The sequence below is a fragment of the Streptomyces sp. NPDC002574 genome, assembly GCF_042889545.1.
Lineage (GTDB): Bacteria > Actinomycetota > Actinomycetes > Streptomycetales > Streptomycetaceae > Actinacidiphila.
The window spans coordinates 448,039-503,827 of the sequence record NZ_JBIARB010000007.1 but is presented as its reverse complement, the minus strand read 5'-3'; the positions used below and the strand labels follow the sequence as shown (position 1 = coordinate 503,827).

Sequence of the window (55,789 nt, the reverse complement as noted above, 5' to 3'; positions counted from 1 at the left end):
CCTCGCGGTGAACGGCCGGCTGGCCGTCATCGGCCTGCAGGGCGGTGTGCAGGGCGAGCTCAACCTCGGCAAGCTGCTCGCCAAGCGTGCCGCGGTCACGGCGACCTCACTGCGCGGGCGCCCGCTGGAGGAGAAGACGGCGATCGTCGCCGCCGTCCGCGAGCACGTGTGGCCGCTGTTCGAGACGGGCGCGGTGGCCCCGGTCGTGGACCGGGTGCTCCCCATGGGGCAGGCCGCGCAGGCGCACCGCGTGGTCGAGGAGAGCTCCCACGTGGGCAAGGTCCTTCTGACGGTCTAGGCGGGTGGGCCCCGGGGTGCCCGGGCCCGGCCCCCGTGTGACGCTGGGCGCATGGACTGGCGACGTGCGGTGGCGGCTGCCTCCGCCGTCGTCGCCGGGCTCGGCGTCACCGGGGCCGCCGCTCCCGGCCCCGGTCCGAGCGCCTCGCCCACGGCCGGCCTGGCCGGGAGCGTGCCCGGCGAGGGGCGGCGGCATCCCGGCCGCCCGGAGCGCCCGCCGGTGGAGCCGAGCGGGCAGCCGGTGTCGCAGGGGCCGCAACAGGTCTTCGACGACGGGGAGACCTCCGGTCCCGAGGCCGTGCCGAGCCCCACGGGGCGGGTGCTGGAGGTGCTGCCGCTGGGAGCGGGGCTCCTCCTGATCGGCCTGGGCCTGGGGTTCCTGGGGTGGCGGCTGCGGCGCGGACGCTGAGGCAGGCCGATGCGCACGGCGTACGCCGCGGGCGGCGTGTCCGGTCCCGCGGGGGCGGGTTCGGTCGGGCTTCGCGAGGTCCGGTGCGGGTAACGGGTGCTTTCAGGGGGCAGAAAACCTTCGCAAGCGCCGGTGCGCGACAATGGCGGCATGGAGATGCCGATGAACGAACGGTCGCAGGAGAGCCCGCAGGTCCTGGTCGTCGGCCCGGACGGGATGGCCCTCGGCGGCGGACACGCCGGACGCGCCGGAGAAGGCGACGAGCAGCGCGAGGTCCCCGTGACGGAGATGGTCGAACAGCCCGCGAAGGTCATGCGGATCGGCAGCATGATCAAGCAGCTTCTGGAGGAGGTCAAGGCGGCGCCGCTGGACGAGGCCAGCCGGGCCCGCCTGAAGGAGATCCACCACAGCTCCGTCAAGGAGCTGGAGGCGGGGCTGGCCCCCGAGCTGGTCGAGGAGCTGGAGCGGCTGTCGCTGCCCTTCGCCGAGGACGGCGTCCCGAGCGACGCCGAGCTGCGGATCGCGCAGGCGCAGCTGGTGGGCTGGCTGGAGGGCCTCTTCCACGGGATCCAGACGGCGCTGTTCGCGCAGCAGATGGCGGCCCGCGCGCAGCTGGAGCAGATGCGCCGCGCGCTGCCGCCCGGTGCCGTGCACGAGGGCGACGAGGACGGGCACCTGCCGGGCGGCGCCCGCTCGGGTCCGTACCTGTAGGGAGCGCGGCCGGTGCGCGGGCGGTCGTTCGCGCGGTGCCGGCCGGACCCACCTCCGTACTCGTAGGTACAGAGCGGCGGGGGCCGGAAGCGGCCCTCCCGCCGCGCGGTCGGGTGTGCCCGTGCCCGAGTGCGTCGCCCGTGGGCGCCCGGCTCAGCCGCTCTCGCCGGTGGAGACCCAGATGGTGATGGTGTCCCCGGCCCTGAGCGGGTCGTAGCGCCGCGGCAGCTGGTCGATGACCGCGCCCTTGCCGTAGACCTGCTCGTTGCGGTACTTGACCTGGTACTTCCAGCCCGCCTCCGTCATGCAGGCCTTCACCGAGTCCACGTACTTGGTGAAGAAGTCCGGCATGATCACCGAGTTGTCGTCCTGGTAGTTCTTGGTGGCCTCGGTGCAGCGCGCGGCGTCGATGGTCCGGCTCTGGTCGGCCTGGCTGACGCCCGGCGCGGGCTGGTTGTCGTCGCCGGTGGGCCGGGAGGGGGTCTGCTCGGTGGACCGGTCGGTCGCGGGGGCGCTCGCCCGTGAGCTGTTCGTCGGCGTGCGGCCGTCCGCGCCGGTGTTGGTGCCGGTGCCGTGGTCCTTGTTGAGCGAGATGACGATGGCCACGACGACGACGATCGCGATGACCGCGACCGTGGCGCCGATCGCGACGACGGCGGTCGACCCGCCGCCGCCGCCCCGTCTGCCGCCCCCGGAGGGCTGGTTCGGCTGCAGCGTGTACGGGGTGGTGGAGTGCTGGGCGGGGTGCGGCTGCCCGCCGTTCTGCGGGTATCCGTACGCGGGCCGGGACGGCGGCGGCGGGGTCTGCGCGGCCTGCCCCCAGCCGTTCTGGAGCGGGGCGTGCTGAGGCGCCCGGTACGGCGCCGGCGGCGTCTGCGACTGGTGGGACTGGTGCGACGGATGCTGCGGGTACGGCTGCTGCACCGGCGGTTGCGGGGTCCGCAGATCGCCCCGGACCGGCGGGAAGACCGCCTGCGCGACCGCCTCGCCGCGGCCGCGGGCCCGCGGGCCCTCGCCGATGATCAGCGGCGTCGTGCCGGCGCCCCGCTCGGGCGCGGCCACGCGGTCCGTCTCGTCCTTCATCGCGTCGGCGGTCGGGAAGCGCTCGGCCGGGTTCTTCCGCAGGGCGCGGGCGACGAGCGCGTCCACGCCGGGCGTCACCACCCGGTTGAGCCCTGAGGGGGCCGGCGGCATCTCCTGGACGTGCTGGTAGGCGATGGACAGCGGGGAGTCGCCGTCGAAGGGCAGCCGCCCGGTGAGCAGCTCGAAGAGCATGCAGCCCACCGAGTACAGGTCGGAGCGCTCGTCCACGCCCCGGCCCAGCGCCTGCTCGGGGGACAGGTACTGCGGGGTGCCGACCACCATGCCGGTCTGCGTCATCGACGTGACGCCGGACTGCATCGCGCGGGCGATGCCGAAGTCCATCACCTTGACGACGCCGCGGCGGGTCAGCATCACGTTGCCCGGTTTGATGTCGCGGTGGACCAGGCCCACGCCGTGGCTCTCCGAGAGCGCCGCCAGCACGTCGGAGACGATCCTCAGGGCCTTCTCCGTCGGCATCGCGCCGAACTGCGCGATGTCCTCGTCGAGCACCGTGCGCAGCGGCTTCCCCTCGACGTACTCCATGACGATGTACGGCACGACGGCGCCGTCGACGGTGTCCTCGCCGGAGTCGAAGACCGAGACGATGTTGGGGTGGTTGAGCTTCGCGACGGCCTGCGCCTCGCGCCGGAACCGCTCGCGGAAGGACTGCTCGCGCCCGAGGTCGGTGTGCAGGGTCTTGACGGCCACGGGCCGGTCGAGCACGGTGTCATGGGCCAGGTGGACCGAGGCCATGCCCCCCTGTCCCAGCAGGTCGCGCAGCACGTAGCGGCCACCGCCGACCGAACGCCCCGCATGCGTGCCCTGCGCGCCGTCCCCGCCCATACGTACCCGTCCCCTTGAACGTCCCCCCGAGCGCACCAGGCGCACAAAGGCGTGTCCCGACCCTGACCGCCCAGTCTGCCCGACCCCCTACTCAGGTCAAGTTCGTTGACCTGTTCGTCACCGGATGCGTATGAATCCCTTCACAAGTGGCTCAGCCACACGACCGCCGCGGAACGCGGTAGCGTGGTGCGCCGGAGGACCCTGTACGGCGACGATCGACGGCGAGGACTGATGGCACAGACGACGGCCGCCGGCGGCACCGACGAGCCCTCTGCCGGTGGTGCGGGTGTGCCCGACTCACCGGAGCACTGGGGCGCCTCGGGGCTGGTGGGTGACGGCCGTTACCGGCTGACCGGACGGCTGGGCCGCGGCGGCATGGCGGAGGTCTTCGCCGCCGAGGACGTACGGCTCGGGCGGACGGTGGCGGTGAAGCTGCTGCGCTCGGACCTGGCGGAGGACCCGGTCTCCAAGGCCCGCTTCACGCGCGAGGCGCAGTCCGTCGCGGGGCTCAACCACCACGCGGTGGTGGCGGTCTACGACACCGGCGAGGACGTCACGCCGAACGGCACCGTCCCGTACATCGTCATGGAGCTGGTCGAGGGCAAGACCATCCGCGACCTGCTGGTCGGCTCGGACGAGCCGCCGCCGGTGGACCAGGCCCTGATCATCGTCTCGGGCGTGCTGGAGGCGCTGGCCTACAGCCACGCGCACGGCATCGTGCACCGGGACATCAAGCCCGCGAACGTCATCATCACCAGCACCGGCGCGGTGAAGGTGATGGACTTCGGCATCGCGCGGGCGCTGCACGGCGCCTCCACCACGATGACGCAGACCGGCATGGTGATGGGCACCCCGCAGTACCTGTCGCCGGAGCAGGCACTCGGCAAGACCGTCGACGCGCGCTCCGACCTGTACGCGACGGGCTGCCTGCTGTACGAACTCCTCGCGCTGCGGCCGCCGTTCACCGGTGAGACCCCGCTGTCGGTGGTCTACCAGCACGTGCAGGACGAGGCGCGCCCGCCGTCGCAGGCCAGCGACCGCGTGCCGCCGGAGCTGGACGGCCTGGTGCTGCACGCGCTGGCCAAGCACCCCGACGACCGTTTCCAGACGGCCGAGGAGATGCGCGGCGTCGTCCAGTACGCGCTGGGCATGCTGCACGAGCGCGGTGGCCACACGGGCACCTGGGACACCGGTTTCGTGCCGGTGCACAACGGGGGTTCCACGGCGGCGATGGGCCTGCCGGGCCAGTACGCGCAGCCGCACCCGGAGCACACCACCGCCGAGTTCCAGGCCCCGCTGCTGCTCGGTCCGCCCGGGGGCGACGGCGCGGGGCACGGTGACCATGGCTACGGCGACCCGCGTCCGCCCGGGGGCGACGGCAACCGCTGGGTGAAACCCGCCCTGTTCGTGATCGCGGCCGCGCTCGCGGTCGCGCTCGGCGTCTGGTTCGCGGTCTCCCACTCCGGTGACGGCCACAAGCCCCCGGCCGACCAGGTGACGCCGACGCAGTCGCAGACCACGAAGCAGTCCTCGGAGCCGAACGGGGAGCCCACGCAGGGCAGCACGCGGGACACCACGGGCACGATCTCCGGTGAGCCGTCGAGCAGTTCGACGCCGTCCCTGTCCTCCACGCCCTCGTGGACCCCCTCGCCGAGCCAGCCGACCACGACCGCGCCGACCACCCCGGCCACCTCCGCGCCGCCCAGCACGACCCCCAGCGCGCCGACTTCGGGTGACACCAGCGAGGGCGGCAACGGGGAGACCGCGGGCAACGGCGGTACCGCGGGCAACGGCGGCGCCGGCGGTTCGGGTGGCGACGGGGGCGACACCGCCGCGGGCGCCGACGGCGCGGGCGGCGTCACTCCGTGAAGGCGTCCATGACGGCCTCGTACGCCCCGGTCCACCAGACGACCAGGGCGGACGAGGCCGGGAAGAGCGGGTCGGCGCGGCGGTCGTCGCGCAGGTAGCGCCAGCTCAGCATCCAGAAGTCGTTGAGCCGTTCCCACCACACGCGGTGCACGGCGGCGGCGAGTTCGGCCTCCGGGACGTCGGCGGCGCGGCGGTAGGCGCGCGCGTAGGCGCGGATCTTGTCCAGTTCCAGGGTGCCGCCGGGCGTCACGAAGAAGATGGCGGCGGCGCGTACGGCCTCCTCCGCGCGCGGCTGCACGCCGAGGCGGTCCCAGTCGACGATGGCGACGGGCTCGTCCTCGCGGTAGAGCAGGTTCAGCGGGTGGAAGTCGCCGTGCACCCAGCCGGTGACGGGTTCGGCCGCGTCGGGTTCCGGCGGACGCCGGTGGGCGTGCCGGTCGAGCAGCGCGCGCCGCTCCACCAGCCGGTACTCGGCGAGTTCGTCGAAGGCCTCGCGCGGCGCCTGGTCGCGCACCCGCCGCAGCAGCGTCCGGATGAGGGCGTAGGTGTCCTGCGGATCGGCGCCGGCGTGGCCGCCCACCGGGCGGCCGGGTTCCTCGCCGGGGGCGGGCTGCACCTGTGCGAGCAGGGTGTGGACGAGGCCGAGCAGGGCACCCAGCTGCCGGGACTCGGCGGTGGTCAGTTCGCTGCCGTCGCGGTGCCGGCCCTCGATCCAGGGGTAGAGGGCGAAGCGGCGCCCGTCGAGCTCGGCGACGGTGCGGCCGTCGGAGTCGGGCAGCGGCGGGGCGACGGGCAGGCCGAGCGCGCCGAGCCGCTGGGTGGCGCGGTGCTGGCGGGCGATGACCGCGGAGTCGGCGGTGGCGGGTTCGACGTACAGCTTGAGGAAGAAGCTGCCGCGGGTGGTGGCCAGCCGGAAGCCCTTGTTGAGCAGGCCCTGGGCCACGGGTTCGCAGGACAGCGGATCGCCGGCGTCGGCGTATCGGCGCAGCAGGGCGTGCAGGGTCCCGCCGGAGGGCGGCGCCGTCGCCGTACTCCCGATCACCAGGCAGATGCTAGATCATTTCGGTGGTGGACTCGCGGGTCGAGGCGTACGTACACATAGCCCGGTGACGGGGTTGTATCGTTTCGAGTTTCTGTGCCGAAAAGTGCCCGCTGTTCGTCCGAGGGCTCGAAGGCCCGCGCCGTCCCGAGGAACTGCACCGCCCACCCGGCCTCCACGTCGTCCGCCTGGTAGGCGACGACGGTGCCGTCCACGCCCCAGGCGCGACGGGTGCGGATGAGCACGGCCCCGTCGTGGACGACGTGCCGTGCGACGGCGATGTACGGCAGCGCCCGGCGGGTCAGCGCCAGCCGTCCGTACCGGACCCTTTCCAGCAACGCCAGCGCAGCGTGCCCCTCCTCGAACTCCATGGCTCCCACCTTGCCGGGGCGGTGGGCCGTCGGCGCAGAGCACTCCGCCCCCAGCTGCGGGGCCGATGGTCCCTTACCGGTCGGAATCGGGCGGGGGAACGGCGATGCCGGGAATGCCGAGCACGCGGTCCCGCAGCACGGGGAAGTCGGCGCGGGTCTTGGCGACGAGGCCGGGGTCGAGATCGACGGTGAGGACCTCCTCGCCGGCGCCCGCCTCGCCGAGGACCGCGCCCCAGGGGTCGACGACCAGGCTGTGTCCGGCCTGCTCGACGCCCGCGTGCGTCCCGGCGGTCCCGCAGGCCAGGACGAAGGCCTGCGACTCGATCGCCCGGGCCCGGGCGAGCAGGGTCCAGTGCTCGCGGCGCCGCGCGGGCCAGCCGGCGGGCAGGAGGACGAGTTCCGCGCCCGCGTCGACCAGCAGCCGGAACTGCTCGGGGAAGCGCAGGTCGTAGCAGGTGGCCAGGCCCACGCCGACACCCTGGACCTCGGCGGTCACGATCCGGTCGCCGGCGCTCATGAGCACGGCCTCGCCGCGGTCGAAGCCGAAGCGGTGGATCTTGCGGTAGCTCGCCCGCAGCTCGCCGTCCGGGGAGAAGAGCAGGGAGGTGTTGTACAGGGAGCCGTCGGCGGCCCGTTCGACGACGGAGCCCGCGTGGAGCCACACGCCGGCGTCGAGCGCGGCGGCGCTCATGACCTCGGCGGTGGGCCCGTCGAGCGGTTCGGCCTCGGCCTCGAAGAGGTCGGCGGCGAAGGCGCCGACCGGCCAGAGCTCGGGCAGCACGACCACGTCGGAGCCGGCCCGGTCGCGGACGAGCGCGGCGGCGCGTTCGCGCCGGGCGTGCACCGGTTCCGCCGGGTCGACGTCGATCTGGATCAGGGAAACGCGCACCGTACCACCGCCCATGAGTCGGGACATCCTGCCGGGCCTACGATCGTCACACGAAAGCACTCCCGTGGTGTCACTGCGCAGCGTAATTTAAGGCGCACACCACGACCGCGCACCGACCGTCGAGGGGTCCCGTGACCGGCACCGTCCACAGCCAGCTCCAGCCGTACATCGACGCCTGGACCCACTCCATAGAATCCATGGCCGAGTTGGTCCGCCCCGTTCCGGCGGGCGCATGGAACCGGCCGACCGAGTGCCCCTACTGGTCCGTCCGTGACGTTGTGTCACATGTGATCGGTTTTGAATGCGAACTGCTCGGCGATCCTCGCCCGATCCACACACTGCCGAGCGATCTGCGTCACATGACGTCAGAGTACGCCCGTTACGTGGAGGTGCCGGTCGACAAGCGGCGCCACCACACCCCGCCCGAGGTGTTCGGGGAGCTCGACTACACGATCATCCGCCGTGCCCGCCAGCTGCGGAACGAGACCCGCGGGCCGCAGGACGCCGTCCGCGGTCCGATGGGCAAGGAGATGACCCTCGAAGAGCTGCTGAAGTGGCGGGTCTTCGACGTCTGGGTGCACGAGCAGGACCTGCGCCGCGCGCTGGGCGAGCCGGGCAACCTGGACTCCCCCGCCGCTGCCTACGCCCGTGACTGGATCCTGGCCGAACTGCCGCGGGTCGTCGCCGAGCGGGCGGCCGCCCCGGCCGGTTCCGCGGTCGTCTTCGACGTCCACGGCGAGCAGGAGTTCATGCGCACCGTCCGGGTCGGCGCCGACGGCAAGGGCTCGATCGACGGCAGCGTCTCCCTTGGTCCCGCGGTCACGATGACCATGGACTGGGAGACCTTCCTCCGGCTGACCTGCGGCCGCACCCGGGCCAAGGCGGTCGAGGACCGGATGAAGATCGAGGGCGACCAGGCGCTGGCCGAGGCGATCCTCGCCAACATCGCGGTCACGCAGTGAGCCGGGAGGGGGCGTTCAGGTCCCGGCCGGGACGTGGACGCTCTCGACGCGGCTGACGGCGATCCGCTGCCGTTCCAGCCGCGCGGCCCGGCCGCGCAGCCGCAGGATCTGGACCACGCCGAGCGCCTGGAGGACGAACACGCTGCTCCAGGCGATCCGGTAGTCGCCGCCGCTCGCGTCCAGCAGGACGCCGATGGCCAGCAGCGTGGCCATCGAGGCGGTGAAGCCGCCGATGTTCACGATGCCGGACGCCGTGCCGAGACGCTCCGGGGGGTTGGCCGGGCGGGCGAAGTCGAAGCCGATCATCGACGCCGGCCCGCAGGTCCCCAGGACGACGCAGAGCAGCGTGAGCAGCCACAGCGGGGCGTGCTCGGCCGGCCACGCCAGGACCACCGCCCACATCAGGGCGGTGGCGCCGACGACGCCCAGGGTGAGCGGCATGCGGGCGCCGTGGTGACGGCCGATGATCTGGCCGAAGAGCATCCCGAAGACCATGTTGGCCACGACGACCACGGTCAGCAGGGTGCCGGCCGCCTCGCGGGACAGGCCCTGCGCCTGCACCAGGTACGGCAGGCCCCACAGCAGCAGGAACACCATGCCGGAGAACTGCGTGGTGAAGTGCGTCCACATCCCGAGCCGGGTGCCCGGCTCCCGCCAGGCAGCGGCGATCTGCCGCTTCACATAGCCGCGCCCGTGGTGCTCGGCGGGGGCGGGCTCGAAGCCCTCGGGGTGGTCCTTCATGAAGAGCAGGACGAGGACGAGCACGAGCGCGCCGCCGAGTGCCGTGCCGACGAAGGTCGCCGTCCAGCCCGCGGAGTGCAGCAGCCGCGCCAGCAGCACGGTGCTGAGCAGGTTGCCCGCGACGCCGAACAGCGCCGCGCCCTGCGCGATCATCGGCCCCCTGCGGGCCGGGAACCACCGCGAGCCCAGCCGCAGGACACTCACGAACGTCATCGCGTCGCCGCAGCCCAGCACCGCACGGGAGCTCAGCGCCATGCCGTACGAGTGCGACAGGGCGAAACCGAGCTGGCCCGCGGTGAAGAGCACGACGCCGATGGTCAGCACCCGCTTGGTGCCGAGCCGGTCGACCATCAGGCCGACGGGTATCTGCATGCCGGCGTAGACCAGCACCTGCAGGATCGAGAACGTGGACAGCGCGGACGCGCCTATGTGGAAGCGCTCGGCGGCGTCGATGCCGGCGACGCCGAGGCTGGTGCGGTGCACGACCGCGACCATGTAGACGAGGGTGCCGATGCCCCAGACCCCGACCGCCCTGACGCCACCGGGTGGTTCACCGGTGGTGGTGCCGATCGATCCCATTACTCCCCCCGGGCCAGATGGTTCACCCAGCTGACGTGGCGTTCGACCAGAGCGGCGGCCGCGCCCGCGTCCCCGGCGCGCAAGGCGTCGAGGATCTCGGTGTGTTCGGTGATGTTCTTGGCGATGCGGCCGGGGTCGGCGTGCATGGTCGCCACCCCCATCCGCAGCTGACGGTCCCTCAACTGGTCGTACAGGTGCGACATGATGCGGTTGCCCGCGGCGCGCACGATCTCGGCGTGAAAGCTCCGGTCCACCATGGCGAAGGCGGCCAGGTCGCCGGCGGCCGCGTGGCCGCGCTGCTCCTCCAGCAACTCCTCCAGCCGGGACAGCAGCCACGCCGGGACGGGCTCCAGCTTCAGCACCGCGTGCCGTTCCACCAGCAGCCGGGTCTCCACGACGTCGGCGATCTCCTGCGCGGAGACCGGCAGCACCAGCGCGCCCTTCTTCGGGTACAGCTTCAGCAGCCCCTCGGCCTCCAGGCGCAGCAGGGCCTCGCGCACCGGGGTCCGCGACACGCCCACCGCCTCGGCGAGCTCGCCCTCGCTCAGGAGGGTGCCGCCCTCGTAGCTGCGGTCCAGGACGGCCCGCTTGACGTGGGTGTAGACCCGCTCGGCGGCGGGCGGCTGCTTGGCGGCCGGCTCGGCGGCGGCGGTCGCGACGGGACTCTGGTTCATGATGCGCACATCATAGATACAACAGGTATGCCTCAGCAGCTCACGTCCGCGATACGGACGGGTGCGGACCGTGACCCGTCAGGTTCCGGCCGTTCCCGACGCGCCGGGGCCCTCCGGGCGCTCGGGACGCTCCGGGCGCTCGGGGTGCAGCCGGGCGACGTAGGCCGCGGCCTGGGTGCGGCGCTGCATGCCGAGCTTGGCCAGCAGCGAGGAGACGTAGTTCTTGACCGTCTTCTCGGCCAGATGCAGCCGCTCGCCTATCTGCCGGTTGGTGAGCCCCTCGCCGATCAGGTCGAGAATGCGCTTCTCCTGGTCGGTGAGGTCGGACAGGCGGTCCTCCGCCCGCTCGGTGCCGCCCCCGCGCAGTCGCTCCATCACGCGGGCGGTCGCGGCCGGATCCAGCAGCGACCTGCCGGCGGCGACGTCCCGCACGGCGCCCACGAGGTCGCTGGCGCGGATGTCCTTGAGCACGTAGCCGGCCGCGCCGGCCATGATCGCGTCGAAGAGCGCCTCGTCGTCCGCGTACGACGTGAGCATCAGGCACTTGGTCTCCGGCTGCCGGGACCGGACCTCCCGGCACACCTCGACCCCGCTGCCGTCCGGCAGCCGGACGTCCAGCAGCGCCACGTCGGGCCGTACCGCGGGCAGCCGCGCCAGTGCCTCGGCGGCCGTGCCGGCCTCGCCGACGACCTCGATGCCGGGCTCCGCGGAGAGCAGCTCGTGCACTCCCCGCCGGACGACTTCGTGATCGTCGAGCAGGAATACCGCGATTGTCGACTTTTCGGGCACAACTTCAGCGTTGCACACCCGACCACAGCCGACCTCTTACGCAGATTCGATCCGCGGGATACCGTGCCGTTGTCCCGGTGGCCTGCGAGAACGTCCATTTACTAGGAAATCCAACCAAAACCGCAGGTAGAACCCTCTTCGCGCGAAAGCGGGAGGTGTGGGTAACGTTCACTTCGCAGGGCTGCCTGCCGGGTCCATCAATACTCCCGGCTCGGCCGTGCCGCACACACCCCGTGCGCCGCGACGAGACGGTAGGAGCCGCACTGGCCGCCGGCGGATCCCGGGGGCCGGACAGACGGAGGAGCAAGCGTGAGCGTGAAAAGCACTGCCGCGAAGCCCCGTACGCCCCGTACGGGCACCCGCGGTGGCGCGAAGCGCCGTGAGGCCGAGCCGGAGCTGGTACAGCTCCTGACTCCCGAGGGCGATCGCGTCGAGCACAGTGAGTACTCCATCGACCTGAGCCCCGAAGAGCTGCGCGGTCTGTACCGGGACATGGTCCTGACCCGCCGCTTCGACGCGGAGGCCACGTCCCTGCAGCGACAGGGCGAGCTCGGTCTGTGGGCCTCGCTGCTCGGCCAGGAGGCCGCGCAGATCGGCTCGGGCCGGGCGACCCGGCAGGACGACTACGTCTTCCCCACCTACCGCGAGCACGGCGTCGCCTGGTGCCGCGGGGTGGACCCGGCCAATCTGCTGGGCATGTTCCGCGGGGTCAACCACGGCGGGTGGGACCCCAACGAGAACAACTTCCACCTGTACACGATCGTCATCGGCTCCCAGACGCTGCACGCCACCGGCTACGCCATGGGCGTCGCCAAGGACGGCGCGGACTCGGCCGTGATCGCCTACTTCGGCGACGGTGCCTCCAGCCAGGGCGACGTCGCGGAGGCCTTCACCTTCGCCGCCGTCTACAACGCCCCCGTGGTCTTCTTCTGCCAGAACAACCAGTGGGCGATCTCCGAGCCCACCGAGAAGCAGAGCCGCGTCCCGATCTACCAGCGCGCCGCCGGCTACGGCTTCCCGGGCGTGCGGGTGGACGGCAACGACGTCCTCGCGGTCCTCGCGGTCACCCGCGCCGCCCTGGAGCACGCCCGCTCCGGCCAGGGCCCGATGCTGGTCGAGGCCTTCACGTACCGCATGGGCGCCCACACCACCTCGGACGACCCGACCCGCTACCGCCTCGACGAGGAGCGCGAGCAGTGGGAGAGCAAGGACCCGATCCTGCGGCTGCGGGCCTACCTGGAGAAGCAGGGCATCGCGGACGAGGCGTTCCTCGCCGGGATCGAGGAGGAGAGCCTCGCCCTGGGCAAGCGGGTCCGCGAGGCCGTGCGCGCCATGCCCGACCCCGACCCCATGTCGATCTTCGAGAACGTCTACGCCGACGGACACGCGCTGGTCGACGAGGAGCGCGCCCAGTTCGCCGAGTACCTCGCCGCCTTCGAGGAGGGCCACTGACATGGCAACGATGACCATCGCCAAGGCCCTCAACGAGGCGCTGCGCAAGGCCCTGGACACCGACCCCAAGGTCGTCCTCATGGGCGAGGACATCGGCAAGCTCGGCGGTGTCTTCCGGATCACCGACGGCCTGCAGAAGGACTTCGGCGAGGAGCGGGTCATCGACACCCCGCTCGCCGAGTCCGGCATCGTCGGCACCGCGATCGGCCTGGCCCTGCGCGGCTACCGCCCGGTCGTGGAGATCCAGTTCGACGGCTTCGTCTACCCCGCGTACGACCAGATCGTCACCCAGCTCGCCAAGATGCACGCGCGCGCCCTGGGCAAGATCAAGCTGCCGGTCGTCATCCGCATCCCCTTCGGCGGCGGCATCGGCGCCGTGGAGCACCACAGCGAGTCGCCCGAGGCGTACTTCGCGCACACCGCAGGACTCAAGGTCGTCACCCCGTCGACCCCGCAGGACGCCTACTGGATGCTGCAGCAGGCGATCGACTCCGACGACCCGGTGATCTTCCAGGAGCCCAAGCGCCGTTACTGGGACAAGGGCGAGGTCGACACCGAGTCCATCCCCGCGCCGCTGCACAAGGCCCGTACCGTCCTGGAGGGCACCGACCTCACGCTGGTCGCCTACGGCCCCATGGTGAAGGTCTGCCTGGAGGCCGCGGCCGCGGCCGCCGAGGAGGGCCGTAGCCTGGAGGTGGTCGACCTCCGGTCCCTGTCGCCGATGGACTTCGACGCGATCCAGGCCTCGGTCGAGAAGACCCGCCGCCTGGTCGTCGTGCACGAGGCCCCGGTGCAGCTGGGCACCGGCGCGGAGATCGCGGCCAGGATCACCGAACGGTGCTTCTACCACCTCGAGGCACCCGTGCTGCGGGTCGGCGGGTTCCACACGCCGTACCCCCCGGCCCGGGTCGAGGAGGAGTACCTGCCGGGCCTGGACCGCGTACTCGACGCGGTCGACCGCGCACTGGCGTACTGAGGAGAGGGTTGTGACGACAGTGGCAGCACCGCAGCGCTTCCGCGAGTTCAAGATGCCGGACGTCGGCGAGGGACTCACGGAAGCGGAGATCCTCAAGTGGTACGTCAAGCCCGGCGACACGGTCACCGACGGTCAGGTGGTCTGCGAGGTCGAGACCGCCAAGGCCGCCGTCGAGCTGCCGATCCCCTTCGACGGGGTCGTGCACGAACTGCGCTTCCCCGAGGGGGAGACGGTCGACGTCGGCACGGTGATCATCTCCGTGGACACCGGCCAGGGCGAGGCCGAGGAGGCACCGGCCCCCGCGGCCGCCTCCGCGCAGGCCGCCGCCCCCGCCGCCGAGCCCGAGCAGAAGCGGCAGCCCGTGCTGGTCGGTTACGGCGTCGCCGCCTCGTCGACCAAGCGCCGCCCGCGCAAGCAGGCCGCCGTACCGGCGCAGGGTGCCGCCGCCGGCGCGCTCCAGGCCGAGCTCAACGGACACGCCCCGGCAGCCCCGGCCGTGCCCGCGGCTCCGCCGGCGCCCGCCGCTCCGACGGTGTTCGCGCCGGCCGAGGCACGTCCGCTGGCCAAGCCGCCGGTGCGCAAGTTCGCCAAGGACCTCGGCGTGGACCTCGCCGGGGTCACCCCGACCGGTCCGCAGGGCACCATCACCCGCGAGGACGTCCAGAACGCGGTCGCTCCGGCCGTCCAGGCCGCACCCGCGGCCGTTCCGGCCGCCGCGGCCCCGGCGGCCTTCGAGGCGGCCTCCACGGCGACCGCGGTGAGCACCGCCCCCCTGGAGACCCGCGTCCCGATCAAGGGCGTCCGCAAGGCCACGGCCGCCGCGATGGTGGCCAGCGCCTTTACCGCGCCGCACGTGACCGAGTTCGTCACCTTCGACATCACCCGCACCATGCGGCTGGTCCAGGAGCTCAAGACCGACCCGGCCTTCACCGGCCTCAAGGTCGGCCCGCTCCTGCTCGTCGCCAAGGCCCTGCTCGTGGCGATCCGGCGCAACCCGGAGATCAACGCCGCCTGGGACGAGGCGAACCAGGAGATCGTCCACAAGGGATACGTCAACCTCGGCATCGCCGCGGCCACCCCGCGCGGTCTGATCGTCCCCAACATCAAGGACGCCCAGGCCAAGACGCTGCCCGAACTGGCCGCCTCCCTCGGTGAACTGGTCGCCACGGCGCGTGAGGGCAAGACCTCGCCCGCCGCCATGCAGGGCGGCACGGTCACCATCACCAACGTCGGTGTCTTCGGCATCGACACGGGCACGCCCATCCTCAACCCCGGGGAGTCCGCGATCCTCGCCTTCGGCGCGGTCAAGGACATGCCCTGGGTCCACAAGGGCAAGGTCAAGCCCCGCCAAGTCACCACGCTCGCGCTCTCCTTCGACCACCGCCTGGTGGACGGCGAGCTCGGCTCCAAGGTCCTCGCCGACGTCGCGGCGGTCCTGGAGTACCCCAAGCGCCTGATGACCTGGGCCTGATCACCCCCGTCACACCATCGAGAAGGGCCCGGACGTGTGTGCGTCCGGGCCCTTTTCCCGCGTGTCGCGCCCCACGCGGGCCGGATCTGTGACGTCATACGGCCATGGCGGTATCCATCTCGCTGATCCTGCTGCTGGCAGTCCTCACGCTGGTGCTCCTGCGCGCCAAGTCGCTGAAGGTCTCCCACGCCTTGCTCTGCATGCTCCTCGGCTTCTGCCTCGCGAGCTCCAGCCTGGCCCCCACCATCCACTCCGGACTCATCGCCACCACCGACGTCGTGGGCGACCTACGACCCTGAGCCGCCGCGTTGTCGGACCCCTCCGGCAGAATCCGCCGGTATGGACATCCGACAGTTCTGGCAGCTCGTCGACGACGCCCGCGAACAGGTCCCCGACCCCGCGGACTCCGAGGCGGTCGCCGCCCGCGCCCGCGGGCTGCTCGCCGAGCAGTCCCCGGAGCGCATCGTCGCCGCCCAGCAGGTCCTGTGGGACCTCATGGCGGCGTCCTACCGCGCGCCCCTGTGGGCCGCCGCTCATCTGATCAACGGCGGCTGCTCCGACGACGGTTTCGCGTACTTCCGCGGCCGGCTGATCACCCTGGGCCGCGAGGTCTTCGACCGCGCCGTCGCCGACCCCGACTCCCTCGCCGTCCTCCCCGCCGTCCGCGCCGCGTGCACGGGCACCGGCCCGGACCTCGACGGCGAGGCGGTACTCGGCATCGCCTGGGGCGCCCACCTGTCGGCGACCGGCGAGGAGCTTCCCGCCGCCGCGTTCACCGTCCGCTACCCGGACCTGGACCCCGCCTGGCGCTTCGGCTTCGACGACACGGCCCGGGTGGCCCGCCACCTGCCCGCCCTGGCCGCGCTCTGACCACCCTTTGCGCGGGTGGCATCCTTGCAGCATGAACGATGCCGCCCCCGCCTCCCGCCGTGCCCGTGTCCGTGCCCCCGAGCTGATCGGCAAGGGCGGCTGGCTGAACACCGGCGGAAAGCAGCTGACCCTCTCCGACCTGCGCGGATCCGTCGTCATTCTCGATTTTTGGACGTTCTGCTGCATCAACTGCCTGCACGTCTTGGACGAGCTGCGCGAGCTGGAGGAGAAGCACCGCGACACCGTGGTGATCGTCGGCGTGCACTCGCCGAAGTTCGTGCACGAGGCGGAGCACCAGGCGGTCGTGGACGCCGTGGAGCGGTACGGAGTGCACCACCCCGTGCTGGACGACCCCGAGCTCGCGACGTGGAAGCAGTACGCCGTGCGGGCCTGGCCGACGCTCACCGTGATCGACCCCGAGGGATACATCGTCGCCCAGCACTCCGGTGAGGGCCACGCGCACGCGCTGGAGGCGCTGGTCACGGAGCTGGAGGAGGAGCACGCGGCGAAGGGCACGCTGCGGCGCGGGGACGGCCCGTACGTGCCGCCGGAGCCGGTGGCGACGCATCTGCGGTTCCCGGGGAAGGCACTGCGGCTGCCGTCGGGCAACCTGCTGGTGTCGGACACCACGCGGCACCAGCTGGTGGAGGTCGCCCCGGACACGGAGACCGTGGTGCGGCGGATCGGGGAGCCGGGCGACTTCAACGAGCCGCAGGGCCTGGCGCTGCTGCCGGGCGGCACCGTGGTGGTCGCGGACACCGTGAACCACCGGCTGCGCACGTTCGACCCGGACAGCGGCGCGCTGACGACGGTCGCCGGGACGGGCAGGCAGTGGTGGCAGGGGTCGGCGACGTCGGGCCCGGCCCTTGAGGTGGACCTGTCCTCGCCGTGGGACGTGGCCTGGTGGGACGGCAAGGTGTGGATCGCGATGGCCGGCGTCCACCAGCTGTGGACGTACGACCCGCAGGACGGCACCGTGCGGGTCGCGGCCGGCACGACCAACGAGGGCCTGGTGGACGGCCCGGCGGACGAGGCGTGGTTCGCGCAGCCGTCCGGACTCGCGGCGGCGGAGGACCGGCTGTGGGTCGCCGACTCCGAGACCAGCGCGCTGCGCTGGGTGGAACGCGACGGAGACGGATACGCGGTGCGCACCGCGGTCGGCACGGGCCTGTTCGACTTCGGCCACCGCGACGGCGCGGCCGAGCAGGCGCTGCTCCAGCACCCGCTGGGTGTGACCGCGCTGCCCGACGGCTCGGTCGCGGTCAGCGACACCTACAACCACGCCCTGCGAAGGTTCGACCCGGCCTCGGGTGAGGTGACCACGCTCGCGACCGATCTGCGCGAGCCCTCCGGGGCCGTGCTGGACGGCGACGAAGTGGTGGTCGTGGAGTCGGCGCGGCACCGCCTGACGCGGCTGCGGCTGCCGGAGGAGGCCGTGCGGGTCGAGGCCGCGGCGCACCGCACGCAGCGTCCCGCCACGGAGGTGGCGCCGGGGGCGCTGCGGCTGGACGTGGTCTTCACCGCGCCGGCCGGCCAGAAGCTGGACCAGCGCTACGGTCCCTCGACCCGGCTGCTGGTGAGCTCGACCCCGCCCGAACTGCTGCTGGAGGGCGAGGGGAAGGGAACCGACCTCTTCCGGGACCTCGTGCTCGACTCCGAGGTGGCGGAAGGGGTGCTGCACGTGTCGGCGATGGCCGCCTCGTGCGACGACGACCCGGACAACGAGTTCCCCGCCTGCCATGTGCACCAGCAGGACTGGGGTGTCCCCGTGCGCCTGACCGGTGACGGGGACACCCGGCTGGTCCTGGTGCTGGCGGGCATGGACGCCTGAGGCGCCGTCATGCCGGTCAGATGCGCGGGTAGTGGCGGTCCCGCTCCTCGACGACCGGCATCGGCTCCACGACCCGGCGCCGCTTGAAGATGCTGACGTACGCGGCCACTCCGATGACGCCGACCGCCATCATGATGAGGCCGACCAGGTCCAGATTGACCCCGGCCATGTGCCAGTCGGTCGCGAAGGTGAGGATGGCCCCCACCGCGATGAGAGCGATGCAACCGCCGATGCCCATGATGTCCGCCTCCGAACTGCTCTTGCCCTAGGGGCTGGTAGACCTTCGCCTACCCGGAGGCGGACATCTCATGACCGGTGTCCGCGGTCAGCCCTCCAGGAACGCCTTGAGCGCGCTCGCCAGCAGGTGCGGGTCGTCGGCGCCGCACAGTTCGCGGGCGGAGTGCATCGACAGGATCGGCACGCCGACGTCCACGGTCGTGATGCCGTGCCGGGCGGCGGTGATGGGGCCGATGGTGGTGCCGCAGGGCATGGCGTTGTTGGAGACGAAGGACTGCCAGGGCACGCCGGCCCGCTCGCAGGCGGCGGCGAAGATGCCGCGGCCGGTGCCGTCGGTGGCGTAGCGCTGGCTGACGTTGACCTTGAGGATGGCGCCGCCGTTGGGCATCGGGCGGTGCGTCGGGTCGTGCTTCTCCGTGTAGTTGGGGTGCACGGCGTGGCCGGTGTCGGCGGAGACGCACACCGTGCCGGCGAAGGCCCGTGCCCGGTCCTCGTAACTGCCGCCGCGCGCGAAGACGGACCGCTCCAGGACGTTGCCGAGCAGCGGCCCGCCGGCGCCGGTGTCGGACTCGCTGCCGGTCTCCTCGTGGTCGAAGGCGGCCAGCACGGGGATGTACGGCAGCGTCGCCCCGGCGACGGAGGCCAGGGCGGCGGTGCCGGCGTGCACGGAGAGCAGGTTGTCCAGTCGGCCGGCGGCCAGGAACTCGCGGTCGCGGCCGAGGTAGGCGGGCGGCTGGACGTCGTGCGTCATCAGGTCCCACCCGACGACGTCGGCGGCGGCGACGCCGGTCTCCTCCGCGAGGAAGGCCATCAGCGCGCCCTCGTCGACCTCGCCGAGGCCCCAGATCGGCTGCATGTGCCGCTGCTTGTCGAGCTTGAGCCCGTTCTCGTTGACGCCGCGGTCGAGGTGGACGGCCAGCTGCGGCACCCGCAGCAGCGGCCGGTCGATGTGGACCAGGGGCGTGCTGCCGTCGCGGAGCACCAGGCGGCCGGAGAGTCCCAGGTCGCGGTCGAGCCAGGTGTTGAGCAGGGCGCCGCCGTAGATCTCCACGGCGATCTGGCGCCATCCGAAGGAGCCGGAGTCGGGGCGGGGCTTGACGCGCAGGTTGGTGGAGTCGGTGTGCGCGCCGACGATCCGGAAGGGGGTCGCGGGGCCCGCGCCCTCCGGCACGTACCAGGCGATGATCGCGCCGCCCCTCAGCACGTACTTGCCGCCCGCCTCGGCGTTCCAGGCCTCGGTCTCGGCGACCTGTCGGAAACCCGCCTTCTCCAGACGCTCGGCGGCACTGGCGACCGCGTGGTACTGCGACGGGCTGGCCGCGAGGAAGGCGGCGAGGTCATCGGTGTGGCTGCGGTCGAAGTGGGGCTGAGGGTTCATGGTTCAAGGATAGGGACGCGCGACGGCCCGCTCCTCGTCGCAGGAGCGGGCCGCCGTAGCCGCAATCGGTCCCGGCCGGAACCGGTCGAACCGTGATCAGAAGGCCTCTTCGGGCAGCTCCATCACATCGAGGGTCACGCCCTCGGCGGCGGAGCGCGCCACGGAGACCTGCGGCAGGACGTCGGCGGCGAAGTGCCGGGCCGCCGCGATCTTGCCGGTGTAGAAGGCGGTGTCCTTGGCGGAGGCGCCGGCGGCCAGCTTGGCCTGCGCGACGGCCGCGCCCTTGAGCAGCAGGTAGCCGACGACCACGTCGCCCGAGGCGAGCAGCAGGCGGGTGGTGTTGAGGCCGACCTTGTAGATGGACTTGACGTCCTTCTCGGTCTCGGCGAGGTCGGTCAGCATCTTGCCGACGATCGCCTCCAGGTCCACGGCGGCCTTGGCGAGGTGCTCGCGGGCGGTGGCCAGCTCCTCGCCGCCGGTGCCCTCGGCGAGGAACTTCTTGATCTCCTCGGAGAGGGTGGTCAGCGCCGCGCCCTGGTTGCGGACGATCTTCCGGAAGAAGTAGTCCTGGCCCTGGATCGCGGTGGTGCCCTCGTAGAGGGTGTCGATCTTGGCGTCGCGGATGTACTGCTCGATCGGGTACTCCTGCAGGAAGCCGGAGCCGCCGAAGATCTGCAGGGACTGCGCGAGCTGCTCGTAGCCCTTCTCGGAGCCGTAGCCCTTGACGATGGGCAGCAGCAGGTCGTTGAACGCCTCCAGCTCCTTGGTGTCCTCGCCGGTCACCTCGGCCGCGGCGATCGCGTCCTGGATGGAGGCGGTGAACAGCACCAGGGCGCGCATGCCCTCGGCGTAGGCCTTCTGCGTCAGCAGCGAGCGGCGCACGTCGGGGTGGTGGGTGATCGTGACCTTGGGGGCGCTCTTGTCCATGAACTGCGCCAGGTCCGGGCCCTGCACGCGCTCCTTGGCGTACTCCAGCGCGTTCAGGTAGCCGGTGGAGAGCGTGGAGATCGCCTTCGTGCCGACCATCATGCGGGCGAACTCGATGATGCGGAACATCTGGCGGATGCCGTCGTGCCTGTCGCCGATCAGCCAGCCCTTGGCGGGGTGCTTGTCGCCGAAGGTCATCTCGCAGGTGTTGGAGGCCTTCAGGCCCATCTTGTGCTCGACGTTGGTGGCGTAGACGCCGTTGCGCTCGCCCAGCTCGCCGGTCTCGAAGTCGAAGAGGTACTTCGGGACGAGGAAGAGGGACAGGCCCTTGGTGCCGGGGCCGTGGCCCTCGGGGCGGGCGAGGACGTAGTGGAGGATGTTCTCCTCCATGTCGTGCTCACCGGAAGTGATGAAGCGCTTGACGCCCTCGATGTGCCAGGAGCCGTCCTCCTGCTCGACGGCCTTGGCGCGGCCGGCGCCGACGTCCGAGCCGGCGTCCGGCTCGGTGAGGACCATGGTGGAGCCCCAGGTCTTCTCGACGGCCATCGCGGCGATCTTCTTCTGGACCTCGTTGCCCTCCTCGAAGAGGATGCGGGCGAAGGCCGGGCCGGAGGAGTACATCCACACGGCCGGGTTCGCGCCGAGGACCAGCTCCGCGTACGACCAGATCAGGGACGGCGGGGCGGTGGTGCCGCCGATCTCCTCGGGCAGGCCCAGGCGCCAGTACTCGGCCGCCATGAAGGCCTTGTAGCTCTTCTTGAAGGTGTCCGGGACCGGCGCCGTGTTGGTCTTGGGGTCGAAGACCGGCGGGTTGCGGTCGGCGTCGGCGAAGGAGTCGGCGAGCTCGTTCTCCGCGAGGCGCGTGATCTCACCCAGGATGTCCTTGGCGGTCTCGACGTCCATCTCGGCGAACGGGCCGGTGCCGTAGATCTTGTCGCGCCCGAGGACCTCGAAGAGGTTGAACTCGATGTCGCGAAGGTTTGACTTGTAGTGGCCCATGGCGACGGCTCCGTCGGGATCGGTCGGACAGCGGGTGGGAGTCGCAGTCCTCGCAGCTTTATCACTTACCAGTCGGTAATGATGCTACCCGTCGGTAATAAAAACAACCCCTATCCGGCCGGATGTGACGCAGGCCCTTCGACTTCTGGAGGAACACCCCCGTCCCCGCGCCTGAGTTCGTCCACCGCCCCAAAGGCCGCGGCCGCGATCGGCACCGCCAGCAGCATCCCGAGGATGCCGGCCAGGCTCGCCCCCGCGGTGATCGCCAGCAGCACCACCGCCGGGTGCATGTGGACGGTGCGGCTCTGGATCGTCGGCTGCAGCACGTGCCCCTCCAGCACCTGCACGGCCAGCACCACGCCCAGCGCCCACAGCGCCACCAGCCATCCGCGGTCCGCCAGCGCCACCAGGACCGCCACCGCGCCGGAGATGAACGCCCCCAGGTACGGGATGTACGCCCCCACGAAGACGAGCGCGCCGAGCCCGACCGCCCCCGGCACCCGCAGGATCAGCAGCCCGACGGTGATGCACACGGCGTCGATCAGCGCGATCAGCGTCGTGCCCCGCATGAAGCCCTGCACCGCGGCGAAGGCGCGGTGGGCGATCCGCTCCAGGAGCGGTCCGATGCCGTGCGGGGCCAGTTCGCGCAGCAGGACGGGGAAGCGGCCGCCGTCGCGCAGGAAGAAGAAGGTCAGGAGCAGCGCCAGAATGGCGGTCGCGATGATCTGGCCCACGATGCTGATCCCGGACACCACCCCGGAGGCGGCCCGGGCGCCGTACTTGGTGACGAAGGACTTCAGGCTGTCGACGGTGTCGTCCAAGGTGGGGCCCGACACGCCCAGCTCCGGCATCACCTTGTGCGCGACGTTCTTCAGCGCGGCCACGATCTGGTCCCCGGAGTGCATGAGGCTCTGCACCACGATGAACATCGCGCCCGCGGCGAACACCAGAAGGGCCAGGCACGTCAGCGCCGCGGCCAGCGACCGCTGCACCCGTACCTTCTGCAGCCAGCGGTACAGCGGCCCCAGCAGGGCGCTGCCCAGCAGCGCCAGCAGGACGGGCGTCACGACCGCCGCGAAGGTGACGACGAGCCAGACCACCAGCGCGCCCACGCCGGCCAGGAGCAGCACGACGGCGCACCACGCGCCCGTCCGACGCGCGGCGGCCGGCAGGAGGGGCGCGTCCACCCGCCCACCGGATCACGGCCCCGCGATGTCCGCATGCCGGGCACGGCGAACGGGTGGCACCGAGCGGTCGGATACGCTATTGACGGTCCGTAGAGGAAATCCTCACCCACAGTAGCGACTTGGGAGCAGCCGGCAATGGCTCGACACCTCATCACCAGCGCCCTTCCGTACATCAACGGGATCAAGCACCTGGGCAACATGGTGGGGTCCATGCTCCCGGCCGACGTCTACTCCCGGTACCTGCGCCAGCGCGGCCACGAGGTCCTCTACATCTGCGCCACCGACGAGCACGGCACCCCGGCCGAGCTCGCGGCGCAGGAGGCCGGCCTGCCGGTCGACGTGTTCTGCGCCCAGCAGCACGACGCGCAGAAGGCGGTCTACGACGGCTTCGCGCTCTCGTTCGACTACTTCGGCCGCAGCTCCTCGCAGCAGAACCGGGAGATCACCCAGGCCATCGCGCGGGAGCTGAAGGAGAACGGCTTCATCGAGGAGCGCGCCATCCGCCAGGTCTACTCCCTGGACGACGAGCGCTTCCTGCCCGACCGCTACATCGTCGGCACCTGCCCGCACTGCGGCTACGACAAGGCGCGCGGCGACCAGTGCGAGAACTGCACCCGCGTCCTGGACCCGACCGACCTGATCGAGCCGCGCTCCGCGATCAGCGGCAGCAGCCGGCTGGAGGTCCGCGAGACCAAGCACCTGTTCCTGCTGCAGTCCAAGCTCTCCCACGAGGTCGAGGCCTGGGTCGACGAGCACGGCAAGGACTGGCCCACCCTCGCCTCCTCCATCGCCCGCAAGTGGCTCACCGAGGGCCTGCAGGACCGCGCGATCACCCGCGACCTCGACTGGGGCGTGCCCGTTCCGGCCGACACCTGGCCGGAACTCGCGGCCGAGGGCAAGGTCTTCTACGTCTGGTTCGACGCGCCGATCGAGTACATCGGCGCCACCAAGGAGTGGTCGGACGCCGCCGGGGGCGAGAACCGCGACTGGCGCTCGTGGTGGTACGACGTCGACACCGACGTCCGCTACACCGAGTTCATGGCCAAGGACAACGTCCCCTTCCACACCGTGATGTTCCCGGCGACGCTGCTGGGCACCCGCGACAAGTGGAAGAAGGTCGACTACGTCAAGGCCTTCAACTGGCTGACCTACTACGGCGGCAAGTTCTCCACCTCGCAGCGCCGCGGCATCTTCACCGACGCCGCGCTGGAGATCCTGCCCGCCGACTACTGGCGCTACTTCCTGATCGCCAACGCGCCCGAGTCCGACGACACGTCCTTCACCTGGGAGCACTTCGCGGCCTCGGTCAACAAGGACCTCGCCGACACCCTCGGCAACTTCGTCAACCGCGTGCTGTCCTTCTCCCGCAAGCGCTTCGGCGACGAGGTGCCCGCGGGCTCCGCGGCGGGCGAGGCCGAGCAGCGCCTCGGCGCGCAGATCGCCGAGCTCCTCGCCGAGTACGAGCGGCACATGGAGGACCTGCAGTTCCGCAAGGCCGCGCAGGCGCTGCGCGCGCTGTGGAGCGCCGGCAACTCCTACCTGGAGGAGAAGGCGCCCTGGCTGGAGATCAAGACCGATCCGGACGGCGCCGCGCTCACCCTGCGCACCGCGATGAACCTCATCCACCTGTACGCGGTGGTCTCCGAGCCCTTCATCCCGGCCTCCGCCGCCGCCATGCGCGGTGCCTTCGCGCTGGCGGACGACACCGCGGTCTGGGTCACCGCCGACGAGGCCCGCGCCCTGTCCGCGGTCCCGCCGGGCACCGCCTTCACCGTCCCACCCGTGCTCTTCGCCAAGATCACCGATGAGGACCTGGAGTCCTACCGCGAGCGCTTCGGCGGACAGCCGGAAGCCGCCTGATGAGCACGCCGGCGCCCGCCCAGGGCAAGTCCCCGTTCCTGCTCCTGCTGTCGGTCGGCCTGACCCTGGCCCTGGTGGTCGCGGCCGTCATCGTCGCCGTCTCGCTGACCGGCGGGCACGACTCCCGTACCGGGGCCGCCCCGGACGCGGGCGGTGCCTGCCGCGGCAGCAACGTCGCCCTCGACAAGGCCGCCCAGCGCTTCCGGCTGGAGCTGCCGGCCGACGCGAAGGACGTGCACTACCTGGCCCAGTCCGGCGGTCTGTCCGGCGAGTACAACCTGGAGATGCGCTTCCGCACCACGGCGGCCGGCCTCCAGCACTTCCTGACCGGCTCCGGCTTCCCCAAGCTCAGCGGCGACGAGCACGTGCTGCGCGCGGGCCAGCCCGACGCCGACCCCTGCCGCCACGACTCCGAGGGCCTGGCCCACGCCCAGTACGCGGGCGACCAGGCCGCCGGTGACGGCGCCACCCACGGCGCCTACGTCCGCGGCATCGCCGTCGACGACTCCGACCGCGCCCGCCCGGTCGTCGCCCTCATCGCCATGGACACCTGACCCGCTGGGCCTCGTCCCGCGTCGCCCGCGTGCATGCACACACGCATGCACGCGGGCGACGCTGTCCGTATGGTCGCCCTCCAGATCCGTGATGTGCCCGAGTACCTGCGTGACCGTCTTGCGGCCATAGCGGAGGAACGCGGGCAGTCGCTCCAGGCGTACCTGCTCGACCTCGTCCGGGACGAGGTGCGGCGCAGGGACAACCTGGCCGTCCTCGAGCGGTTCTCGAGGTCCACGTACGGCATGCGGCTTTCCGAGGGCGACGTCACGGACGCGTTGCGTACGGCGCGGGCGGAGCGGGACGCGGAGTTCGGCGTGCCGGGGCCGGGGTGCGACGAGGGATCGTCGTCGATGCGTCCGTCTTCGCCCTCTCCCTCCTGGACGACGGCGCGACCGGTGGGCGTTGCCGGAGCGCCCTGGCGGCGGACGACCGCTGGATCGCGCCGCAGCACTGCTGACGGCGGAGTCCGTTCGCCGGGAGGGCACAGCACCCAGCCCTCGGCGTCACGGCGCGGCGCGAGCCGTCGGGCGTTCTCCGCGGGCTTCACGGGCGGCAGCCGCAGCGCGAGGTGCAGCTTGTGCAGCCGCGCCGCGTCGACCTCGCTCGGGGCGCTCTGAGCAGGCCCTGGGCGCTCTGGTGGAGCGGGAAGGCGATGGTCCCGCGGCAACATGTCCCGTACACCTTGCGCTGCTAGCATCCGCACTCTTGTACGGGGGGCGATCTTGTGCCCTCCATGGGGAGGGGACCTACACGTGGGCCGTCATGCCCTCAGACGCGGCCGCCTGGCCATCGCCGTATCCGCCACCGCGTTGGGCCTGCTGGCTGGGCTGGTGCCCTTGGTCACCGGCTCGTCCGCCGGACAGGCGCAGGCCGCCGAGGCGACATCGGAGGTCGTCCTGGACAGTCCGCGGACGGACACCCCGCGCCGCGACCGGATTCTGGGCGCCGGGACGACGGGATTCCTGCACCGCCTGGGAGATGTCCCGGGACTTCAATGGACCAGCTACAAGGACGGGAGCACGGTTACCGTAGAGGGACCGAGCGGTGCCTATAGGCTGGCCGTGCCCTGCTGGGACATCAATGAGCCCTGCCCCGGGGGCTGGTACGGCGGCGGCGGCGACACGGTCGCACTTCCCGACCGGTCCTACACGGAACCCGTTTCGCTGTGGGACCCGGCGACCAAGGGCCTGCGGACCGTGACCCTGCCGGAGGGCGACTACGTCGCCACCTACGGCAACACCGTGATCGCGCAGAGCGGCGGTGGGTCGGGCCGGGGACGGCTGGAGTTGACGGACTTCTCCGGTGACGGACAGCGCACTCGTAACGTGCCCGGTTCACCGGCCGTGTCCGTGGGCGCCGTCGCGGCCGGTGACGCGGCCGGGGCACTGGTCCGCTACACCGCCTCGGACGAGTCGGGCGCGCAAATCGACGAGGTCGGCTACCTGGACTTCGCGAAGGCCGAGTTCACCGAGGTCTTCCAGACCGATGCTCAGCCGCAGCTTGTGCTCACAGCGGACCGCGTCGGTTGGTACACGTCGTCCTCCGGGTTGCACACCAAGCCGCGAGGCGACCTGACCGCGCAGGAGACTGTCCTGGTGGTCAGAGGAACCGCTGTTGAAGGCAGGGCGGTACTCGTCGGGGACTGGCTGCTGCTGGGCGGTGACATGGGGTCGCCGAGTACCCAGGTGTCGGCGATCTCGTTGCGCGACGGCGTCGCCAGGACGCTGCCCGGTGCGAACGGGAATCTCATTGCGGCTCCGGACGGAAGCGGGCTGCTCGCCGGAGGCACAAGTGCCTCCGACTGGTGGATCCAGCGGGTCAGCCAGGGCGAGGACGGCAGTCTGGAGACGACCAGGATCTACAAGGTTCCCCCGTACGAGAACCCCAAGCTCGGGCTCGCCCTGAGCCGGGGCCGGCTGCGGGTCGCGGAGTCCGGCGGCGGGGGGAACCCCGTCCAGTCGGGCAGCTGGGCGCTCTCGACGGCGGGCGGCACACTGACCGCCTCCGCCCGCATGGCGGCCCAGGACATCTCCACGGCCGCCTGCCCCTACTCCGCCAGCTCGGTCACGTGCACCGGCATCTGGGGCGACAGCGGTGTGATGGGCGATGTGTTCCTCGGTTACGGCAACGTCCTGCGGACCCTGAACGACAACCCCGACAGCGGCAGCAGCAGCGCGCTGGACTTCCACGCCGGGGCCGGACGGATCGTGGACGTGTCCGATCACTGGGCGGTGTTCGACTCCACCGGCACCTCGCCCGCCCAGTACGTGGGCGACTTCGAGCAGAGGCACAAGCTCCAGCGGACCGTCCGGGCGGCGGCGCTCAACGGCAGCACCCTGTGGAGCCCCGGTACTGTTGCCGGCCAGCTCACCTCATACGACATCGAGACGTCCAAGACGCTGAGCACGGTGTCGGTGGGCGCTCCCTGTGTGCCGAAGGAACTCCAGGCCACGGGCAATTGGGTGTACTGGAGCTGCGGCGACGCGGGACCGGCCGGGGTCTGGGACATCAAGGCGAAGAAGTCGGTGCGCGTCGCGCCGGGCGACGTCCTGCTGGGCGACGGCTACACCGTCCGGCACGACCACGCCGCCGGGACGCTGGTGCTCACGAACGCCGCGACCGGTGCGACCCGGGTCCTGACCGGCGAGGTGGCGGACAGCGGTCTGGCTGTGGACCGCCGCTACCGGTTCGCTGTGGACGAGTACACCGGGCTGGTGGCCTGGGTCGACCCGCGGCAGCAGGTGCACGTGGCCACCACCGGGATCGCGCCCTCGACGCTCGGGCTGTTCACGACGCAGGTCGACAGCGAGATCTATCCCAGGGAAGCCTCCCGGGCGAACTGGCACGGGGACTGGCTGCTGAGCCGTCCCGTCACGTCCTGGACGCTGACGTTCGCCACGCCGCAGGGCAAGGTGCTGCGCACGCTCTCGGGGAAGGACGTTCCCGCGCAGCTGTCCGTCTCCTGGAACGGCAGGACGGATTCGGGTACCTACTTCCCCAACGGCCGCTTCGCATGGACCCTGAAGGCCACGGCCGCCGGGACCTCGTCCGCCGTGACGGCCGCCTCCGGCTCGGGCGGCCTGTACGGCGGAGCGGCCGTCCTCCGGGACTACGGCAGCGGGGGCATGGCCCTGCGGACCGACGGTGTCGGCGATCTGCTGACGCTGGATTCCGCGGGCCGGTTGGCGTACCGCTGGGGCCAGCCGTTCACGGGGGCCTTCGCCGGCTCGCTCACGGGCTCCGGGTGGGCCACCAACGTCAAGGTCGTGCCCGTCGGCGACCTGAGTGGTGACCGCTGCAACGACCTGCTCGTGCGGCTGGGCAACGGTTCGGTGCGGCTGTACAAGCCGGCCTGCAGCAAAGCGGCCACGCCGACGACCGCGTACAACACCGTGGGCACAGGGTGGAACCAGTACGACGTGCTGACCTCGCCCGGGGACATCACGGGCGACGGGCTCTCGGACGTGCTCGCCCGCAGGGCGTCCGACGGCGCGGTCTACCTCTACAAGGGCGTGCCGGGCGGGAAGCTGTCCGCCCCCGTGAAGCTCTACGCCAACTGGAAGGCCTACAAGAAGATCGTGGGCGCGGGCGACCTGACCGGTGACGGCTTCGGTGATGTGCTGGTGCACGACACGGGCAACGAGCTGTGGCGTTTTGACGGTGACGGCAAGGGCCACTTCAAGGCGCGTGTGAAGGTCGCCGACAACTGGGGCACGATGTTCAACGCGCTCGTGGGCGTCGGGGACATCACCGGTGACGGCAAGGCCGACCTCGTCGTCCGGGACTCGGCCGGGGCCCTGTGGCGCTACAGCGGCAACGGCAAGGGCACCGTCGGCGCCCGGGTGAAGATCGGCACGGGGTACCAGGGCTACAAGGGCCTGTACTGACCGGATGCCCGACCCGAACGCCGAGGGGCCCGGAACCAGTTGGTTCCGGGCCCCTCGGCGTCACGGGTGTGCCGAGGCCGTCAGGCCTTCTTCTCGGGCGGCAGCCGCAGCGCGAGGTGCAGCTCGCGCAGCCGCGCCTCGTCGACCTCGCTCGGGGCGCCCATGAGCAGGTCCTGGGCGTTCTGGTTGAGCGGGAAGGCAATGGTCTCGCGGATGTTGGGCTCGTCCGCGAGCAGCATGACCATGCGGTCGACGCCCGGGGCGATGCCGCCGTGCGGCGGGGCGCCGAAGTGGAAGGCGCGGAGCATGCCGCCGAACTCGTGCTCGACGGTCTCGCGGGTGTAGCCGGCGATCTCGAACGCCTTGTACATGACGTCCGGTTCGTGGTTCCGGATCGCGCCGGAGGAGAGCTCGACGCCGTTGCAGACGATGTCGTACTGCCACGCCAGGATGTCCAGCGGGTCCTTGGTCCGCAGTGCCTCCAGGCCGCCCTGCGGCATGGAGAACGGGTTGTGCGAGAACTCGATCTGGCCGGTGTCCTCGTTCTTCTCGAACATCGGGAAGTCGACGATCCAGCAGAAGCGGAAGACGTCCTCCTCGAACTGCCCGGCGCGCTTGGCGGCCTCGACGCGGACCGCGCTCATGATCTTGGAGACCTCGTCGAACTCGCCGGCGCCGAAGAAGATCGCGTGGCCCGGCTTGGCGTCGACGGCGGCGAGCAGCGCCTTGACGTCGTCCTCGGTGAGGAACTTGGCGATCGGTCCGGTGAGGGCGAGGTCCTCGCCGACCCGCACCCAGGCCAGGCCCTTGGCGCCCTGCTCGACGGCGTAGTCGCCGAGGTTGTCGAAGAACTTGCGCGGCTGGTCGGCGGTGTCCGGCACGGGGAGGGCGCGGACGTGCTTTCCGGCGAAGGCCTTGAAGCCGGACTCGGCGAACAGGTCGGAGACGTCGACCAGTTCGAGCTTGGCGCGCAGGTCGGGCTTGTCGTTGCCGTACTTCACCATCGACTCGCGGAACGGGATCCGCGGGAAGGGCGAGGTGACGTGGCGGCCGCCGCCGAACTCCTCGAAGAGGTCGGTCATGACCTTCTCGATGACGCCGAAGACGTCCTCCTGCTCGACGAAGCTCATCTCGACGTCGAGCTGGTAGAACTCGCCGGGCGAGCGGTCGGCGCGGCTGTCCTCGTCGCGGAAGCAGGGCGCGATCTGGAAGTAGCGGTCGAAGCCCGCGATCATCAGCAGCTGCTTGAACTGCTGCGGGGCCTGCGGGAGTGCGTAGAACTTGCCGGCGTGCACACGGGAGGGCACCAGGAAGTCGCGCGCGCCCTCGGGGGAGGTCGCGGACAGGATCGGGGTGGCCAGCTCGTTGAAGCCGAGCGCGGTCATCTCGCGGCGCAGGAAGCTGATGACCTGGGTGCGCAGCATGATGTTGCGGTGCATGCGGGCGCGGCGCAGGTCGAGGAAGCGGTTGGTGAGCCGCATCTCCTCGTTCGCGTTGTCCTCCGGGAAGACCGGGAACGGCAGCTGGTCGGCGGCGCCGAGCACCTCCAGCTCCGTGACCTCGACCTCGACCTCGCCGGTGGGCAGGTCGGGGTTGACGTTCTCCGCGGTGCGGGCGAGCACGCGGCCGTCGACGCGGAGCACGGACTCCTTCGACTGGTGGCTCAGCGCCTCGTACGCGGGCGAGCCCGGGCGGGCGACGAGCTGCACCACGCCGTAGTGGTCGCGGAGATCGACGAAGAGGATGCCGCCCAGATCCCGGCGATTGTGCAGCCATCCGCTGAGGCGCACTTCCGCGTCTACGTCGGTGGCGCGCAGCTCACCGCAGGTGTGGGACCGGTACCGATGCATCGTTCATCCAAGTCGTCTGATTGCGGGGATGAGGCGCCCCCAGTCTACGGGCCCGTGCACCCGCGGCCCCATTCGTATCAAGGCCGCGAACAAACCTAAACTATGACAATGCTGCCAATGCGCATCGAGGACGTGCTGTCCGCGCTCGGCACCGGCGTATGGCGCTGGGACGGCGCCACGGACCTGGTGGAGCTCGACGCGGTCGGCGCGGGCCTGATCGGGCTGGCGCCACGGCCGCAGAAGGTGCACTCGGCGATGGTCCGCGCCTGTTACGACGCCTCCGACTACGTGGACATGTCGGCGGCGGTGGCCCTGGCGGTCACCGAGGGCACACCGTGCGAGTCGTGCCTGAGGGTGGTCGGCCGGGACGGGAGGATCGTCCGGACGGTCGCCATGCGGACCTACGGGGTGCACAGCGCCGGCGGATGGCCGGAGGAGATGGTCGGCACCCTGCACGAGGTGCCCGCGCCCCCCGGCCGCGCCACCGGCACGGGCACGGGCACCGCGGCGGTGGGCCCCGTCGACCGGCGGCGGGCCCGCGAGGCCTTCCTGCTGGACGCGGGCCGGGCGCTGGCCGAGGCCGACAGCACGCAGGAGGTGCTGCGGGTCGCCGCCCACCTGTCGATGCCCGGGTTCTCCCCCGACGGTCTGGCGGTCTTCGGCGTGCACGGCGACCACCTGTCGGTCATCGGCCACCACGGGCAGCGGCCCGGCGCCGAGACGCCCTTCCTGGAGATGCCGCTGACCACCGGTTACCCGGCGGCGGTGGCCGCCCGCACCGGCCAGGCGGTCTACCTGCCGAGCCCGGAGGCCTACGAGGAGCGCTTCGCGGCGACCTGGCCGATGGTGCGGGGCTTCGGCCGGTGCTCCTGGGCCTATCTGCCGCTGGTCGTCGCCGGACGGTCGATCGGCGCGTGGATGGCCGCCTTCCGCGAGCCCGTCGCCTTCACCCCCGACGAGCGCTCGGTGCTGACCACCGTCGCGCGGATGCTGGCCCAGGCGCTGTGGCGGGCGCAGGTGCACGAGTCGGAGCGCGAGCTCTCCGACGGGCTGCGGCACACGATGCTGCCCGCCCGCCGTCCGCACATCGACGGCATGACCGTGACGACGCGCTACGTGCCCACTGGCGGCGGACTGCAGGTCGGCGGCGACTGGTACGACGTGATCGACCTGCCCTCCGGGCGCACCGCGCTGGTCATCGGCGACGTCCAGGGCCACGACGTACGGGCGGCCGGGCTGATGGGCCAGCTAAGGGTCGCCCTGCGGGCGTACGCGGCCGAGGGCCACCGCCCGGACGCGGTGGTGTCCCGCACCTCGCGCTTCCTGGCCGGGCTGACCGGTTGCGCGCGGACCGAGGACGACCGCTTCGCGACCTGCGTCTACATGGAGGTGGACCCGGAGCACGGCACCCTGGACGTGGTGCGGGCCGGGCACCTGGACCCGGCGGTCCGGCTGCGGGACGGCACCGTGCTGCCGCGCAGGACGGCCGGTGGCCTGCCGCTGGGCATCGCCCCGGACTCCGACTACCCGACCACGCGGATCACCCTGGAGCCCGGCGAGACCCTGCTGCTCTGCACCGACGGGCTGATCGAGACCGGCGGCCATGACCTGGACACCGGCTGGAAGCGGCTGCGCACCGTGCTGGAGTCCGGCCCGCCCGACGATCTGGAGGCGCTGGCCGACGCCGTGGTCGGGGCGGTCCACGGACCTGCCTCGCACCATACGGCCGGCCCGCTCGCCGACCGCCGCCAGGACGACATCGCCCTGTTGCTGCTGCGCCGCAGCGCCGACCCGCCGGTCTGCGAGGTGCCGCTGCGCCGCGGCGTGGTCACCGTCTCCCAGACCGACCCCCGCGAGGTCGGGGCGGCCCGCGAGGAAGTGCGGGCCCTGCTGCACGACTGGACCTGCGCCGAGCAGGTCGACGCCGCCGTGCTGCTGGTCTCGGAACTGACCGCCAACGTCCTGCTGCACACGGACGAGGACGCGGCACTCTCCGCCCAGCTGCGCGGGATGCCGGGCGGGCGGCGGCGGCTGCGCGTGGACGTGCGGGACCGCGGCGACGAGATGCCGCACCTGCGCACTCCGGGGGAGATGGCCTCGTCCGGGCGCGGGCTGCTGCTCGTCCAGGAGTTGTCGGACGCCTGGGGCGTCGATCCGCGGGGCGACGGCAAGTCGATCTGGTTCGAGCTGTACGAGGCGCCCGCAGCGCCCACAGCGGGCTAGCGGCCCGATACGCTTGCCCCCGTGTACGGCTACGACCAGAACGCGATGGCGGGTGCCGCGCCCCCGATGGGCGGGGCGCCCATGGGTGGTGCGCCGATGGGCGGTGCCCCGATGGGCGGGGGGTACCCCGAGCCGTCGCCGCCGTCGCTCGCCGACGCGGTGCGGGCGTTCACGACCGGCTCGATGTCGGCGGAGGACTTCCAGGCGGTCTTCGCCACTTCCAAGGTGTACTGCCCGCGCGGCGACAACCCGGGCTTCCTGGCGCTGCACGACACGCAGCAGCCGGTGATCCCGATGTTCTCCTCGCTCAAGCAGCTGCGCCGGTACGCGGGCAAGGAGTCCAAGTACTTCGTCATCACCGGTGCCGAGGTGCTGGACCTGCTGCCGACCGGCTACGGCTTCGTGCTGGACATGGAGGGCGAGCACCGGATGGTGTTCGACGCCAAGGCCGTGGAGCAGATGGTGGAGTTCACCATGCGCCGCATGTACGGCTGACCGGCGGCTGCGACCGGCCGCCACCGTCCCCACGACCGCTGCCGCAGGGCAGTAACCGGACAAACACCCAGGGAATGCTTGCGGGAAGTTCAGGGTTCAACTATGTTGAACGTTGAACTAACCGAGGAGGATCCGGACCATGCCCGCAGTGACCGTCGAGAACCCGTTGACCCTGCCGCGTGTCACCGCTCCGGCGGGCGCGAACGCGCGTCGCGCGCTGCAGGTGACGACCGCCCCGACCGGCTTCGAGGGCGAGGGATTCCCGGTCCGCCGGGCCTTCGCCGGCATCGACTACAAGAACCTCGACCCGTTCATCATGATGGACCAGATGGGCGAGGTGGAGTACGCGCCGGGCGAGCCGAAGGGCACCCCCTGGCACCCGCACCGCGGCTTCGAGACCGTCACCTACATCATGGACGGCGCCTTCATCCACCAGGACTCGCACGGCGGCGGCGGCACCATCAGCGACGGTGACACGCAGTGGATGACGGCGGGCAGCGGCCTGCTGCACATCGAGACCCCGCCGGAGACGCTGGTCATGAGCGGCGGCCTCTTCCACGGGCTGCAGCTGTGGGTGAACCTGCCGGCCAAGGACAAGATGATCGCGCCGAAGTACCAGGACATCCGCGGCGGCAACGTCAAGATGCTGGCCTCCGAGGACGGCGGCGCGCTCATCCGGATCATCGCGGGCGACATCGACGGCCACCAGGGCCCGGGTGCCACGCACACCCCGATCACCATGCTGCACGTCTCGGTGAACCCCGGCGCCCAGGTGGCGCTGCCCTGGCGCGCGGACTTCAACGCCCTGGCGTACGGCCTGGCCGGTCGTGGCACCGCGGGTCCCGAAGGCCGGCCGTTCCGGATGGGGCAGGCGGTGGTCTTCGGGCGCGGCGACTCGCTCACCATCACCGCGGACGAGAGCCAGGAGACGCGCAGCCCCAACTTCGAGGTCGTGCTCCTCGGCGGGCTCCCGATCCGCGAGCCGATGATGCAGTACGGCCCGTTCGTGATGAACACCCACGCCGAACTCGCCCAGGCCTTCGAGGACTTCCAGGCCGGCCGGCTCGGCAGGATCCCCGCCGGTCAGGAGTGATCCGGCGCCGCTCCGCGGCACTGTGCATAACGCGGCCCCGGCCGGGAATCCGATTCCCGTCCGGGGCCGTCGCATACGGTGGGGACAGTTCCGCGCGGCGGGTCGTTGCGGTCTTCGTTGGCAGGTGCATTCACCGTGAGTGACAGCACGTGCACTTGCACGTGCAGATGCACGTGACTTCGATCTCTGGCTATCATCTCCCCTGTCCTGCACGGTACTTACCTGGAGAGAAGCATGCGCCACACGTACAACGGCATGGCCGCGTCCGATCTCTCCGGCGTGGCGTGGCAGAAGAGCCGGCACAGCAATGCCAACGGACAGTGCGTGGAACTGGCGGCGCTGCCGGACGGCGACGTGGCCGTCCGCAATTCGCGTTTTCCGGACGGACCGGCGCTGATATACACGAAGGAAGAGATCGAATCCCTCATTCTCGGGATGAAGAACGGGGAGTTCGATCACCTTGTGGCGAACTGACCGCAGCCGTCACTTACGGTGACGGCGCGCCGTCCTCGTTTTTACCGGGTTCCCCAAGTTCCTCGGGTTCCCCGGGCAGCGTGAACAGCGCCCAGACGACCTTCCCGGCCCCGCTCAGCGGGTGCCAGCCCCAGGTCTCGCTGAAGGACTCCACCAGGTGCAGCCCCCGGCCGGACTCCGCCACGAAGTCGGGCGCCTTGGTGACGGGCCCGTGGCTGCTGGGGTCGCGGACCGCGCAGACTACGCGCGTTGACCATCGCACCAGGCTGAGCCGGACGCACCCCTCGGTGGCGTCCTCGGGCAGCGCGTAGCGCAGCGCGTTGGTGACCAGTTCCGAGGCGACGAGTTCCACGCCGTCCTGAAGTGCGTCCAGGTCCCACGCGCGGAGAATGGACCGGGTGAACCGGCGCGCGTCACCCACGGCCTCGAAGCGCGGCGGGAGCGGGCAGGACGTGGCGCTCGACGACGAAAGGCGCTCGGGGACCAGCCCGTCCCATAAGGGCTGCAGTCCGGTCGAGCTATCGGTCCACATGCGCACCACCCGGTATCGGCACGTACGTCATCGTCCCGTACGGCCGCTGGACGATGCAAGGGGCGGATGCACGTGCATTTGCATGCTGCGATACGGATGGGACGGAAGTGGCGATCGAGAGTGACCGATCGCGTACTCAACGCAGCGCGAAGATGGCAGACTGCTGGATGCCACGGGGAGAAGGTAGGCGCACATGACCACAGTTCAGTCGGGAAGCGGATCGATGGTGCGCCGCATCCTTCTGGGCTCGCAGCTGCGCAGGCTGCGCGAATCCAAGGGCATCACCCGTGAGGCCGCGGGCTACTCCATCCGTGCGTCCGAGTCGAAGATCAGCCGGATGGAGCTCGGGCGCGTGAGCTTCAAGGAGCGCGACGTGGCCGATCTGCTCACCCTCTACGGGATCTCCGACGACGCCGAGCGCTCGACGCTGCTCGGCCTGGTCCGCGAGGCCAACATCGCCGGCTGGTGGCACGGCTTCGGCGACGTCCTGCCCTCCTGGTTCCAGACCTACGTGGGCCTGGAGGAGTCGGCCTCGGTCATCCGCAGCTTCGAGAGCCAGTTCGTGCACGGGCTGCTCCAGGCCGACGAGTACAGCCGCGCCGTCATCGAGCTGGGGCACCCGGACGCCTCCGCCGAGGAGGTCGAGCGCCGGCTGGACCTGCGCCACAAGAGGCAGAAGCTGCTCAGCGGTGAGGACGCCCCGGAGATCGTCGCGGTGATGGACGAGGCCGTGGTGCGGCGCAGCTTCGGCGGTGCCGGTGTGATGCACGCCCAGTTGCGGCACCTCGTGGAGGTGTCGCACCAGCCGAACGTCACGGTGCAGCTGTTGCCGCTGGAGTTCACCGGCTATTCGGCGGGCGCGAGCGGCACCTTCACACAGCTGAGTTTCCCGGAATCGGATGTCTCCGACGTGGTCTACGTCGAGCAGCTGACCGGTGCCATGTACATCGACAAGCGGGACGAAGTGGACCAGTACCACGTCGTCATGGAGAAACTGCGCACGGACAGCCTCTCGCCGGCGGCCACCCGGGAGCGGCTGAACGGGATTCTCCGCGCCATGTGACCACCCCGGGCGGCCGCATTCCGTTCCCATCCCGGGCCGTCATTTCACGGGTTTTCTCGCCATTCACCCGATCGAGTGAAGTGATCCTTGACGTGCCGATCAGGTCATCGGCCCGGTGATCTCATGCTCCGGTGAACCGGTACCTGCGCACCTATGAGAGCAACGGGTGCCTCGTGGTGGAACTCAATGGGGAGATCGACGTCGAAGCGGCGGTGGCGATCACCCCGCTCCTCGACGACCTCACCCAGGCCCCCGGCCCGTCCCTGGTGATCGACCTGAGCCCGGTCCGGTTCATCGACTGCTCGGGGCTCGCGGCGCTGTGCCGGGCCCGGCGGCGCGTCCTCTCCCACGGGGGCACCGTCCAGCTCGTCTGCGCGCGCCCCATGACGTTGCGCATCCTGCGCGCGACCGGGCTCATGACCGCCTTCCGGCCGGTCGCCGACCTCGGCACGGCCCTGGCCCGGCCCGCCGCGGACCCCTAGTCGGTGCAGATCGCCGTCACGAACTCCGCGACGCGGTCCTTCCCGAGGTGACGGGCGATGTCCGCCTCGCTGATCATGCCGATCAGCCGGTGCGCGGGGTGGTCGATCACCGGCAGCCTGCGGACCCTGGCCTCCTCCATGACCTCCAGGATCCGGTCCACCTCCTCGTCGCCCTCGATGATCTCCGGGCGTCCCTGGGCGAGTTCGCCGCAGGACACCTCGGACGGGTCGCGTCCCTCCGCGACGCACTTCAGCACGATGTCCCGGTCGGTGACGATGCCGACCAGCACGTCGTCGTCCCCGCAGATGGGCAGGGCCCCGACGCACTGCTCGCTCATGATCCGGGCAGCGTCGGCCAGGTTCTCGCGCTCACCGATGCACATGGCGCCGGGATGCATGATGTCCAGGGCCGTGGTCATGACGGCGCCTCCTCCGTGGCGTGGATCGCCTCTTTCTGGCTCCATCGTCACCCTGGTGGAGTAGTTCCGCGAGAGGGCGCACCCTGGAAGGGACACCGACACCGGGGACCGCTGGAGGTGCACGTCATGCAGACCCTCGTCGGATGGCACATCGAGATGGACTTCCGTGAGGAAGGGTCCAGGACCAAGGCCGCGGCGCTGCTCCGCCTCCCGGACGGCACGGAGGTCAGATCGCACGGCCACGCCAACCGGCATCCCTCCGACCCGTCCCAGGACCGGGTCGGCGAGGAACTCGCCGCCGCGCGGGCGCTGAACGACCTGGCCCGTCAGCTGCTGGGCAAGGCCGCGCACGAGATCGAGGAGGTCACGCACATCTCGGCGCACCCCCGGATCTGACCGCCCGGCCGGCGCCGCCGGCCACCGCCGTCAGAGCCAGCCCCGCCGCTTGAAAACCAGGTAGAGGCTGACGCAGACCACGCCCATCAGCACGATCGCGAAGGGGTAGCCGAGCAGCCAGTGCAGCTCGGGCATGTGGTCGAAGTTCATGCCGTAGATCGTGCCGACGAGGGTGGGCGCGAAGAGGATGGCGGCCCACGCGGAGATCTTCTTGACCTCCTCGTTCTGCTCGAAGCCCGCCTCCGCCAGGGCTCGCATCTCCGCGTTCTGCTGCTGGGCGACGAGCGTGGCGTTGAGCGTCAGCAGGTCGCCGAGCGCCTGGCGGAAGCCGTCGACGCGCTCGACGGTGTGGGTGACATGGTCGGCGACGTCGCGCAGGTAGCGCTGGAGCTCCTCGCCGGTGCCGTACTTCTCGAAGCCCGCCTGCAGACCCTCCAGCATGGGGGTGAGCGGCCGGGTGGCGCGCTGGAACTCCAGCACCTCCTGGGAGAGCTCGTAGATCCGGCGGGAGACCTGCGGGTCCCCGCCGAAGACCTGGATCTCGCTCTCCTCCATGTCCTTCTCGACGCCCGCCACGACCGGCGCGTAACCGTCGACGACCGTGTCGAGTATCGCGTAGAGCACCGCTTCCGGGCCGAGCTCGAGCAGCTCGGGGTTGCTCTCCATGCGGCGGCGCACCGCGGACAGGTCGGGGGCCGCGCCGTGCCGCACGGTCAGCACGAAGCCGGGGCCGACGAAGATGTGCAGCTCCGCGAAGTCGACCTCCTCGGGCAGGTCCAGATAGCGCGCCGCGCGCAGCACGACGAAGAGGGTGTCCCCGTACCGCTCCAGCTTGGGGCGCTGGTGGGCCTGGATGGCGTCCTCCAGCGCGAGCGGGTGCAGGTCGAACTCCTTGGCCAGGGAGACCAGCTCGGCCTCGGTCGGCCGGAACAGCCCGATCCAGGCCATCGCGCCGGGTTCGGCGCGCAGTTGCGCGTACGCCTCGGCCAGGGAGGACGGGGTCGCGATGCGGCGGCCGCCGCGGTAGAGGGCCGCGTCCATGACGCTGCTGACCGTCACACCACCGGCACCGGACGACTCCGGCTCCAGGGGGGCGTGCTCCTCACCGGAGGGCGCCGGGGCGGGACGGGCGTGCTTCGCCGTCTTCGCCGCCCTCGCGGTCTTGGCCGTCCTGGCCTTCTCCTTCGCCGAGTTCCTCAGTGCGCGCAGGGTACGCAGGCGACGCCCGGACACCGGCAACACCCCCTCTCACGGGACACCTGTGCAGCCTAGGCGCTGCCCCGGCGGTTGCGTGGCCTTGCCGTGCGCTGCCATGCCGCGCGGCCGGCCGCACGTCGGAGAGGGCCGAACGGGTGACGCCGGACCCGGCGACGTATCGGCGCCCGTGCACCTCTCGTTGGACAGATCCCATCCGTGATCACTGATTGGAACCACGCTCGTGAACCGTATCGCCAAGGCCGCCGCTCTCACCGCCGCTGCCAGTGCCGCCGTTGTCGGCAGCGCCGGTGGCGCCCTCGCCCTCGACGGCCACGGGCACGGCGGCTCTCACGCCGAGGGCAAGGCCATCGGCTCCCCCGGTGTCGTCAGCGGCAATGTCATCCAGGTCCCGGTGAACATCCCGGTCAACGTCTGCGGCAACTCCGTCAACCTCATCATCTCCCTGGTCAACCCGACCCTGGGCAACGTCTGCATCAACCGCTGACGCGGCGGGGCACGTCGTGTGCCCCCGTTTCGTCCCGCGGTTCGACGGCGGCCTTCGGGCCGCCGTTTCGCTTGGTGCGCCCCTCCCGGGCCGGTCCGCACGCGGCGGGCGGGGGCGGGGGGCCGCGAGTAACCTGAATCGCGGGGGCCGCGGCAGGCGATCCCGACAGGGCGCGACGGGTTCCGTGCGCTTCCCGGACCCGACCCCGGGCCCCTTCGCCACCGGTCCGTTCTTCCCCGTCCTCATCGTCCCGTGACTCCCCGATCCCGTGATCCCGTGGGCGGCCCTCGCCGAGTGGGAAGAACGGTAGACGGAGCGTAACGTTGCGGGCGGATACGGAGTGGCTGGCCATGGGGACACCCGAGGAACACGCGGTCGCCGGCGTGGCGGATGCCGTCACGCTGGTGCTCGATGCCCGGGGTCTGGTGCTGAGCTGGCCGCCGACCGCACGGCGGCTGCTCGGGCTCGCGCCCGACGAGATCGTCGGCCGCCCGGCGCAGGACCTGCTGGCCCCGCAGGACGCGGCGAGGCTCCCCGAGATCCGGTCCCGCTGCCGGTCCGAGGGCGGCTGGACGGGGGCGCTCCGGCTGCTCCACGCCGACGGTTCCGTGCGGACGCTGGGCGTCCGGGTGGCGTCCCTGCCCGCGGAGGCCACCGGCTCCGGGGCCCGCTGGCTCGTCCTGGCCGCCGAGTCCTCGCACACGGCGCGCTCGGTCGCCTCGGGGCTGACCGACACGATGCTGGAGCGGATCGTCGGCCAGACGCCCATCGGGCTGGCCGTGGTCGACACCGAACTGCGCTGCGTGTGGTCGAACGCGGCGCTGGAGCGCTTCGGCGGCGGCCCCGCACAGGAGCGGATCGGGCGCCGGCTCGCGGAGATCCAGCCCGGTCTGAACGCCACGGTCCTGGAGGCGCAGATGCGCCAGGTCCTGGAGACCGGCATCCCGGTGATCGACTACGAGCACGTCGGCCGGTTTCGCACCGCCCCGCGCCGGGAGCAGGCGCACTCGATGTCCTTCGTCCGCCTGGAGGACGAGCGCGGCGTCCCGGTCGGGGTCTGCTACTCCGTGATCGACATCAGCGAGCGCTGGCGGGCCCGCCAGCGGCTGTCGCTGCTGGACCGCGCCAGTGAGCAGATCGGCCGCACGCTGGACGTCATGCACACCGCGCAGGACCTGGCCGACGTGGTGGTGCCGGACCTGGCGGACTTCGTGACCGTCGAACTGCTGGAGTCGGTCATCAAGGGTGCCGAGCCGCAGCCGGGCCCGATCGACGACCCGCTCACCACGACGCTGCGCCGCGCGGGCATGCGGGCCGCCCGGCAGGGCGAGCCGGAACCGGCCTTCGGCCTCGGGGCGGTCACCGCCTACATGCCCGACACGCCCCCGATCCGGGCGCTGACCGACGGGCGGTCCTGGTTCACCCCCCGGCTGGACCCGCTGGGCCTGGAGTGGTGCGCGGGGGTGCCCGGCGGCAGGGCGCAGCGTTTCGGCGAACTCGGCCTGCACACCGCCATGGTGGTGCCGATCCGCGCCCGGGGGGTCACCCTCGGCGTGACCCTGTTCTTCCGGGTGCGCAGGGCCGAGCCCTTCGACGCGGAGGACCTGCGGCTGGCCGAGGAGGTGATGGCGCGCGCCGCCGTGTGCGTCGACAACGCGCGTCGCTACACGCGGGAGCGGGATGCCGCGCTGGTGCTGCAGCGCAGCCTGCTGCCGCACGTCTTCCCGCCGCAGGACGCCGTGGACGTGGCCACCTACTACCGTCCGGCCGACGAGCTGTCGGGGGTGGGCGGGGACTGGTTCGACGTCGTCCCGCTGTCCGGGGCGCGGGTCGCCCTGGTGGTGGGCGAGGTGGTGGGGCACGGCATCGACGCGGCCGCGACCATGGGCCAACTGCGCACGGCGGTGCGCACGCTGGCCGATCTCGACCTGCCGCCCGAGGAGCTGATGGCGCACCTGGACGACCTGGTGGTGCAGGTGGCCCGGGAGCAGCGCGACGCCCTGCCGTCGGGGGCGGACGGCGGTGTGCTCGGGTCGAGTTGCCTGTACGTGACGTACGACCCGGTCAGCCGGCAGTGCGCCATGGCCAGCGCCGGGCATCTGCCGCCCGCCGTGCTGTCGCCGGGACGGGACGCGGTGCGTTTTCCCGACGTGCCGATCGGCCCGTCGCTCGGGCTGGGCGGACTGCCCTTCGAGGCGACCGAGTTGACGCTCGAGGAGGGCAGCGTGCTGGCCCTCTACACCGACGGACTGCTCGCCTCCCCGGGCAACCCGCACGCCATGACCCTGCAGGACACCGGACGGGACCGGCTGCGCGCGGCGCTGGAGGGCGGCGACCTCCCGCTGGACGGCCTGTGCCGCAGCGTGGTCGACGAACTCGCCCCGGCGCGGCCGACGGACGACGTGGCACTGCTGCTGGCCAGGACGCGCAGCCTCGACACCAGCCGCGTCGCCTCCTGGGAGTTGTCCAGCGATCCCGCGGTGGTCGGCCGGGCCCGGGAGATGTCCACCCGGCAGCTCGACTCGTGGGGGCTGCCCGGCCTCGCGTTCACCACGGAGCTCGTGGTGAGCGAGCTGGTCACCAACGCCATCCGGCACGCCTCCGGTCCGATCCGGCTGCGCCTGATCCTGGAACGGGCGCTGATCTGCGAGGTCTCGGACGCCAGCAGCACGTCGCCGCATCTGCGCCATCCCCGCACCCTGGACGAGGGCGGCCGGGGGCTCTTCCTGATCTCGCAGTTCGCCCAGCGCTGGGGCACCCGCTACACGGGCGACGGGAAGATCATCTGGGCGGAGCAGTTCCTCGACGGCCAGGGCCCGGGCGCCGATGCCGGCCTGGACCTGGGCGAGATCCCGATGCGCGAACGGGTCTGACGACTCCGTTTCCGATGGTCCAGACCTATTGACCAGCTGGTCCAGACCTTTCTACGCTCTGCGAGTGAACTGTGGTGGGCATGACATCGCGTCAACGGCCCGCCAGGCGGCAAGGTTTCCCCGTCGGCCCCCCACTCGAGGAGCACCCCTTGAGCACTGGAGACACCCCACGCACCTCACGGACCAGACGCCTCAGGGCATCGGCGGTCGCGGGCTTCACCGCGCTGCTGCTGCCCGTGGCGGCTCTCGTCGGTCTGGCCACCCCGGCGCACGCCGCGGGCACCACCGCCACGTACACCAAGACCCAGGACTGGGGAACGGGGTTCGAGGGCAAGTGGACGATCACCAACAGCGGCACCACCAGCATCAGTAGCTGGACCGTCGAGTGGGACTACCCCGCCGGCACCTCGGTGACCTCGGCGTGGGACGCCGACGTCACCAGCGCCGGTACCCACTGGACCGCCAAGAACAAGAGCTGGAACGGCACCCTGGCCCCCGGCGCCAGCGTCAGCTTCGGATTCAACGGCGCCGGCGCCGGAAGCCCCAGCGGCTGCAAGCTCAACGGCGGCTCCTGCACCGGCGGCGGTGGCGGCGACCCGACGCCCACGCCCACGCCGACCCCCACACCCACCCCGACCCCGACGCCCACGCCGACCCCCACCGGTCCCGCGGGCGACAAGATCCGTCTCGGCTACTTCGCCGAGTGGGGCATCTACGGCCGGAACTACCACGTCAAGAACCTGGTGACCTCCGGCACGGCGAGCAAGCTGACCCACATCAACTACGCCTTCGGCAATGTCACCAACGGCCAGTGCGCCATCGGCGACTCGTACGCCGACTACGACAAGGCCTACACCGCCGACCAGAGCGTCGACGGCGTCGCCGACACCTGGGACACCGGAGCGCTGCGCGGCAGCTTCAACCAGCTGCGCAAGCTGAAGAAGCAGTACCCGAACATCAAGATCCTGTGGTCGTTCGGCGGCTGGACCTGGTCCGGCGGATTCGGCCAGGCGGCCGCCAACCCGACCGCCTTCGCCAACTCCTGCTACAACCTGGTCGAGGACCCGCGCTGGGCCGATGTCTTCGACGGCATCGACATCGACTGGGAGTACCCCAACGCCTGCGGCCTGTCCTGCGACACCAGCGGGGCCTCGTCCTTCAAGACCCTGATGTCCGCGCTGCGGACCCGGTTCGGCTCCAACAACCTGGTCACCGCGGCCATCACCGCCGACGGCACCAACGGCGGCAAGATCGACGCGGCCGACTACGCGGGCGCCGCGAGTTACGTCAACTACTACAACGTGATGACGTACGACTACTTCGGCTCCTTCGACGTGGACGGCCCGACCGCCCCGCACTCCCCGCTCACCTCCTACAGCGGCATCCCGATCGCCGGGTTCTACTCCGACGCGGCGATCCAGAAGCTGAAGAGCAAGGGCATCCCGTCGAACAAGCTCAACCTGGGCATCGGCTTCTACGGGCGCGGCTGGACCGGCGTCACGCAGGACGCCCCGGGCGGCTCGGCCACCGGCGCGGCGCCGGGCACGTACGAGGCGGGCAACGAGGACTACAAGGTCCTCAAGAACACCTGCCCGGCCACCGGGACCATCGCGGGCACCGCGTACGCCCACTGCGGCAGCAACTGGTGGAGCTACGACACCCCGGCGACCATCGCGGGCAAGATGGCCTACGTGAAGAACCAGGGCCTCGGCGGCGCGTTCTTCTGGGAGTTCAGCGGCGACACCAGCAATGGTGAGCTGGTCACCGCGATCAACAACGGCCTGAGCTAGTCCGGCCGGAGGAAGGCCGGGGAGGCGGTCCGACCGCCTCCCCGGCCTTCCGCGTGCTCAGGCCGTGCAGCGCGAGCCGTCGAGGGAGAAGGACGCGGGCGCGGCGTTGCCCGAGTACCGGGCGCCGATGAAGCCGAAGGTGGCCGAACCGCCCGTGCCCAGCGAGCGGTTGTAGCCCTTGGAACGGACCGTGACCGAACCGCCGGACTGCGTGAAGTCCGCGTCCCACATCTGCGTCACGCGCTGGCCGTCCGGGAACGTCCAGTTCAGCCGCCAGTCCGACCGCGGGGTGCGGGTCGTGACGGTCACCGCCGCCTGGAAGCCGCTGTCCCACTGGTCGACCAGGGTGTACGTGACGGAACAGGTCGCCGCGGGGGCGGAGGGCGAGCCGTGCGAGGACCGCGCGGGCGGGGCGGCGTCGGACGGGCGGCGGGCCGGCACGGCGGGGATGGTGTGCTCCGCGGCGGACGGCTCGGCGTCACCGGCGAAGGACACCTCGTCGGAGGGGTCCTGGGTCCCGGGCGTCGCGGCGGCACTGGGCACCGCGGGTTCGGGCAGCGGGGACAGATCGGGGTCGGTGCCGCCCTGCGCGGTGGGCGCGGCGGACGCGGCCCGCGGCGCGGAGTCGTCGGCGGTCACCAGGACCGTCAGCCCGACCACGGCGGCCAGCAGGCCCGCGGCGGCCACCACGGCCACCCGGCCGCCGGGCAGGCGCCCGCGGGCCTGCCCGGCCGGGCGGCGGACGCGGCGCGGCGGCCTGCGGTCGGCACGCCGGAACACCGACTGCGCCCCGTCGGTCCGGGCCGCCCCGCGGCGGGCCTCCAGGTACACCGGGCCCGCCCAGCCCAGCACGCCCTCGGCGAGCGCTTGCGCCAGGGCGTCGCCGTCGCCGTGCGGGGTCAGGCAGACCAGCGCCTTCGCGCACTCCGGGCACCGGTCGAGGTGCCGGCGCAGATCCTCCGGCACCGCCTCCCGCGGCATGAACGCCGCCGCTTCCAGCAGTCCGGTCCAGCCGGCGCACTCCTGCGTCGGGGGCTCCGCCCTGTGTGCGCGCAGGCAGTGCTCGCGGAAGATCTCGCGCGCGTGGTGGGTCTCCTCGCGGGCGGCCGCCGGATGGCCCTCCACCTCCGCGTACCAGAGCGTCTCCGCGGCCCGCTCCGGCATCGCCCGCAGCCCGCGCAGCGCCAACGGCTCCGGGCGCCGCGCCCCGGTGCGGGCCCGGCGGGCGGCGCGCTCGGCGTTCAGCCAGATCCGCAACTCGGGCTGCAGGCTGTCGCCGTCGCCCGCCGCCGCCCAGTGTGCGGCGGTGTCCCGGACGGCCGTCAGCAGGAACGGCAGGCAGGGCAGCCCCGCCCCACCGGTGCCGCGCGCGTGCGCCGTGTACGGCTCCTTGGCCGCCGCCAGTCCGCGGTCGAAGGCGTCGGCGGCCAGCCGGCCGCCGGCCTCGGGGGTGAGGGTGCAGAGCTGCGCGAAGCAGAGCACTTCCCCCCAGTACTCGGACAGCAGGACGGCCTCGGGGACCGGGGCTGCGGGAGTCATGGAGCGGGGGACCACCCTTCGGCGTCGGGGAGGCTGCGCCTTTGTGGTGCCGGGAGCCTTTCACGCTTCCTGCACAAGTAGCAAGACGCGATGTCCTTTGTCCGAAGGGGGCGTTGGTGCGGTTTCGACGGGATGTGCGACGTCCCTCCGCCCACGGGGCGGGCTGTCGCCCGGGCCCCCGAGGCCACCGCACCGCCCGGCGCGGATCGGCGCTGCCGAGGGGATTCGCAGCGCGACGCGGCGCCCGCCGGGACGGTCACGCCGTGCGGTCGGCGGGCGCGCCGGTGGGGGCTGCCGGCGCAGCACGACGAGTGGGAGGCCAAAGCAGTGCGCGAAGGGCGAGTTGGCGGACGGTGCCGAAGGGGAGGGTGCGGCGCTTGCCGGGGTTGCCGGGTCGCGGTGTCGCGGTCGCGTCACGCCGTGCGGTCGGCGGGCGCGCCGGTGGGGGTGGTGGCGGGGCGGGGGAGGGTGGCGCGGATGACCGGGAGGGTCAGGACCGCGGCCACCGCCGCGAGTTGCCAGACGGCGCCGAAGCCGAGGACGCCGGAGGTGCCCAGGAGCACCGCCAGGGGTCCTGCGGCGGCGAGTCCGACGGGGCCGAGGGCGAACGCGCCGAAGGCGCCGTACGCGCTGACGCGGGCGACGGCGCCGGGCGGTACCTGGGACTGGGTGACGGTCGCGTAGAGGGTGCCGCAGACGGACGAGCCGACGCCCGCGGCCAGCGCGCCGGCGCAGACCCACGGGAGCGGCCACCCGCCCGCGAGGGCCGCCGACGGCAGGGCCCAGCACACGGTGGCGGCCGTGGCGACGAACAGCGGCCTGCGGGGCCTGCGGCCCAGCATCGCGGTGCCGCCGGCGACCGCGCCCGCCCCGTACAGCGCCATGACCAGGCCCCACGAGCTCGCCCCGCCGAGCCGGCGCTGGGCGACGAGGGGGCCGAGGACCAGGAACGGCGCCCATACGAAGAGGTTGAACAGGCAGACGTGGAGGGAGGTGACCCACAGCCAGGTCCGGGAGCGGAACTCCGTCCAGCCCTCCCGCAGGTCGGTGAGGAAGGAAGCCGCGGGGCCGGCGGGCGCGGCCGTACGGGGCAGCAGGAGCAGCGCCACGACGCTGACGGCGTAGCTGGCGGCGTCCACCGCGAACACCGCCGACGCGCCCGCGGTCGCGGTCAGCACGCCGGCGAGCGCGGGCCCGGCGACCGACGCCGCAGAACGGGCCACGCCCAGCAGCGCGTTGCCGTCCGACAGCGCGTCGCCCCGCACGATGCGCGGCACGAGCGCGTCGAGCGCCGGGGTGAACAACGCCTCGGCGGCGCCCCAGACGACGACCAGCGCTATCAGCGTCGCCAAGTGCGGTTCGCCGCCCAGCAGGGCCAGGGCCAGGCCGCCCTGGGTGAGGCAGCGGGTGACGTCGGCGGTGAGCATCACCCGACGGCTGCCCCAGCGGTCGCTGAGGACGCCGCCGGCGAGGAGCACCAGCACCAGCGGCAGGATCCGGGCGGTGAGGACGAGGCCGAGTTCGGTGCCGCCGCCGCCGTTCTCCAGGACGGCGAACGCCAGCGCGACCGACGCCATCGACGACCCGAGCAGGGAGGTGGCGTAGCCGGTGAAGAAGCGGCGGAAGTCGCGTTCCCGCAGCACAGCGGGGCGGAAGTCGAGGGCCATGGGCGCAGCGTGCAGGGGCCGTCCGCCGACACGCCAGGCCTTCGGCTGAAATTATTGAGTCTGGTCGAATCAACTTATGATGAGTGCAGTTGCGGACAGCAGGTCATTTACTGCGGTCCCGCGTCCGGACTGTCGACAGGGGGTGGGGCATGAGCCGTCCCGTGGAGTACGCCGTCGCCGTCGACCGCTATCTCGCCCACACGGGACTGGGCGCCGGTTCCCGCCGGGTGTACCGGATCGCCCTGGCCACCTGGGCGTGGGGCCTGGTCGACCGCGCGGCTCCCTTGGGGCGCGGGCGACGCAACGCCGCGCCGCCCGCCGTCCCGCTGGCGCTGCTCGACCATCCGCAGGCGGCGCGCCGGTTGCGCGAGGCCTTCGCCGCGCGCTCCGCGGCGGTCGGCGCGCGTACCGCCAACCGGGAACTGTCCGTGCTCGTCGCCGCCGTGACCTGGTGGCGGGCGCAGGGCTGGCTGACCGGCGATCCCGTGGAGGGCCTGCGGGCGGTGCCGCTGCCGGGGTCGCGCGAGGCGGGGGGCGGCATCGACGCGGACCGCGCGCGGGAGGTGCTCGGCCTGCCGGCCCCTTTGCGCGAGCAGGCCCTGTGGCATCTGCTCCATGACACCGGGGCGTCCATCGAGCGGGTCCTCGCCCTGGACGTCGACCACCTGGACCTGCCCGGCCGCCGCACCCGCGAGCGCCTCGGCGGCACGCCGCTGCGCTGGGGTGAGGCGACGGGCCGGCTGCTCACGCTGCTGACGCTGGGGCGCGTCGCCGGGCCGGTGTTCCGCACCGGCCGCGGCCGGCTGTCCTACCGTCGCGCGGCCGAGGTCTTCACCGCCGCCACGCGCCCGCTCGACCCGGGCGGGCGCGGGTGGACGCTGCGGGAGCTGCGCGGCCCGGGGCGACGGTGACCCGCGGCGTCAGCCGCCGTGTGTGAAGCGGGCGACGACCGAGATCGTCGCGGGGCCCTTGATCATGCCGAGCCGATTCCAGGTGAGGCCGAAGTCGGCCCGGTCGACGACGGCTTCGACGGTGAGGACGACCGCGTCGGGGGAGTCGGTGTCGGCCCGGCCCGTCAGGGCGAGCGGGCGGGTGGTGCCGCGGACGGTCAGCTCACCGTCGACCGCGAGGGCGCCCTCCGCGTCGGCGGTGACCCGGCCGGCGGTGAAGACGATCGCCGGGTGGGCGGCGGCGTCGAAGAGCTCGGCGGACTTCAGGTGGGTGTCGCGCTGGGTGTTGCCCGTGTCGAGGGAGGCGGCCTCGATGGTGAGCGTGCCGTGCGCGGCGCCGTCGGGGGCGAGTTCGCCGCTGCCGGCGACGGTGGCGAAGGCGCCCTTGACGGTGGCCGCGCCCCACATCGTCTTGTGCGTGAGCCGGACCGAGGAGCCCGCGGGGTCGAGGACCCACGTGCCCGTGCGCAGGCCGGCGGGGGTGGTGGACGAGTCGGTCATGGGGGAACCGCATCCTTTGATCACTAGCCAGATATTAAGTAGCTGGTGAGACAATAACCGGCGTTGGTACCCTGGGCAATGTGATGACCGAGATCCACACGGGGACGGACGGCGAGGTGGCCTGCCCCCGCACCGCGGACCTTGAACTGCTCGCACGGTGGGACGGGTTGCAGTCGGGCTTCCGCCGCGTCACCGATCAGCTGCTGTCGGACGTGGAGGCGCGGTCGGGGCTGGCCCCGTCGTCGTTCCAGGCGCTGTGGTTCCTCATGACCACGCCGGAGCGCTCCGCGCCGATGAACCAGCTCGCGGGAACGCTCGGCTTCACGACGGCGGGCACCACCAAGGTCGCCGACCGCCTCACCGAGGCCGGCCTCATCGAGCGCCGTCCGTGCCGGAGCGACCGTCGCGTCACGCTGGCGGCGCTCACCGAACGCGGTCTGGAGGTGGCGGCGACGGCCGCCCGCGCCCTCGCCGACGCGCTGCGGGAACGCGTCGTCGCCCCGCTCGGAGGTACGGAGCGTTTCGCCGCGCTCGCGGACGCGGTCACCGCGGTCGACCCGGCGCCGCCCGGCCGTCCCCCGTGCGGCGCCTGAGCGTCGGCCGTCAGAGGCCTACCGCGACCGATCGCGGGTCGAAGCCGAAGGGCAGCTCCAGGCGGTGGCGGCGCATCAGGGCGTCGTCGGACAGCAGTTCCTGCGTGCGGCCGTCGGCCGCGATGACGCCGCCGCTGAGGATCACCGCGCGGGAGCACAGTTCCAGGGCGTAGGGCAGGTCGTGCGTGACCATCAGCACCGTGACGTCCAGCGACCGCAGGATGTCGGCGAGTTCGCGGCGCGAGGCCGGGTCCAGGTTGGACGAGGGCTCGTCGAGGACGAGGATCTCCGGCTCCATGGCGAGCACGGTGGCCACCGCGACGCGGCGCCGCTGGCCGAAGGACAGGTGGTGCGGCGGCCGGTCGGCGAACTCCGCCATGCCGACGCGCTCCAGGGCCTTGCGGACGCAGGCCTCCAGCTCGGGACCGCGCATCCCCGCCGCGGCGGGGCCGAAGGCGACGTCCTCGCGGACGGTGGGCATGAACAGCTGGTCGTCCGGGTCCTGGAAGACGATGCCGACCCGGCGGCGGATCTCCGCGAGGTGCTTGCGGTCGCCGACCGGAAGGCCCGCGACGGTGACCGTGCCCGCGCCCGCCTCCAGGATGCCGTTGAGGTGCAGTACGAGGGTGGTCTTGCCGGCGCCGTTGGGCCCGAGCAGGGCGACCCGCTCGCCGCGGCCGATGGTCAGGTCCACGCCGAACAGCGCCTGGTGGCCGTCGGGATAGGCGTAGGCGAGGCCCTTGACCTCGAGCGAAGGTGTCACAGGAACCATCCCATCAGACAGACCAGCAGCGCGGCGGCCGGGAGCGCGGCCGCGTACGACCACTGGGAGCGCGACGCCGTGACGTCGTCGATCACCGGCATGCTGCCGGCGTAGCCGCGGCTGACCATGGCCAGGTGGACGCGCTCGCCGCGTTCGTAGGAGCGGATGAACAGGGCGCCCGCGGACTTGGCGAGCACGCCCCAGTGGCGCGGGCCCCGGGCCTCGAAGCCGCGCGACGCCCGGGCGACGCGCATGCGGCGCATCTCGCCGGTGATGACGTCGCCGTAGCGGATCATGAAGGAGGCGATCTGCACCAGCAGCGCGGGCAGCCGCAACCGCTGCAGCCCGAGCAGGAGTTCGCGCAGTTCGGTGCTGGAGGCGAGCAGTACCGAGGCGGCGACGCCGAGCGTGCCCTTGGCGAGGATGTTCCAGGCGCCCCACAGGCCGTTCACGCTCACGGACAGCCCGAGCACCTGCGTGTGCGGGCCCTCGGCGACGAACGGCATCAGGACGGCGAAGCCGACGAACGGCACCTCGATCAGCAGCCGCCGCAGCAGGAAGCCCGCGGGGACCCGGGCCACCGCGGCCACCGTGGCCAGCAGCACCGCGTACAGGCCGAAGGCCCACACCGCGGTGCGCGGTGTGGACACCACGACGAGGACGAAGCAGAAGACCGCGGCGATCTTGCACTGCGGGGGCAGTGCGTGCACCGGCGAGTGCCCGTGCCGGTAGAGCCGGTGTGCGTGCCCCGCGCCCATCCGTCAGGCCTCGTCCGTGCGCGGCCGGCGGCGCACGACCCAGAAGACTCCGCTGCCGAGCGCGAGAGTGGCGCCGACACCCAGGATCCCGGCGAGGCCGCCGGACAGCCGGGGGTCGCCGACGTCCTTGGTCCGGTAGTCCGCCAGCGGGGAGTCCTTGGCCGCGTGCTGCCCGGTCTTCTTGTCGATGCCGTGGTCGGCGGCGACCTTCTCCAGTCCGTCGGGGCTGGACGACGCGTAATAGCTGACGAATCCGGCGAGCACCAGGGCGGCGATCAGGCCGGCGATCCACAGCGGCCGTACGCCGCCGCGCTTGGGGGTGGTGGTCACGGCCGCCATCAGACGGTCGCCTCCTTCAGCTCCAGCGGACGGCGCAGGTCACGGGCGCCGTGGACGAGATCGGGACGGACGGCGATCACGGCGCCCACCGTGGCGGCGGTGATGAACGCCTCGCCGATGCCGATGAGCACGTGGACGCCGACCATGGCGGTGAAGACCTTGCCCAGGGGGACGTCGGTCGTGCCGCCGAGCGCGTAGATCGCGGTGAAGGCGACCGAGGCCGCGGGGACGGAGAGCAGGGCCGCCACGAAGGCGGCGCCCGTCACCGAGCCGCGCGTGCGGGGCAGCACCTTGACCAGGCCGCGGAAGACCGCGTAGGCGACGACGACCGTCACGATCGCCATGTCGGTGATGTTCACGCCGAGCGCGGTGAGACCGCCGTCGGCGAAGAGCACCCCTTGGATGAGCAGCACCACCGACACGCACAGCACGCCGGTGTACGGGCCCACCAGGATCGCGGCCAGCGCGCCTCCGAGGAGATGGCCGCTGGTGCCCGCCGCGACGGGGAAGTTGAGCATCTGCACGGCGAAGATGAAGGCGGAGACGAGTCCGGCCAGCGGAGCGGTGCGTTCGTCGAGTTCGCGCCGGGCACCGCGCAGGCTCACGGCGACGGCCGCCGCCGCCACGGCCCCGGTCGCCACCGACACCGGGGCGTCGATGAATCCGTCGGGTACATGCATGAGGTGCTCCGCTTCGGAGTCGGCCTGCTCGAACGCCTCATCATACGGCCTTATTGCAATACTGTTGCAAGAGCCTCGGTGGCGCGAAAACGTTCCTCTCGCGTGTACCGGCCGTTGGCGGCCAGGACCCCGTCACGGCGCCGGTCGTTCAGGCCAGCGGCCGCCCCGCTGTCAGGTTCCAGCGCCCGGACCGCCCGCTGAATTCCGTCGCGGTGAGCGGCGGGACGTCGATCCGCCAGAACGCCGGCTCCGGCACGCCCAACGCCCGTACCGCGCACGCCCGGACGATCTCCGGCTCGACGACGGCGACCACCCGACCGGGCGCGGCCGCCAGCCCGTCCAGCCAGGCGCCGACCCGGGCGCACAGGTCGCGCAGCGACTCCGCGTCGTGCGGCGCGGCGTCCGGGTCGGAGAGCCAGGCGGCGACCGCCTCGGGCTCCTCCGCGCTCACCTCGGCCAGCGTGCGGCCGCGCCAGCGGCCCAGCGCCCAGCCGTCGGGGGCCTCCTGGGCGGTGGCCAGTCCCAGCGCCGCGGCCGTCGCCCGGCAGCGCGCCGAGGGCGACACCAGCACCCGGCCGGCGGAGGGCAGGTCCCCGGCCACCGCGCGGGCGGCCACCAGGGCGCTCTCGTCCGGCGGCACGTCGTCGTCGAAACGCGCCTCGCGCAGCGCGGCCGTCACGACCGGCGAGATCAGGGTCACCCGGGTGGTCATGTGCTCTCCTCCGTCGTCCGCGGGGCCGCCGCCGGCCCCCCGCAACCCTTCCACGGCTGGTCGCGCCGCCAACGGGGGCGCACCCGGGCGCCCTTGGCCGTTCGTCCGGACCGCGGTACGGTCGCGAGGACCAATACGACGGCACGGCGGAAGTCCGGTGGGAATCCGGCACGGTCGCGCCACTGTGAGCCGGGCACCGCGCCGGGCGAGTCAGACCCGCAGCCGTCGACACCGCTCCACCGACCGGGACGCGCGTTCCCACCAGGAGGCCACACCATGGCGCAGTCCGCCGTCCAGCCCGCAGTCGCACCCACCACCGCCCCGGCCCCGCTGCCGATCGGCGCGATCGTGCCGTGGGCGGTCTTCTTCGGCGTCCTGATGCTCGTCGTCCTCTACTTCGTGGGCGCCGAGCAGGGCGCGACCTCGCTCATCTCCGGCGAGAACGTGCACGAATGGGTGCACGACGGGCGTCACCTGCTGGGCTTCCCCTGCCACTGACGCGCGCCGGACGGCTTGCCGGGTCGGTGCCCGGTGGCCGACCGGGTGCCCGGGCTCTGACGCTCAACGCTCCGTGCGGGCAGGGGCGTTCGCGGTGATCAGGGTGTGCAGCCGGTCGGCTGCGGTGCGGCCGAAGTCCGGGTCGTTGAGGTGTGTGTCGTACGCGGCCAGCTCCACCCGGCTGCCGCGCAGGCCCTCGCGCAGCGCCGTGAACAGCACCTCGTCGACGGACGGGTCGTGGTACGGGCCGCCCGGGGCGCCGAGGGTGGACAGGCCGCGCAGCGGGAGCAGCAGGGCCGACGGACCGGTCGCGGCGCGCAGTTTCTCGGCGACCTGGCGGCCGAGCGCGGCGCACTCGGCGGCGCTGGTGCGGATGACGGTGACCGACGGGTTGTGCACATGGACGTGGCGGGACCGGAAGCGTTCGGGCAGCGAGGCGAGCGGTCCGAACTTGACCATGTCCAGCGCCCCCGGGCTCACCACCTGGGGCAGTCCTGCGCGTCCCGCCGCCCGCAGCCGGTCCGGGCCCGCGCCGAAGGTGCCGCCGACCAGGTCGTCGGCGAGCTCGCTGAGCGTGAGGTCCAGCACGCCGGCGAACATCCCCTGCGCGGCGAGGGTCTCCAGGGAGCGGCCGCCCGACCCGACGGAGTGGAAGACCAGCACCTCGTAGCCGAGTTCGGTCAGCCGCTGCCGGGCGGCGTCCACGCCCGGGGTGGTCACGCCCGCCATGCTGGCCGCGACCAGCGGCCGGTCGTCCGCGGGCGGCGGCGCGTCGGTGGCGAAGCCCGTGGCCATGGCGGCGATGGCGTCGGCCGCGTTCGCAAGGATCGGCGCCGAGACGCGGTTGACGCCCGCGATGTCGACGACGCTGTACATCATGGCGATGTCGGCCGCCCCCACGTACGGCGAGACGTCGCCGGCCGCCATCGAGGACACCATCAGCTTCGGCACGCCCAGCGGCAGGGCACGCATCGCGCGGGTCGCGATCGACGTGCCGCCGCTGCCGCCGATGGCCAGCACGCCGTGCAGCCGCCCCTGCGCGTGCAGTCGGCGCACCACCTCGGCGGCGCCGTCGGCCATCGTGGTCACGGCCGTGCCCCGGTCGCCCTGGGCGCGCAGCCGTGCGAGGTCGGCGCCCGCCGCGCGGGCGACCTCGGCGCGCGGTATGTCGGCGGGCACCAGGGGCTCACCGGCGACCCCGGTGTCGACGAGGACGACCTCCACGGCGCGCCGCAGCAGGCGCTCGCGCAGCCATCCGTACTCCACACCCTTGGTGTCCAGCGTTCCCAGCAGCGCAACCACCGGCATGGATCACAGTGTTGGGGGGATCGGCGGATGTGACAAGGCCTCATGCCGTCGGCACACGCCGCAGCAGCAGGAGCGCGGTGTCGTCGACCCGGTGCGCCGAGGCGCCGTCGAAGTGGACGAGGGTTTCGGCGAGCCCGTCCAGCGGACCCTCGCCGGCGGCGGCCAGCGCGCAGGCGAGACCGGCGATGGCGGTGTCCAGGTCGGTGCCGGGGCTCTCGACCAGCCCGTCGGTGTAGAGGGCGAGCACCGCCTCCGGCGGCAACGGCACCTCGGTGGTGGGGTACTCGGCGTGCGGGTCGATGCCCAGCAGCAGCCCCGGCGGGGTGGTGAGCACCTCGGCCCGTCCCCCGGGCCGGCGCAGCAGCGGCGGCGGATGGCCCGCGCTGGCCAGCCGCGCGATGCCCGCGGCGAGGTCGAGGTGGACGTACAGGCAGCTGGTGAAGAGCCCGGTGTCGAGCTCGTCGAGCAGCCGGTTGGTACGGGAGAGCACCTCGTCGGGCGAGGCGCCCGCGGTCGCGTGCGCGTGCACCGCGGTACGGACCTGGCCCATCAGGGCGGCGGCGTTGACGTTGTGGCCCTGGACGTCGCCGATGACGGCGGCCGCGCAGGTTCCGTCGAGCCGGATCAGGTCGTAGAAGTCGCCGCCGATGTCCATGCCGCTGGTGGCGGGCAGATAGCGGGCGGCGACCTCCAGGCCGGGCAGCGAGGGCAGTGTGTGGGGGAGCAGCCCGGCCTGCAGGCCACGGGCGAGCTGGTGCTTGGCGTCGTAGATGCGCGCGCGGTCCAGGGCCTGCGCGATGAGCGCGGTCAGCGAGGCCATGGCGCTGCGCTCGTCGCCGGGGAACGGGCGCGGATGGTCGTAGCCGAGGAGGCAGCAGCCGACCGGCCGGCCCGAGGCGATCAGCGGCAGGAAGGCCCACGCCGACTTCAGCAGCGAGCCGGTCAGCCCCGGGTAGGCCCGCAGCAGCTCTTCCGGGGAGCTGTAGAAGCGGGGCACACCGGTGAGCAGGGCCCGGCCCGCGGGGGTCTGCCGCGAGCCGAGCGGGGTGCCGTCGAGGGTGGCCATGGCGCCTTCCTCGAAGCCGCGCCGGCCGATCACCCGCAGCCGGCCGCCCTCGGCGACGAAGAGCACGAAGGCGTCCGCGCCGAACGCCGGCGGGAACAGGTCGGCCACCAGCTCGACGACGTCGCGCACCCCGACCG

General features: G+C 72.2%; 51 protein-coding genes, 1 pseudogene and 1 riboswitch (2 of these 53 running past the window's edge). Of the genes and pseudogenes, 28 read left to right on the top strand and 24 right to left on the bottom strand.

What is annotated here, in order from left to right:
* The 3 genes from ACFYXS_RS19865 to ACFYXS_RS19855 all read left to right on the top strand — a co-directional run.
* Positions 1 to 298, top strand: partial view of an NAD(P)H-quinone oxidoreductase gene (locus ACFYXS_RS19865; protein WP_389249770.1) — the 3' portion only. 674 nt of this gene lie to the left of the window's left edge; 298 of the gene's 972 nt are visible here — the last part of the coding sequence; its start codon lies beyond the left edge, outside the window; its stop codon occupies positions 296 to 298.
* Between the two features lie 51 nt (positions 299 to 349).
* Positions 350 to 706 (top strand): hypothetical protein, encoded by a 357-nt coding sequence (locus tag ACFYXS_RS19860; RefSeq protein WP_389249768.1) that lies wholly within the window; start codon positions 350 to 352, stop codon positions 704 to 706.
* Between the two features lie 150 nt (positions 707 to 856).
* Positions 857 to 1,417: a bacterial proteasome activator family protein gene (locus ACFYXS_RS19855; protein WP_319660067.1), complete on the top strand. Its 561-nt coding sequence runs from the start codon at positions 857 to 859 to the stop codon at positions 1,415 to 1,417.
* 153 nt (positions 1,418 to 1,570) lie between these two features.
* Here the strand turns inward: ACFYXS_RS19855 and ACFYXS_RS19850 are convergent, their stop codons facing one another.
* Positions 1,571 to 3,343: a protein kinase gene (locus tag ACFYXS_RS19850; protein ID WP_389249765.1), complete on the bottom strand. Its 1,773-nt coding sequence runs from the start codon at positions 3,341 to 3,343 to the stop codon at positions 1,571 to 1,573.
* Positions 3,344 to 3,574: 231 nt separating this feature from the next.
* On the opposite strand from ACFYXS_RS19850, the gene ACFYXS_RS19845 reads away from it, so the two are divergent.
* Positions 3,575 to 5,212, top strand: a complete 1,638-nt coding sequence (locus ACFYXS_RS19845; protein ID WP_389249763.1) for a protein kinase — start codon at positions 3,575 to 3,577, stop codon at positions 5,210 to 5,212.
* Here ACFYXS_RS19845 and ACFYXS_RS19840 read toward each other — a convergent pair.
* The 3 genes from ACFYXS_RS19840 to ACFYXS_RS19830 form a co-directional block, all read right to left on the bottom strand.
* Entirely contained in the window at positions 5,202 to 6,257 is a 1,056-nt protein-coding gene (locus tag ACFYXS_RS19840) for a phosphotransferase (protein ID WP_389249892.1), read from the bottom strand. The two genes, ACFYXS_RS19845 and ACFYXS_RS19840, sit on opposite strands and share 11 nt — an antisense overlap.
* On the bottom strand, positions 6,251 to 6,622 hold the full coding sequence (locus tag ACFYXS_RS19835; RefSeq protein ID WP_319660071.1) for a pyridoxamine 5'-phosphate oxidase family protein: 372 nt from the start codon (positions 6,620 to 6,622) through the stop codon (positions 6,251 to 6,253). Before ACFYXS_RS19835 ends, ACFYXS_RS19840 begins: the two co-directional genes overlap by 7 nt.
* A 73-nt stretch (positions 6,623 to 6,695) precedes the next feature.
* Positions 6,696 to 7,511, bottom strand: coding sequence for a carbon-nitrogen family hydrolase (locus tag ACFYXS_RS19830; protein ID WP_389249760.1), 816 nt, complete (start codon positions 7,509 to 7,511; stop codon positions 6,696 to 6,698).
* A gap of 131 nt (positions 7,512 to 7,642) precedes the next feature.
* Between ACFYXS_RS19830 and ACFYXS_RS19825 the strand changes: the two genes are divergently transcribed.
* The gene (locus ACFYXS_RS19825; protein WP_389249758.1) at positions 7,643 to 8,473 is read left to right on the top strand and encodes a maleylpyruvate isomerase family mycothiol-dependent enzyme; all 831 of its coding nucleotides are present in this window, start codon (positions 7,643 to 7,645) and stop codon (positions 8,471 to 8,473) included.
* Between the two features lie 15 nt (positions 8,474 to 8,488).
* On the opposite strand, the gene ACFYXS_RS19820 is transcribed toward ACFYXS_RS19825, so the two are convergent.
* The 3 genes from ACFYXS_RS19820 to ACFYXS_RS19810 form a co-directional block, all read right to left on the bottom strand.
* The gene (locus ACFYXS_RS19820) at positions 8,489 to 9,793 is read right to left on the bottom strand and encodes a nitrate/nitrite transporter (RefSeq protein WP_389249756.1); all 1,305 of its coding nucleotides are present in this window, start codon (positions 9,791 to 9,793) and stop codon (positions 8,489 to 8,491) included.
* The gene (locus ACFYXS_RS19815; RefSeq protein WP_389249754.1) at positions 9,793 to 10,467 is read right to left on the bottom strand and encodes a GntR family transcriptional regulator; all 675 of its coding nucleotides are present in this window, start codon (positions 10,465 to 10,467) and stop codon (positions 9,793 to 9,795) included. The genes ACFYXS_RS19820 and ACFYXS_RS19815 overlap by 1 nt, the downstream gene beginning before the upstream one ends.
* A gap of 78 nt (positions 10,468 to 10,545) precedes the next feature.
* The gene (locus tag ACFYXS_RS19810; protein ID WP_389249752.1) at positions 10,546 to 11,256 is read right to left on the bottom strand and encodes a response regulator; all 711 of its coding nucleotides are present in this window, start codon (positions 11,254 to 11,256) and stop codon (positions 10,546 to 10,548) included.
* Between the two features lie 309 nt (positions 11,257 to 11,565).
* Between ACFYXS_RS19810 and pdhA the strand changes: the two genes are divergently transcribed.
* The 6 genes from pdhA (at position 11,566) to ACFYXS_RS19780 (ending at position 17,856) form a co-directional block, all read left to right on the top strand.
* Positions 11,566 to 12,708 carry a pyruvate dehydrogenase (acetyl-transferring) E1 component subunit alpha gene (gene pdhA / locus ACFYXS_RS19805; protein WP_389249750.1) on the top strand — a complete coding sequence of 381 codons (1,143 nt, stop codon included), beginning with the start codon at positions 11,566 to 11,568 and terminating at the stop codon, positions 12,706 to 12,708.
* 1 nt (position 12,709) lies between these two features.
* Positions 12,710 to 13,684, top strand: a complete 975-nt coding sequence (locus ACFYXS_RS19800) for an alpha-ketoacid dehydrogenase subunit beta (RefSeq protein WP_389249748.1) — start codon at positions 12,710 to 12,712, stop codon at positions 13,682 to 13,684.
* A gap of 52 nt (positions 13,685 to 13,736) precedes the next feature.
* Positions 13,737 to 15,155 carry a dihydrolipoamide acetyltransferase family protein gene (locus ACFYXS_RS19795; protein ID WP_389249890.1) on the top strand — a complete coding sequence of 473 codons (1,419 nt, stop codon included), beginning with the start codon at positions 13,737 to 13,739 and terminating at the stop codon, positions 15,153 to 15,155.
* A gap of 104 nt (positions 15,156 to 15,259) precedes the next feature.
* Complete coding sequence (locus tag ACFYXS_RS19790; RefSeq protein ID WP_384280481.1) at positions 15,260 to 15,454, top strand: hypothetical protein; 195 nt, start codon at positions 15,260 to 15,262, stop codon at positions 15,452 to 15,454.
* Between the two features lie 40 nt (positions 15,455 to 15,494).
* Positions 15,495 to 16,025: a DUF4240 domain-containing protein gene (locus ACFYXS_RS19785; protein ID WP_389249745.1), complete on the top strand. Its 531-nt coding sequence runs from the start codon at positions 15,495 to 15,497 to the stop codon at positions 16,023 to 16,025.
* Between the two features lie 31 nt (positions 16,026 to 16,056).
* Complete coding sequence (locus tag ACFYXS_RS19780; protein WP_389249743.1) at positions 16,057 to 17,856, top strand: NHL domain-containing thioredoxin family protein; 1,800 nt, start codon at positions 16,057 to 16,059, stop codon at positions 17,854 to 17,856.
* A 16-nt stretch (positions 17,857 to 17,872) separates the two neighbouring features.
* Here the strand turns inward: ACFYXS_RS19780 and ACFYXS_RS19775 are convergent, their stop codons facing one another.
* From ACFYXS_RS19775 to ACFYXS_RS19760, 4 genes are all read right to left on the bottom strand, one after another.
* Positions 17,873 to 18,094 (bottom strand): hypothetical protein, encoded by a 222-nt coding sequence (locus tag ACFYXS_RS19775; protein WP_389249741.1) that lies wholly within the window; start codon positions 18,092 to 18,094, stop codon positions 17,873 to 17,875.
* A gap of 87 nt (positions 18,095 to 18,181) precedes the next feature.
* Positions 18,182 to 19,471, bottom strand: coding sequence for a M18 family aminopeptidase (locus ACFYXS_RS19770; protein WP_389249739.1), 1,290 nt, complete (start codon positions 19,469 to 19,471; stop codon positions 18,182 to 18,184).
* A gap of 96 nt (positions 19,472 to 19,567) precedes the next feature.
* Positions 19,568 to 21,397, bottom strand: coding sequence for an acyl-CoA dehydrogenase (locus ACFYXS_RS19765; protein ID WP_389249737.1), 1,830 nt, complete (start codon positions 21,395 to 21,397; stop codon positions 19,568 to 19,570).
* A 110-nt stretch (positions 21,398 to 21,507) separates the two neighbouring features.
* Positions 21,508 to 22,584, bottom strand: coding sequence for an AI-2E family transporter (locus ACFYXS_RS19760; RefSeq protein ID WP_389249735.1), 1,077 nt, complete (start codon positions 22,582 to 22,584; stop codon positions 21,508 to 21,510).
* 135 nt (positions 22,585 to 22,719) lie between these two features.
* On the opposite strand from ACFYXS_RS19760, the gene metG reads away from it, so the two are divergent.
* From metG to ACFYXS_RS19740, 4 genes are all read left to right on the top strand, one after another.
* Positions 22,720 to 24,444, top strand: coding sequence for a methionine--tRNA ligase (metG, locus tag ACFYXS_RS19755; protein WP_389249733.1), 1,725 nt, complete (start codon positions 22,720 to 22,722; stop codon positions 24,442 to 24,444).
* Positions 24,444 to 24,998: a hypothetical protein gene (locus ACFYXS_RS19750; protein ID WP_389249731.1), complete on the top strand. Its 555-nt coding sequence runs from the start codon at positions 24,444 to 24,446 to the stop codon at positions 24,996 to 24,998. The genes metG and ACFYXS_RS19750 overlap by 1 nt, the downstream gene beginning before the upstream one ends.
* A 69-nt stretch (positions 24,999 to 25,067) precedes the next feature.
* Positions 25,068 to 25,616, top strand: coding sequence for a hypothetical protein (locus tag ACFYXS_RS19745; protein WP_389249729.1), 549 nt, complete (start codon positions 25,068 to 25,070; stop codon positions 25,614 to 25,616).
* A gap of 135 nt (positions 25,617 to 25,751) precedes the next feature.
* A complete protein-coding gene (locus ACFYXS_RS19740; RefSeq protein WP_389249727.1) occupies positions 25,752 to 28,886 on the top strand; it encodes an FG-GAP-like repeat-containing protein in 3,135 nt (1,044 codons plus the stop codon).
* Positions 28,887 to 28,966: 80 nt separating this feature from the next.
* On the opposite strand, the gene aspS is transcribed toward ACFYXS_RS19740, so the two are convergent.
* A complete protein-coding gene (gene aspS / locus ACFYXS_RS19735; protein ID WP_389249725.1) occupies positions 28,967 to 30,736 on the bottom strand; it encodes an aspartate--tRNA ligase in 1,770 nt (589 codons plus the stop codon).
* A gap of 117 nt (positions 30,737 to 30,853) precedes the next feature.
* On the opposite strand from aspS, the gene ACFYXS_RS19730 reads away from it, so the two are divergent.
* The 4 genes from ACFYXS_RS19730 to ACFYXS_RS19715 all read left to right on the top strand — a co-directional run bounded on the left by ACFYXS_RS19730 (position 30,854) and on the right by ACFYXS_RS19715 (position 35,021).
* Entirely contained in the window at positions 30,854 to 32,959 is a 2,106-nt protein-coding gene (locus ACFYXS_RS19730) for a SpoIIE family protein phosphatase (protein WP_389249723.1), read from the top strand.
* Positions 32,960 to 32,980: 21 nt separating this feature from the next.
* Positions 32,981 to 33,454: an SseB family protein gene (locus ACFYXS_RS19725; protein WP_389249720.1), complete on the top strand. Its 474-nt coding sequence runs from the start codon at positions 32,981 to 32,983 to the stop codon at positions 33,452 to 33,454.
* 139 nt (positions 33,455 to 33,593) lie between these two features.
* Positions 33,594 to 34,547: a pirin family protein gene (locus ACFYXS_RS19720; RefSeq protein WP_389249717.1), complete on the top strand. Its 954-nt coding sequence runs from the start codon at positions 33,594 to 33,596 to the stop codon at positions 34,545 to 34,547.
* Between the two features lie 234 nt (positions 34,548 to 34,781).
* Positions 34,782 to 35,021, top strand: coding sequence for a DUF397 domain-containing protein (locus ACFYXS_RS19715; RefSeq protein WP_319660093.1), 240 nt, complete (start codon positions 34,782 to 34,784; stop codon positions 35,019 to 35,021).
* Positions 35,022 to 35,034: 13 nt separating this feature from the next.
* Here ACFYXS_RS19715 and ACFYXS_RS19710 read toward each other — a convergent pair whose 3' ends face one another.
* Positions 35,035 to 35,553, bottom strand: coding sequence for an ATP-binding protein (locus ACFYXS_RS19710; protein ID WP_389249715.1), 519 nt, complete (start codon positions 35,551 to 35,553; stop codon positions 35,035 to 35,037).
* Positions 35,554 to 35,746: 193 nt separating this feature from the next.
* Between ACFYXS_RS19710 and ACFYXS_RS19705 the strand changes: the two genes are divergently transcribed.
* Both ACFYXS_RS19705 and ACFYXS_RS19700 read left to right on the top strand, forming a co-directional pair.
* Positions 35,747 to 36,616 carry a helix-turn-helix domain-containing protein gene (locus ACFYXS_RS19705; protein WP_389249713.1) on the top strand — a complete coding sequence of 290 codons (870 nt, stop codon included), beginning with the start codon at positions 35,747 to 35,749 and terminating at the stop codon, positions 36,614 to 36,616.
* A 131-nt stretch (positions 36,617 to 36,747) separates the two neighbouring features.
* Positions 36,748 to 37,098 (top strand): STAS domain-containing protein, encoded by a 351-nt coding sequence (locus ACFYXS_RS19700; protein WP_389249711.1) that lies wholly within the window; start codon positions 36,748 to 36,750, stop codon positions 37,096 to 37,098.
* On the opposite strand, the gene ACFYXS_RS19695 is transcribed toward ACFYXS_RS19700, so the two are convergent.
* Positions 37,095 to 37,517 carry a CBS domain-containing protein gene (locus ACFYXS_RS19695; RefSeq protein WP_389249709.1) on the bottom strand — a complete coding sequence of 141 codons (423 nt, stop codon included), beginning with the start codon at positions 37,515 to 37,517 and terminating at the stop codon, positions 37,095 to 37,097. The two genes, ACFYXS_RS19700 and ACFYXS_RS19695, sit on opposite strands and share 4 nt — an antisense overlap.
* 126 nt (positions 37,518 to 37,643) lie before the next feature.
* Here ACFYXS_RS19695 and ACFYXS_RS19690 point away from each other — a divergent pair, with 126 nt between their 5' ends.
* Positions 37,644 to 37,913, top strand: coding sequence for a DUF1876 domain-containing protein (locus tag ACFYXS_RS19690; protein WP_389249707.1), 270 nt, complete (start codon positions 37,644 to 37,646; stop codon positions 37,911 to 37,913).
* Positions 37,914 to 37,943: 30 nt separating this feature from the next.
* Here ACFYXS_RS19690 and ACFYXS_RS19685 read toward each other — a convergent pair whose 3' ends face one another.
* The gene (locus tag ACFYXS_RS19685; RefSeq protein WP_389249705.1) at positions 37,944 to 39,146 is read right to left on the bottom strand and encodes a magnesium and cobalt transport protein CorA; all 1,203 of its coding nucleotides are present in this window, start codon (positions 39,144 to 39,146) and stop codon (positions 37,944 to 37,946) included.
* A gap of 205 nt (positions 39,147 to 39,351) precedes the next feature.
* Here ACFYXS_RS19685 and ACFYXS_RS19680 point away from each other — a divergent pair, with 205 nt between their 5' ends.
* From ACFYXS_RS19680 to ACFYXS_RS19670, 3 genes are all read left to right on the top strand, one after another.
* Positions 39,352 to 39,615, top strand: a complete 264-nt coding sequence (locus ACFYXS_RS19680) for a chaplin (protein WP_319660100.1) — start codon at positions 39,352 to 39,354, stop codon at positions 39,613 to 39,615.
* Positions 39,616 to 39,965: 350 nt separating this feature from the next.
* On the top strand, positions 39,966 to 42,488 hold the full coding sequence (locus ACFYXS_RS19675) for a SpoIIE family protein phosphatase (protein ID WP_389249703.1): 2,523 nt from the start codon (positions 39,966 to 39,968) through the stop codon (positions 42,486 to 42,488).
* A gap of 149 nt (positions 42,489 to 42,637) precedes the next feature.
* Positions 42,638 to 44,278, top strand: a complete 1,641-nt coding sequence (locus tag ACFYXS_RS19670; RefSeq protein ID WP_389249701.1) for a glycosyl hydrolase family 18 protein — start codon at positions 42,638 to 42,640, stop codon at positions 44,276 to 44,278.
* Between the two features lie 57 nt (positions 44,279 to 44,335).
* Here the strand turns inward: ACFYXS_RS19670 and ACFYXS_RS19665 are convergent, their stop codons facing one another.
* Positions 44,336 to 45,817, bottom strand: a complete 1,482-nt coding sequence (locus ACFYXS_RS19665; RefSeq protein WP_389249699.1) for a cellulose binding domain-containing protein — start codon at positions 45,815 to 45,817, stop codon at positions 44,336 to 44,338.
* A gap of 413 nt (positions 45,818 to 46,230) precedes the next feature.
* Positions 46,231 to 47,484 (bottom strand): MFS transporter, encoded by a 1,254-nt coding sequence (locus tag ACFYXS_RS19660; protein ID WP_389249696.1) that lies wholly within the window; start codon positions 47,482 to 47,484, stop codon positions 46,231 to 46,233.
* A 149-nt stretch (positions 47,485 to 47,633) separates the two neighbouring features.
* Here ACFYXS_RS19660 and ACFYXS_RS19655 point away from each other — a divergent pair, with 149 nt between their 5' ends.
* Positions 47,634 to 48,395: a hypothetical protein gene (locus ACFYXS_RS19655; protein ID WP_389249694.1), complete on the top strand. Its 762-nt coding sequence runs from the start codon at positions 47,634 to 47,636 to the stop codon at positions 48,393 to 48,395.
* 9 nt (positions 48,396 to 48,404) lie between these two features.
* On the opposite strand, the gene ACFYXS_RS19650 is transcribed toward ACFYXS_RS19655, so the two are convergent.
* A complete protein-coding gene (locus ACFYXS_RS19650; protein ID WP_389249692.1) occupies positions 48,405 to 48,935 on the bottom strand; it encodes a YceI family protein in 531 nt (176 codons plus the stop codon).
* Positions 48,936 to 49,018: 83 nt separating this feature from the next.
* Here ACFYXS_RS19650 and ACFYXS_RS19645 point away from each other — a divergent pair, with 83 nt between their 5' ends.
* Positions 49,019 to 49,528 carry a MarR family winged helix-turn-helix transcriptional regulator gene (locus tag ACFYXS_RS19645; protein ID WP_389249689.1) on the top strand — a complete coding sequence of 170 codons (510 nt, stop codon included), beginning with the start codon at positions 49,019 to 49,021 and terminating at the stop codon, positions 49,526 to 49,528.
* Positions 49,529 to 49,538: 10 nt separating this feature from the next.
* Here the strand turns inward: ACFYXS_RS19645 and ACFYXS_RS19640 are convergent, their stop codons facing one another.
* From ACFYXS_RS19640 to ACFYXS_RS19625, 4 genes and pseudogenes are all read right to left on the bottom strand, one after another.
* Entirely contained in the window at positions 49,539 to 50,300 is a 762-nt protein-coding gene (locus ACFYXS_RS19640; protein WP_389249687.1) for an energy-coupling factor ABC transporter ATP-binding protein, read from the bottom strand.
* Positions 50,288 to 51,049, bottom strand: a complete 762-nt coding sequence (gene cbiQ, locus ACFYXS_RS19635; RefSeq protein WP_389249685.1) for a cobalt ECF transporter T component CbiQ — start codon at positions 51,047 to 51,049, stop codon at positions 50,288 to 50,290. Before cbiQ ends, ACFYXS_RS19640 begins: the two co-directional genes overlap by 13 nt.
* A gap of 3 nt (positions 51,050 to 51,052) precedes the next feature.
* A pseudogene (locus tag ACFYXS_RS19630) lies at positions 51,053 to 52,068 on the bottom strand (energy-coupling factor ABC transporter permease).
* A 148-nt stretch (positions 52,069 to 52,216) separates the two neighbouring features.
* The gene (locus tag ACFYXS_RS19625) at positions 52,217 to 52,780 is read right to left on the bottom strand and encodes a histidine phosphatase family protein (protein WP_389249683.1); all 564 of its coding nucleotides are present in this window, start codon (positions 52,778 to 52,780) and stop codon (positions 52,217 to 52,219) included.
* 148 nt (positions 52,781 to 52,928) lie between these two features.
* Positions 52,929 to 52,996: riboswitch (cobalamin riboswitch) on the top strand.
* A 60-nt stretch (positions 52,997 to 53,056) separates the two neighbouring features.
* On the opposite strand from ACFYXS_RS19625, the gene ACFYXS_RS19620 reads away from it, so the two are divergent.
* Positions 53,057 to 53,278 (top strand): CbtB-domain containing protein, encoded by a 222-nt coding sequence (locus tag ACFYXS_RS19620; RefSeq protein ID WP_389249681.1) that lies wholly within the window; start codon positions 53,057 to 53,059, stop codon positions 53,276 to 53,278.
* A 63-nt stretch (positions 53,279 to 53,341) separates the two neighbouring features.
* Here the strand turns inward: ACFYXS_RS19620 and ACFYXS_RS19615 are convergent, their stop codons facing one another.
* Both ACFYXS_RS19615 and ACFYXS_RS19610 read right to left on the bottom strand, forming a co-directional pair.
* Positions 53,342 to 54,586 carry a Tm-1-like ATP-binding domain-containing protein gene (locus tag ACFYXS_RS19615; RefSeq protein ID WP_389249680.1) on the bottom strand — a complete coding sequence of 415 codons (1,245 nt, stop codon included), beginning with the start codon at positions 54,584 to 54,586 and terminating at the stop codon, positions 53,342 to 53,344.
* Between the two features lie 40 nt (positions 54,587 to 54,626).
* Positions 54,627 to 55,789, bottom strand: partial view of a SpoIIE family protein phosphatase gene (locus ACFYXS_RS19610; protein ID WP_389249678.1) — the 3' portion only. Its footprint extends 988 nt past the window's final position; 1,163 of the gene's 2,151 nt are visible here — the last part of the coding sequence; its start codon lies off the right edge, out of view — the gene reads right to left on this strand; the stop codon is at positions 54,627 to 54,629.

Bases quoted from the DNA above. Each gene is read 5' to 3' on its own strand.
- ACFYXS_RS19860 (WP_389249768.1), top strand. From the start codon at position 350: ATGGACTGGCGACGTGCGGTGGCGGCTGCCTCCGCCGTCGTCGCCGGG.
- ACFYXS_RS19855 (WP_319660067.1), top strand. From the start codon at position 857: ATGGAGATGCCGATGAACGAACGGTCGCAGGAGAGCCCGCAGGTCCTG.
- ACFYXS_RS19850 (WP_389249765.1), bottom strand. From the start codon at position 3,343: ATGGGCGGGGACGGCGCGCAGGGCACGCATGCGGGGCGTTCGGTCGGC.
- ACFYXS_RS19845 (WP_389249763.1), top strand. From the start codon at position 3,575: ATGGCACAGACGACGGCCGCCGGCGGCACCGACGAGCCCTCTGCCGGT.
- ACFYXS_RS19835 (WP_319660071.1), bottom strand. From the start codon at position 6,622: ATGGAGTTCGAGGAGGGGCACGCTGCGCTGGCGTTGCTGGAAAGGGTC.
- ACFYXS_RS19820 (WP_389249756.1), bottom strand. From the start codon at position 9,793: ATGGGATCGATCGGCACCACCACCGGTGAACCACCCGGTGGCGTCAGG.
- ACFYXS_RS19815 (WP_389249754.1), bottom strand. From the start codon at position 10,467: ATGAACCAGAGTCCCGTCGCGACCGCCGCCGCCGAGCCGGCCGCCAAG.
- ACFYXS_RS19800 (WP_389249748.1), top strand. From the start codon at position 12,710: ATGGCAACGATGACCATCGCCAAGGCCCTCAACGAGGCGCTGCGCAAG.
- ACFYXS_RS19795 (WP_389249890.1), top strand. From the start codon at position 13,737: ATGCCGGACGTCGGCGAGGGACTCACGGAAGCGGAGATCCTCAAGTGG.
- ACFYXS_RS19790 (WP_384280481.1), top strand. From the start codon at position 15,260: ATGGCGGTATCCATCTCGCTGATCCTGCTGCTGGCAGTCCTCACGCTG.
- ACFYXS_RS19785 (WP_389249745.1), top strand. From the start codon at position 15,495: ATGGACATCCGACAGTTCTGGCAGCTCGTCGACGACGCCCGCGAACAG.
- ACFYXS_RS19780 (WP_389249743.1), top strand. From the start codon at position 16,057: ATGAACGATGCCGCCCCCGCCTCCCGCCGTGCCCGTGTCCGTGCCCCC.
- ACFYXS_RS19775 (WP_389249741.1), bottom strand. From the start codon at position 18,094: ATGGGCATCGGCGGTTGCATCGCTCTCATCGCGGTGGGGGCCATCCTC.
- ACFYXS_RS19770 (WP_389249739.1), bottom strand. From the start codon at position 19,471: ATGAACCCTCAGCCCCACTTCGACCGCAGCCACACCGATGACCTCGCC.
- ACFYXS_RS19765 (WP_389249737.1), bottom strand. From the start codon at position 21,397: ATGGGCCACTACAAGTCAAACCTTCGCGACATCGAGTTCAACCTCTTC.
- metG (WP_389249733.1), top strand. From the start codon at position 22,720: ATGGCTCGACACCTCATCACCAGCGCCCTTCCGTACATCAACGGGATC.
- ACFYXS_RS19750 (WP_389249731.1), top strand. From the start codon at position 24,444: ATGAGCACGCCGGCGCCCGCCCAGGGCAAGTCCCCGTTCCTGCTCCTG.
- ACFYXS_RS19745 (WP_389249729.1), top strand. From the start codon at position 25,068: ATGGTCGCCCTCCAGATCCGTGATGTGCCCGAGTACCTGCGTGACCGT.
- aspS (WP_389249725.1), bottom strand. From the start codon at position 30,736: ATGCATCGGTACCGGTCCCACACCTGCGGTGAGCTGCGCGCCACCGAC.
- ACFYXS_RS19730 (WP_389249723.1), top strand. From the start codon at position 30,854: ATGCGCATCGAGGACGTGCTGTCCGCGCTCGGCACCGGCGTATGGCGC.
- ACFYXS_RS19720 (WP_389249717.1), top strand. From the start codon at position 33,594: ATGCCCGCAGTGACCGTCGAGAACCCGTTGACCCTGCCGCGTGTCACC.
- ACFYXS_RS19715 (WP_319660093.1), top strand. From the start codon at position 34,782: ATGCGCCACACGTACAACGGCATGGCCGCGTCCGATCTCTCCGGCGTG.
- ACFYXS_RS19710 (WP_389249715.1), bottom strand. From the start codon at position 35,553: ATGTGGACCGATAGCTCGACCGGACTGCAGCCCTTATGGGACGGGCTG.
- ACFYXS_RS19705 (WP_389249713.1), top strand. From the start codon at position 35,747: ATGACCACAGTTCAGTCGGGAAGCGGATCGATGGTGCGCCGCATCCTT.
- ACFYXS_RS19695 (WP_389249709.1), bottom strand. From the start codon at position 37,517: ATGACCACGGCCCTGGACATCATGCATCCCGGCGCCATGTGCATCGGT.
- ACFYXS_RS19690 (WP_389249707.1), top strand. From the start codon at position 37,644: ATGCAGACCCTCGTCGGATGGCACATCGAGATGGACTTCCGTGAGGAA.
- ACFYXS_RS19675 (WP_389249703.1), top strand. From the start codon at position 39,966: ATGGGGACACCCGAGGAACACGCGGTCGCCGGCGTGGCGGATGCCGTC.
- ACFYXS_RS19665 (WP_389249699.1), bottom strand. From the start codon at position 45,817: ATGACTCCCGCAGCCCCGGTCCCCGAGGCCGTCCTGCTGTCCGAGTAC.
- ACFYXS_RS19660 (WP_389249696.1), bottom strand. From the start codon at position 47,484: ATGGCCCTCGACTTCCGCCCCGCTGTGCTGCGGGAACGCGACTTCCGC.
- ACFYXS_RS19655 (WP_389249694.1), top strand. From the start codon at position 47,634: ATGAGCCGTCCCGTGGAGTACGCCGTCGCCGTCGACCGCTATCTCGCC.
- ACFYXS_RS19650 (WP_389249692.1), bottom strand. From the start codon at position 48,935: ATGACCGACTCGTCCACCACCCCCGCCGGCCTGCGCACGGGCACGTGG.
- ACFYXS_RS19645 (WP_389249689.1), top strand. From the start codon at position 49,019: ATGACCGAGATCCACACGGGGACGGACGGCGAGGTGGCCTGCCCCCGC.
- ACFYXS_RS19640 (WP_389249687.1), bottom strand. From the start codon at position 50,300: ATGGTTCCTGTGACACCTTCGCTCGAGGTCAAGGGCCTCGCCTACGCC.
- cbiQ (WP_389249685.1), bottom strand. From the start codon at position 51,049: ATGGGCGCGGGGCACGCACACCGGCTCTACCGGCACGGGCACTCGCCG.
- ACFYXS_RS19625 (WP_389249683.1), bottom strand. From the start codon at position 52,780: ATGACCACCCGGGTGACCCTGATCTCGCCGGTCGTGACGGCCGCGCTG.
- ACFYXS_RS19620 (WP_389249681.1), top strand. From the start codon at position 53,057: ATGGCGCAGTCCGCCGTCCAGCCCGCAGTCGCACCCACCACCGCCCCG.
- ACFYXS_RS19615 (WP_389249680.1), bottom strand. From the start codon at position 54,586: ATGCCGGTGGTTGCGCTGCTGGGAACGCTGGACACCAAGGGTGTGGAG.